Source organism: Moorena sp. SIO3I6, assembly GCF_010672095.1.
The window spans coordinates 1-57,671 of the sequence record NZ_JAAHHU010000027.1 but is presented as its reverse complement, the minus strand read 5'-3'; the positions used below and the strand labels follow the sequence as shown (position 1 = coordinate 57,671).

Genomic DNA, 57,671 nt, shown 5'->3' with positions numbered 1-57,671 from the left:
GTAATGCTTCTGAACCCAGGCATCGCTAATATACCTCTCGCTGTCATAGTTTGATGACCAAAGCTGGGAACCCTCAATATATTGAAATGGGCTGATGTTTTGCTCAGAAAGATAGATAATAAATATTAGACCAGGCATCTGGTGCTTAACAAAAACTTTACTATCTAATTGTTGATTATTGTCTGTGTGCCAGGGCATATTAAACCCTCGACGAGTCTGAGCAAATTGATGACTTATCAGCTGATATATTGCTGGTAAATATGAACGACAAATATCTAACACCTTTGGAGAGGTAATCAAATCGTAGGCTGTTTTTGATCTGGTTAGACAATTGGACAAGAATTTTTGGTTGCCAGAATATACCACACCTATTTCATTTTTATTTACTGAAATATTATCAATATTGACTTCTTTTAAAAGCTGATCTGCTACTTTTAAATCAACTGCATTTTCTATAAAAAAGTAGCCTTTTTCCCTAATATTTTGAATAATTTTAGGGGTAGGAATGATATTGAGAGTGTTCAAATACATAAAAATACGTAATTGATACTAATTCTTTAAAAAAGCAATGTACCATAGAAATCAGAAAGGAAATTAAGATATTCAAGCTGCTGCTGGACTCACAATATCTGGTTGATAGTTTTATTAGAGGATATCTCCCAAGTTTTTTGATACTGAATTTTGCCCCCCTAGCCCCCCAATTCTGGGGGAAGAATCCATTGGCTGGTAAAAGTCCCCCAAAATTGGGGGACCAACGGGGGCTTGGATGTAGCAAATGAGACTTCTCAGACAACCTCTTAGATCCTTAGGCGTCTACCATTGTAGAATTACAGCGGTTTGCAATTGGGTGAGGTACAGACTCCTGGGTTTTAGGGAACAGACAAGAGGCACCCACCCCTAACCCCTCCCAGGAGGGGAAGGCAAGAGGCAAGAGGTAAAAAATCCTGTGTACCTCATTAGGATATAAACCGCTATAACCTAAGGATTCAGCTAAAGGCCTACGGCCACGCTAGGCGAACGGCCACGCTACGCCAATGGCCACGCTACTTGAGGTGCTATCAGCCAAAGGCCAACGGCTGACCGCTGACCCCTGACCGCTGACCCCTGACCGCTGTTCGCGCAGCGTGCGCGTAGCGCATATGCTTAGGAAATAATTAAGCCTAATTAAGCACAAACTGTCTGTGTAGCCAAACGAGTCTGCCAAGATTCCACAATTTGCTGAATTGTTTCTTCCAACGACACCGAAATATCCCAACTGGGGTAATGCTCACGCATCTTACTCAAATCGGAGTAATAACAGATATGATCGCCAATCCGATTATCTTGTAGATAGGTATAGTGCATCGCTTTACCACTATACTTCTCTGCCAGCTTAAATGCTTCCAGAATTGAACAGCTATTGCCTTTTCCGCCACCGATGTTATAAACTTCTGCTATTCGAGGTGCTTCGATAAAAGCGTGAATAAACCGCGACACATCCAGAGAGTGGATATTATCCCGTACTTGCTTACCCTTGTAGCCAAAAATCTTGTATTCCCGACCTTCGAGATTACACTTGACCAGATAACTTAGGAAACCGTGGAGTTCCACACCGGAATGATTTGGTCCGGTCAGACAACCACCCCGTAAACAAGCTGTGGGCATATTAAAGTAGCGACCATATTCCTACACTATCAGATCAGCAGCAACTTTGGATGCGCCAAACAAAGAGTGCTTTGATTGATCGATGCTAAAGGTTTCGGGAATGCCGTTGCTGTAAGCCGGGTCGTCATAATCCCAACGAGTGTCTAGTTCCTTAAGCTGAATAGTATTGCACTACAAATTAAAGTTAGGACATTGCTAAAAGCTCAAAAGCTTTTGTAGTAAGCTATTGCCTATTGCCTCTTGCCTCTTGCCTTGCGCGTAGCGCTATATTGGGGCGATCGCCATACACTTTATTGGTAGACATGTGTACAAAGGGCGACTCTGGACAAGATTGCTTCGCAGCTTCTAGCAAGTTCAAAGTTCCCACGGCGTTGGTATCAAAGTCAGCGAAAGGAATTGCTGCGGCGCGGTCGTGAGAAGGCTGGGCTGCTGTATGTACAATCGCGTCTGGCTTGAGCTGCGCCATTAGGTCTAAAATACCTTTGCGATCGCGTATATCGAATTCATGATGAACAAAATCTTGAATTGTCTCTTGCAACCGCTGCTGATTCCAGCGTGTATCCCCTTGGGAACCGAAGAAAACAGCCCGTTGATTATTATCAATACCGTGAATTTGCCAACCTTGTTGAGCAAAGTAACCACAAACTTCAGACCCAATCAATCCTGAGGAGCCTGTTACCAGTAATTTTTTCATAGGAAATCTTAATTGTTTAGGTAAATAATCTATAGTGAAACTAATAAGCTCAAAAAGCGATTCATCGTTAACGCTTCTCTAACTGATATAGCAGAAGTCAGAAGTCAGAAGTCAGAAGTCAGAAGTCAAACTCTTGCGCTTATTTAGGTTTGAGACTTTTGTCATGTCCTAACTGACCTGGCGACTGCTATATCTTGCACCTTGAATTAAAATCTCTAAAATTTAGGAGTCACTAGTCAGTAGTTATTATGCATCAAAAATTAATTCCCATTTAAATGGGAATTAATCAGCGTTTGATCAGCAATAATATTCTCAGAAGTGTTTAAAATTAAAACGTTAAACACTTCTGGGCAAGAGGCAAAATTACAAAGTTTGTTTTAGAAACTCTTAAAGAATAAACTCAACTGATTGCCTCTGTTATTAATCAACTCTACTAGTTGACGACTCTTACCTCTTGCCCTTGGCATTTTGCCTATACTTTAGCTAGTAATTTATCATAACTACTCATCTAAAAAACTAAATCGCCCCAAAATCCTTAATCCCATGAAAACCAATTCGTTTAGACTGGCGACGGGTAAACTCTCCCACTGAAGAGTTGCCATTCGGATCAATCACCCCTGTTACCTGCTGCCATAACTCAGCAGGAGCCAACGATACCTTATAAATGCGATCGCTTTTCTTGCACACGTGATACCACTTGGTTTCCTGGCACTCACTACACCAAAAAGCCTCTAGCCATTCTCCTTCGATAGCTACCGTGGTTTTACTGGCTATCAGCATCAAGGCATATTTTTGTTTAACACCACGCGCCTGAAGTTGTCCTGGCCGGTCAGCAAACAACCGATACTTCTGACTAACGCTATCAAGGTAGGAACCATGAATCGGACATAAAATAGTTCTTCGTTTAGAACGCTTCCGGTTCCGTTGACATCGTTTGGTTTGAGGTGTTGATTGACTCATTTTATAGGGGTTCTAAATTCGGTGATAAACTTTTGGGATTTTAGGGAACAGGGAACAGGGAACAGGGAATAGGGAGCAGGGAGCAGGGAGCAGGGAGCAGGGAGCAGGGAATTTAGAATTTGGAATTTAGAATGCGCGAATTTAGAATCGGAAACAGGGAGTATGGTGAGTAGGGATAAGAGTATGGGAAATGTGGTAAGGCAATGGTAGAACAGGCATCTTGCCTGTGCCCCAAAAGTAGAACAGGCATCTTGCCTGTGCCCCAAGAGTAGAACAGGCATCTTGCCTGTGCCCCAAAAGTAGAACAGGCATCTTGCCTGTGCCCCAAAAGTAGAACAGGCATCTTGCCTGTGCCCCAAAAGTAGAACAGGCATCTTGCCTGTGCCCCAAAAGTAGAACAGGCATCTTGCCTGTGCCCCAAGAGTAGAACAGGCATCTTGCCTGTGCCCCAAGAGTAGAACAGGCATCTTGCCTGTGCCCCAAGAGTAGAACAGGCATCTTGCCTGTGCCCCAAAAGTAGAACAGGCATCTTGCCTGTGCCCCAAAAGTAGAACAGGCATCTTGCCTGTGCCCCAAGAGTAGAACAGGCATCTTGCCTGTGCCCCAAGAGTAGAATAGGCATCTTGCCTCTTGCCTTGCGCGTAGCGCTATAGCTTACCCTGAAACTTTTCTCCCGACTCCCGACTCCCGACTCCCTACTCCCTATTCCCTATTCCCTACTCCCTACTCCCTACTCCCTTCTTCTCCAAGAAGTCCAACAAATTCTCGCAGAGCCACACTAGAACCAAACTGCCATGCCCTATTAATGTATTGGGGAATGGTTTCTTTCACCGGGAAATTTGGAAAAATTTGGCTGGTTTGAACCTCTAAATAGCGATCGCTTTCAAATCGATAGATGTGAATTGTGTCAGCTTTGTAAATCCAAACTTCTGGAACAGCTAGGGGAATGTAGTCGTTAATATCAGTAATTGAAGTCAGGTCAATTTCTAGGGCGAGATCCGGTGGTGGATCTTGGCTCAGGTCTAGTCGTCGCTTTCCTAAAATTGCTTGATAATTTTGGATGTAGAAACAAGCATCTGGCTCCACTCCAGGCATCCCCGCTTTCCGAAGGGTAATCGGATCAAAGCTCTGCCAATCTCTTCCTTGATACCGTAGCAGTGCTTTAACTAGGTCAGTCAGTATATTCATATCGCAAAGGGAGTAGGGAGTAGGGAGTAGGGAGCAGGGAATGCGCGAATTTAGAATCGGGAATCGGGAATCGGGAATCGGGAATCGGGAATCGGGAATCGGGAATTGGGAATCGGGAATCGGGAATCGGGAATCGGGAATCGGGAATTGGGAATCGGGAGCAGGGGGGAGAAGAGTGTAGAACAGGCATCTTGCCTGTTGCCTCAAGTGTAGAACCGGCATCTTGCCTGTGTCCCCAGTGTAGAACAGGCATCTTGCCTGTTGCCTCAAGTGTAGAACCGGCATCTTGCCTGTGTCCCCAGTGTAGAACAGGCATCTTGCCTGTTGCCTCAAGTGTAGAACCGGCATCTTGCCTGTTGCCTCAAGTGTAGAACAGGCATCTTGCCTGTTTCATTTTATTCAAAAGCTGATAGCTGATAGCTGATAGCTGATAGCTAAAACTCTTCCCCCTACTCCCTACTCCCTACTCCCTACTCCCTACTCCCTACTCCCTACTCCCTATAATTACAAATCATCAGGATTAACCCCAAGGCTACGCAATCGTTCTGCCAATCGTTCAGCCCGTTGGTGTTCCTGTTCAGCCCGTTCTGCTGAAGTTGGAATCCAATTACCAGCTTGATCATACCAACGCAGCCACAACCCTTCTGTATCTTGATATTTCCCCTGCCAAACGCCTAACCCTAATTCCAGTCTTGGAAACCAAAATTTCGGTTCAGAAAGTTCTACTTCCTGATACTGTATGGGCATTAATTGAAACACCCGCAACTGGTTATCGTAACGGTCAAAAACCACATAGTAAGGAATCCGCATATATTGCTCATAAGCTTGCCATTTAGTAGGTGGCTTGTTCGCAGACCTTAGGGTTTGTCCTAAATCTTCCGCTTCCGTACCTGGTGATAGGAGTTCCACTACCAAAAATGGTGCTTTTCCTTCCTGCCAAACCACATAACTCCAGCGCAGGTCTTGTTGTTGTTGAGCGGGAGTCACACCCAATACCAGAAACCAATCCGGTCGCTTGTGCCATAAGGAATTACGGCTATCGTAATATAAATTCAGGTCTGTACCAATGAACATTTCCTCCCTAGGGTAGTTGGGAGGTTGGCAAGTTTCCCGTAATAGCTGGGGTTGGAAGTCATGAAATTCGTCAGGCAAACCAGGCTCCTCTGGGTCTTCACTAGGTAGATCATACATAGTGGGCATAGTTTCCCTGGGAGGACGGGGTGGGTCAGTTTGGTACATGATCCTCTGTTGAACCTGATAGTTTGAGCATAGCATTTTGGGGTTTAGGGAGCAGGGAGCAGGGAGTAGGGAGTAGGGAGTAGGGAACAGGGAACAGGGAGTAGGGAGCAGGGAACAGGCAAGAGGCAAGAGGCAAAAAATCCTGTGTACCTCATAGCTGTGAGAAACGCTATAGGTCATGAACAATGTAATAGCAAAGGGAGTAGGGAGCAGGGAGTAGGGAGTAGGCAAGAGGCATGCTAGCAATAGGCATGCTAGCAAGAGGTGAAAAATATTGTGTACCTCATAGCTATGAGAAACGCTATAAAAAAACTTGGGAGATATCCTCTTACCTCTAAAACCTTGTTAGAGTCAACTTCAGCATAGCTGCCTTCAGCATAGCTGCCTTCAGCATAGCTGCCTTCAGCATAGCTGCCTTGGGCGTAGCGCTATACCTCATAGCTTACCCTACTCCCTACTCCCTGCTCCCTACTCCCTACTCCCTACTCCCTGCTCCCTAAAACCTAGATATTTGTACCTCACAAGTCGTGGAATTGCTATAATCGCGCTACAAACTCTTGATGGGTCTCGGAATCTATCCCTTCTTGCAATACCGCCAACACTTGCTGCATCTTTCCAGCTAATAAAGCCTCCACCCCTAAGCGCAATCCAGGAAACACCTGGCTACTCAATATACCTGCATCTGGCTGCTGTTGCACATATTCCCCTTCGCGCAACACATACCAGCGAAACTCCCGCTCCTGGGTTAGCCAAACTAAATACTCTTTCACTCCATTCCGACGATAGGCTCGCAGCTTATCATAGAGGTCATAGGAAGCACTACTAGCGGCAACCTCCACAATCAACTCCGGCGCACCTTCAATGTAATCATCCTCACTAATTCGCGACTGTCCACCTTTGTCTTGTTCAATGCGCAACAAAGCGTCTGGTTGGGGTTCATTATCAAAATCTAGCCGCACTGTAGAATTGTCACACAGCATAATGCCAGGGGTTGCGGCTTCATATGTCCCTAGCCAGGTAATAATCCTACCATGAGGTTGACCATGCTTATTGACCCTAACTGGTGATGCCACATAAACTACCCCCTCAATTAACTCCGCCTTCCTAATTTCAGGCGTTTGATCATAGCGTCGTTCAAATTCTACTCTACTTAAGCGATCGCCATTTTCCAGAATAGGTAGTTGAGTTATTACGGGAGTAGGGGATTTCACCACAAGACTTGCTCCATAAAATTTATACCAACATCTACTTTTATAGCAATTATACAACTTGTGAGCTACAAAGTTATAGGTTTTTAGGGAGCAGGGAGTAGGGAGCAGGGAGTAGGTAAGAGGCAAAAGGCAAAAGGCAAGAGGCAAGAGGCAAGAGGTTAAAAATATTGTGTACCTCATAGCTATGAGAAACGCTATAAATTACATTTGGGTAGTGTTAAATACGGCAGTTTGTATAACTATCAAGTACACAAGATTATTTTCACTTTTCCCTCTTACCTACTCCCTACTCCCTGCTCCCTACTCCCTACTCCCTACTCCCTACTCCCTACTCCCTAAAATAAAATAATAGACATACTCTCCCCCTTAATCACTTTCCTGCTGTTGACATCACAACTAATGAAAAGTGGTGTGGGGAGAGACTGAGATCAACAGGACCATCGAAGCCCACTCCTAAACGTAAGGATCTAGATAGTAATAACTAGCTAGTATTTAATTTTAGCGGTCAGTGGTCAGTGGTCAGTGGTCAGCGGTCAGCGGTCAGCCTATGGGCTACGCGCATGAGCTGATAGTTAATAGCTGAGAGCTGTTCGCGTAGCGTGCGCGTAGCGCTAATCGCTGTTCGCTGATAGCTGATAGCTGATAGCTAATCGCTGTTCGCTGATAGCTGATAGCTGATATTTTACGATTATTTCCTAAACAAATCAGTCAATCAAACCTTAGTAGTTAACCCCCAATTAGTTATTCTTAATAATCTATATTTATCAGGACAATTGAGTAATTTTTTTTTTTTTAAATCTGGAATAATTGATGTCATAACTTGGTTAAATTATCCGATAATTTCCTTAAAAAAACATAAAAATAAATCGTTGAATAAGTGCTGATTATTTAGGCACTAATTCTGTATTCTTAGTAACCTAGAGCTTTCAGGACAATTTACTAAATTGCTGGAATATAGCATTGATTATACCTATGAGGTAAAGTCTTTACTGGCGCTGATTGCCTTTAAGACCTTATTAATTCTGACCTTTGGCTTAAAAGGATCAGCCAAATACCTAATTATAAAGATAATTAATATAATTATTGAGATAAAATTGTTTAATCTTTAATTGAATTTTATTAAACCATAATCCCTGTAAATAATACTATCAAAAAACAGCCCATAAGTCAATGTCATAGGCAGTAGGGAACAGGGAGTAGGGAGCAGGGAGTAGGGAGCAGGGAGTAGGGAGCAGGGAATAGGGAGCGTTGCGTCAGTCTTCGCGCTGAATAGGAGTAGAGTGGGCATCCTGCCCGCCCGAAAATTGTAACGGGCAAGATGCCCATTCCACAAGATGCCCATTCCACCTCACTCTTAAAATCATTCCATTATTAAGCAACGCCCCCTACTTCCTACTCCCGACTCCCGACTCCCGACTCCCGACTCCCGACTCCCTGCTCCCTACTCCCTACTCCCTACTCCCTACTCCCTATTCCCCACTCAACGCTTCACAAAGAACCTGATCATACTGTTTAGCAATAACTTCAGGAGTAAAATTCTCTAATAAATACTCACGACCAGCCTGACCTAGGGACTTGACTAACTCCTGATTAGCCGCCAGAGAGCGGATATAGTCAGCCAGACCTTGGCTGTCTTCATTCACGAAGCTGGCACCGCACTTAGCTTTGGCGATCAGCTCAGTTAAGTAGGCTTCCCGAGAGCAAATTACCGCCACGGGAACCCCAGCAGCTAACGCAGAGTAGAGTTTGCTAGGAGCCACTAAGGTTTCCATACCAGGAATCACACTGACTAACGAGAGATCGCAAGCGGTTAAGGAGTAGGGCAGCACCTCTTTGTCTTGGTAGGGCAAAAACAGAAAGTTAGTTAAGCCTAAGCGCTTCACGTCCTCGATTAACGTCTCTCGCTTCGCGCCACTACCAATACAGACAAACTGAATCGGTTCGTCTTTTAGTAATTTAGCAGTCTCAAGAATGGTGTCGATATCATGGCAGCGCCCCATATTACCAGAGTAAAGCACCGTGAATTTATTAACTAAGTTGTGCTTTTGGGCAAACCAGTTATCTGGCTTGGGCAGTGGCACAATCACATCTGGGTTAGCCCAACTGTGAATCACTGCAACCTTATTAGCCAATTTAGGACAGGTATCTATTACTCGTTGCTTCATGGCTGAACTGAGGACAATAATTGCCTCCGCTTTACGCCAAACCCGACGATTAAGACCTCTCCAAAATCGAGCTAAGGGATGATTGTGACCAATCACTCCTAATTCTACAGCAATGTCTGGATAAAAATCGTAAATTAGGCAAACATAGCGCATCCCAAAAATCTTACGAGCCAGGTAGGCAACCACAGGAAAAAACGGTGGCGCAGTCGTTAATAACACCAAATTACGACGACGATAGTTTTTAACTAAGTGCAAGAACGCTCGCACAGCAAAAATTAAGCCATTCATAGCCTTGCCACGAATGCGCTGAGGCCAAAGTTGAGACGCACGCGATCGCTTAATTTGTACTTTTCCCAACTTTTCATACATTGGTGCAGTGGCCGTCCCAAAAGCATAGCCTGGTTGCCCAGTAAACACCTTAATATCTATGCCTTTTTTGCCCAATTGCATCACCAACTCTTGGATTAACTGGCCAGTAGCAGCATAGTCAGGAGGAAAAAACTGAGTTAGTACAGACAGCCGCAGAGACTGCTCACTAACTGTTGTTGTTGGTAAGCAGCCTTTCATATGTTTCGATGTTTTTGGTTGTTTAATTAGAACCATAAGTCCACCTATAGTCTTTTGAGTTGGTTGAAGTACTTTTGTTTTAGGGAGCAGGGAATCGGGAGTAGGGAATCGGGAATCGGGAATCGGGAATTGGGAATCGGGAGCGGTGCGACCCGTGGCGAATTTAATTACGGGTCAAACGCACCGTAGGGAATTGGGAACAGGCAAGAGTTGCTAGTGGTGCTTCAGGGACGGGCGAGCCCTGATTTTCTGGGTAGCTTAGGATAATCCGTCCCTGAAGCACCACCAGGTCAAACAGCTTTTAGCAGATGCAGCCAGAGGCAAGAGGAGGGTGGGGAGTGTGGGAGGTGTGGGAAGTGTGGGGAGAGAGGGAGGAAGGAGGGGAGTAAGAAGCGAGTGGGAAAGGAGTGAGCGCGCGGAGATGGCGCGCGGAGTATGGGGAGATGGCCAGATGGCCATCTCCCCAGCCATGCTTAAAATTCAGATGTAATAAGATTTGTAGCAATTCTTGTACTGATCAGGTACAAAGAATTTTTTCCCGACTCCCAGGGAGTGCGCGTTCACGCTTAGCTTTGAAAAAGCGCGGGGTCGCACTGCTCCCTACTCCCGACTCCCGACTCCCGACTCCCGACTCCCGATTCCCCACTCCCTACTCAGGACTTCCTACTTCCTCATCAGTTAAAGAGCCATGAACAGACTCCCATGCTCTCCAAATCATCAATCCCAGTAAAATCGTTGTGCTACCGACAATTACCGGACTGCGAGGAACCTCAACACACACTAGAGCTAAACTGCCAACCCATAACGTTAGGGCGTAAATCAGTAACACCGTTACTCGATGAGACAAACCTGCCTTTAACAAACGATGATGGAGATGGCGTTGATCGGCCTGGAAAGGTGAGCTGCCGTGACATAATCTCAGGGTAATCACAGCAGACATGTCTAAAAGGGGTACTGCCAAGACCAGAAAGGGTAAGAGGACTGTGGTAGCTACGGCACCCTTAACCAATCCCATCACACTTAAGCTAGCGATAGTGAAACCGATGAAGTAGGAGCCACCATCTCCCATAAAAATTTGGGCTGGATTGAAGTTGTAGTACAAAAATCCTAATAAACTCCCCACTAATGCCGCACTAATTAGTGCGGCCTCGGTTTCGCCCATAAACAAACTGAGGAGGAAAATCATCACCCCAGCAATACCAGCTACTCCTGAAGCCAAGCCATCCAGTCCATCAATCCAATTTATGGCGTTGACAACCCCTGTCAGCCAGAGCACCGTCAGGGGTAAGCTGAGCCATCCTAAATGTACTATTTCCACTCCTGGAAGACTGACAACGCTAATCCGCAACCCCATTTCCCAAGCGACACTAGCAACTCCTGCTTGCAGTAACAAGCGCATTAAGGGCGATAAACTCACCAAGTCGTCGGTGACGCCAATCAAGAAAAAGCAGAAACTGCCGAGAACAACTGCCCAAACCTCTGAAGAAACGCCAGGGGGAAAATCAGCCAACCCTCCTAGACTCCATACTAAAAATAGAGCAAGTAAGGTGCTAGCACAAATAGAAATTCCCCCTAAACGCACCATTGGTTGTCGATGCACTTTACGCTCGGCTGGTAAATCCGTGTACTGATACTTGATGGCAGCCGCTTTAACTACAGGAATAGTATTGAAAACAATTAAAGCCGCGATAATGAAAGCAAGTACATAATATCCAGGGGAAACCATGGTGTAATAGCATAAGAATTACTACATCTGAGAACCAGGATTACCTCTAGACGCTCGTATTCGAGAAGCCTCTAATTTTTTTGCAAGCTGATTTGCTTGCTCTAATAAACTTGGTAAATTTCCACAATTAGAAGCCATACAAGCATCTAGATTTTCCATAAGCTGTTGAATCGTCTGGATCTACTAAGATCCAAAACAAAACCAGATCCGTCACCTGCACCAGCAATATTTATTACGGCGGTCGTAATTACCAGAGTGTAGTGCACTCCCAGGCAAAAGATTCAGTAATTAAGGTAAGATGCAATCAAAACCTGTTAATTACTCGGAGCCGATTATTTAGTGACTGTAGGAATAGATTTTATTATCTTAGCTGATGAATAATTTGCTATATTTTATTAGCCACTTATTCCTACTAAAATCAACAAAGTTTTCAGGATTATTTAAAATAAAAATATATGATTTTACTTAAAAGGCCATTAATTATATTATTAATACACAAGTGTTGGTGCTACCAAATCAAAAAATGATTAATTAAGATAAGATGATCTCAAAACCTGTTAATTACTCGGAGCAGATTATTTAGTAACTGTAGGAATAGATTTTATTCTCTTAGCTGATGAATAATATGCTCCCTTGGGTTATCCTATCCTTTCTACTAAGCTTAGGGAGAATCTCAGGATTAATTTCAATTATTCCTGAGATAAAAATATTAATAATCAGAGGTTAAAGATAGGTTAAATAGAATTAAAAGCCACTTTAACAGCACTCGATATCCATTCGTGATCAGTTAAAACAGAATTAATTTGGACAATCCGTAATCATCCTTAAAAATCAGGTAAATATGAAGTATTAAATTCACGATTACCTTCACTTTTGGACCGAATTATCAGCCTAAAATTAATGATACGTTTAAATTTTACCGATCACTTCCCTGGAAATTATACCAATTCTTCAAAGGTGGACTACAGATGGGGTGCATCTCATTTTTGCTGTTTGACACAGTGGTGCGTTACGGGGCGGGTCCTCCAAACCCTGGCTACGAGGCGGAAAATGAGGCCCCCCTAACGCACCCTACTGGGGTGGCACAGCTAATTTGGTGCAATAAGCGTAGGTTGGGTTGAAGAATGAAACCCAACACCAGTAACGCTTTGTTGGGTTTCCCTACCGCTCAACCCAACCTACGTTTTTAGGTGTGCCACGCCACTACGCAACTTTTTTACAAAAATGAGATGCACCCTACAGATGGAGATGGCCAGAGGTCGGGATGGCCAGATGGGGAGATGGCCAAATGGGGAGATGGCCAGATGGGGAGATGGCCAGATGAAATTGATGTGTAGCGTTGTGAGCGCGAAGAATTGGATTATATTTCTTGGCCAAGATTTAGAGACTATTTTAAAAATATAGCGTTTCTCATAGTAATCAGGTACACATAATTTTTTCCCTATTCCCTATTCCCTGTTCCCTATTCCCTGTTCCCTAATCCCTGTTCCCTACTCCCTACTCCCTGTTCCCTAATCCCATTAACCCAGGACGAGGTACCTCACCCAAGGTCAAACTGCTATAATCAAGTATAATTACTTATTGACAAAGGAAGCGTCACTTTAACGTCTTAGCAATGCTATCATCGGGGCAGGGTTCTCAATGATTGCAGGAACAGAATCCTGTAGGGAATAATCCTGATAACTACACTAAGACCAGTATTAAGGATAGAGGTGCATTAACTTAGGTCCGTGACAGTTACCCTCAGCCTCTCCCCGTAGTGACTCTTTAACTATATGTAGTAACTATAGCAATCCTAAATCATTTGTAAAATCAGGAAAATCTGGGATTATTGCTGGGCAAGGCTTTTAGCGTTCACTTTTGCCAATATATTTCACGAATCATATAGGACTGCTATATAAGTCCTGTTAAACTTTCAAAAGCTATTGGTAACAGCTCTACATTACTACCCAGAGAAAACGGGTGCATCTCCTAAAAGTTGTTTGACAAGGTGGTGCGTTACGGGGTGGGCTGTCTAAACCCTGGCTACGAGGCGGAAAATGAGACCCCCCCTAACACACCCTACGAACTTTTTTACAAATATGAGATGCACCCGACAAAACTAACCAAAGTTAGGTTAACAACGTTAACCTAACCGAAGCTCTAACTGGTTTTAGATAACTTACTTTACTGTCTAATCAGCAAATTTTATGTTGCTCGATAAACCTTAGTCATAGAATTACCAAGGTGCTTAGTCCAAAAATTGGAGTTTGTTGAAGTCCATAAAATAATCTTATGCTTAGAGCCTTAGTACTGATTCCCATGTCAGCCGCCGTTAGCTATTCTTTAGGGTTTGGGCTGAGTAACAATTGGAATTATAAAGATAGTCCTATTGTCAAACTACTTTGTGCTGATCAATCAATAAATGTCAGTTCCTACCATCAAGTAAAAAAGGATACCAATCCCCAAGATTCAAAAGCCAATACTTTCCCAAAAACCTTTGCTAATCCCAAGTTTTCCCTTGATAGTCCTATTGTCCAACTGCTTTGTACTGATCAATCAAGAAAGGTCAGTTCCTTCCATCAAGGAAAAAAGGATACCAATCCCCAAGATTCAAAAGCCAATACTTTCCCACAAACGTTTGCTAAGCCAAAGTTTTCCCTTACCCAATCTCAGTTAAACCAAAGTAATTCACAGCCAACCCTACCAGGGCTCAGCCGACAAACCGTTAGCCCAAAAAACTTTGCAAAGATTCAACCATCCCTTCCTGCTGCAACCGTTATTCCGCCAGAGATAGTTAAAACACTACCGATTGATCGAATTGTTGCTCGCTCCGTTGGCGGTGATTTGCTCACAATGCGATTTGAAACAGTCGATGCAGCTCCAGTGAAGGTACCGAAAACACCGCGAGCTGAGATGATTTCCCCAATAGCTAAGGTCGAGAAACAAAAGAAATCGGAGTTAGGAGCAAATGCCAACAATACCAATAGACCTCTGGGGAAATTAACCTTTAGCTCAGAGGTGACTTGGGTTAATGGCTCGTTTTACCAGATGTCTAATCAAGCAGAGGATCATCCCGAAATTGTCTTTACAGTCGATGCAGCTCCAGTGAAGGTACCGAAAAAACCCCGAGCTCAGATGATTTCCACGTTTACCCCAGTTAGCCAAAGTTCCTTCCCCTTGCCAGGTGCTCCCACTCCAGAATTAGTGACAGCACAATCTGAAATACCAGCTCCAGGGATAGCTAAGGTGGACAAACAAACGAAATCGGAGGTGGTAGCAAATGCCAACAATACCAATAGATCTCCGGGGAAATTAACCTTTAGCTCAGAGGTAACTTGGGTTAAAGGTTCATTAGACTTCTTTCAGAAGAGGGAACAGCGGATCTCGGAACAGGCAACAGTGAACAAGAATTCACGAAAAGCGATGCAGTCGGCCAAAGAGGGTTCCCAAGGGGTTTACAAGGTGCGGGCGCAGGTGACCAACACAGCTCCTCCCCACTCGCTATTCCATCAAGAACAGTATCAGAAAAATACTTTTGCAAAAGGTCTATTGTTCCAGAGGTCTAATCAAGTAGAGGATCATCCTGAGATTATCCTTGCCCATGCCAACTTAGCTGCTTCTGGGAACTTAGCTATGGTTACATTCAGGGAATTACTGCCTAATGGTGAACAGCTGAGGGAGATTCTACCTGCTCCGACTATTGCTCAATCGACTATGGCTCAATCGACTATTGCTCAATCTACACCAACACCGTCCCAAGGTCAGTCGTCCCAAGGTCAGTCCACAGAAACCCTACCTGTGCCCACCTTTGAGCAACCTACCCAGACACTACCATCGTCCCAAGGTCAGTCCACAGAAATCGTACCTCTGCCGACCTTTGAGCAACCTACCCAGACACTACCATCCCCCTATCCAACTGATTCTACAACTCCTGTACCTGCTGTAGAGCCCGTTAGCCCTGTTATAGACCAGACCTATACCCTTGGTGCAGGTGATTTGATTCTAATTAGTATTTTCAAGATGCCAGAATTTAGTGGCGAACAACAGGTTGGTGTGGATGGCTCTCTGAAGTTGCCCTTAGTCGGGAAACTGACCGTTGACGGTATGACCTTAGAAGAAGCCGAAATCGCGATCGCAGCTAAATATCAATCGGAATTGCGTTCTCCTGCCATCACAGTCAGTTTAGTAAAACCCCGCCCCTTAAAAATAGCTATTTCTGGGGAAATTAAACAACCAGGCTCCTACATTTTACCTTTCGTCAATGATGGCCAGTTTCCCAGTCTCGCTCAAGCAGTCCAGCTTGCTGGCGGGATAACCCAAGCGGCGGATTTAGAGGGAGTCAAAATTCGGCGTTCTCAACCTTCTGGTATCACCCAGACTATTAACCTCAATCTCTGGGCACTGCTGCAAACTGGTGACTTAAGTCAAGACCTGATTTTGCGGGATGGGGATGTAATTATGATTCCAGCCACACCTTCAGTTGATTTAACCAAAACCGCTCAACTAGCAGCATCTAATCTGGCTAGCACTGAGGAAATATCTGATGTTGCTGTGGTAGGGGAAGTATTTCGACCAGGCGCTTACCGCCTAGAAGGAGGACAAAACGGCACTAGTCGCCCGACAGTTAGTCAAGCGATTCAAACCGCCGGAGGCATTAAACCCTCAGCTAACGTGCGGGAAATTCAAGTGCGTCGCCCCACTCGCGATGGCACAGAACAGCTGATTAACATTAACCTCTGGAAATTATTACAAGATGGCGACCTCAGTCAAGATTTGGCCTTGCAAAAGGGAGACACAGTAATTATTCCTACTGCCACAGAAATTACCGCCGTAGAAGCTGCTCAAATTGCCTCGACTAACCTTTCTCCAGATGTAATTCGGGTCAATGTTGCTGGAGAAGTGAAACAACCAGGAACAGTCGCAATGCCATCTAATACCACTCTTAATGAAGCGTTGCTTTCTGTGGGTGGATTTAATGAGCGAGCCGAAAAAATTGTGGAGCTAATTCGTTTTAATCCTGATGGTAGCCTAACCCGAAGGGAAATCGAAGTCAATTTTAAACAAGGAATTGATCCCCAAACTAACCCTCTGCTATCCCAGAACGATATTATCATTGCTGGTCGATCCAGTTATACAAAAATCACTGATACCCTCTCTAATATTTTAGAACCAATATTCAAAATATTGAATCCTTTACGTTCATTGTTTTAACTTTAAATAGAAGTTAAAATAGAAGCTTATATATTAGAAAATTATTTTTATTTTTATTTATTTTCAAAAACAATTATTTAGTATTGTTACTGAATCATGACTGCTGAATTATAAATTTTATAGCTTTTAATTGAAGGTGCCATATCTCTGTATAACCGGTACCAACCAACTCTTGTGTAGTCAACTGTTCTAGCATCCCCTTGATTAAATTGGAAGCGAAACTCAATGGTTCATAACTTTTCTCCCTCTCCTCCCCCAGTTCCAAGTAGTAACGGTAGCTTTCCCCCTTTACCTCAAGGGTCACAGTCGTTAGAACCAGAAGACAGTGAGTGGGATTTAGGGCGTTGGTTTGCGCTAGCGCGACGGCGAGGATTAGTCATTGTAGGGGTAACAGTGACAGGGATATCCTTCGTCATCCCGAGAACTTTAAATGAAGAGCCAATTTACGAAAGCAAATTTCGGATTTTAGTAGAGCCTGTTAATGCTAAAGCTGAAAATGACTTAAGTAATTTAGCGCCTACTTCAAGGAACAACAACATTCAATCTAGTTTAGACTACCAAACCCAAATTGAAGTTCTGCGTAGTCCTGAGCTAATGAAAAAAGTGCTCGCAGAAATCAAAAAAAACTATCCTGAAATTAGTTATGATTCCTTAATTGGCAATTTAAAAATTACTCGCTTAGGGAAAACTAAGATCTTGGAAATCAGCTACCAGGGAAACGATCCGGATCTTATCTTCACGATTTTAGAGCAATTAGTCGAAGTCTACCTGAAGTACTCCAAGGACGAGCGCCAGACAAACTTACGCCAAGGGATTAACTTCATTGAAAACCAGTTACCATCCTTACAAGCCAGAGTAAATCAACTGCAAAACCAATTACAAGCCTTTCGACAGCGATATCAGTTCACTGACCCAGAGATGAAAGCTGCACAAATCACGTCTCAAATGACCGCCTTGAAGGAGCAAAACTTAGCCCTTGAACAACAATTAGCTAAAAGCCGCTTCAATCTTAGTTCTCTACAAGAAGAAACTGGGGCTGTGGCCGCTCTTAGTGAAGCTCCACTATATCAGGAAATTATTGGTCAGTTAAGAGAGGTGGAAACGCAAATTGCTGCGGAATTAACTCGCTTCCAACCACAAAGCACGGCGATTCGACTTCTGCAAAATCAACGGCAAAACCTCCTGCCGATCCTAGAGCAAGAAGTAGAGCGAATTTTAGGAGCCAAGTTAGCAGAAGCTGTAACTGAAGTGCAAAGGCTTGAAACCCAACGTCAAACCTTATTAGTTGCCCAACAACAGCTAAAACAACAGGATCAACAAATACCTGCTTTAACCAGACAATATAGCGACTTACAGCTAGAAATACAAATTGCTACTGAGGGGTTAAACCGTTTTCGGGCTACCGGCGAAACGTTGCAAATCGAAGCCGCCCAAACTGAGATTCCTTGGGAAGTAATTGAAAATCCAGTTCGGCCAGAGGCTCCCATCTCTCCTAATATCCCACGTAGTATAACCTTGGGAGCTGTAGCTAGTATTGCTGTAGGCATTGGTGTTGCTTTTATTTTAGAAAAATTAGATAACGTTTATCACACTGCCCTAGAAATCAAACAGCAAACCAAACTGCCTTTGTTAGGGAATATCCCCGTTAATAAAAAACTAGCAGCAACGGCAAGTAATAACTCTTTAGCAACAGTAAGAGATTTATTGTTTAAACCTTTGACGTGCCTAAGACCAGATTCGAAGCACAAATCAACGCCTTACATCTATGATGGTTACTCCCAATCCTCACACTTTTTGGAAGCTCTACGAATACTCAATACCAATATTCAATTACTGAGTTCAGACCGCCCAATCCGTTCTCTGGCCATCAGTTCAGCTCTGCCTAGAGATGGGAAGTCAACCATTGCGCTTTTCCTGGCTCAAATAGCGGCAACAATGGGGAAAAAGGTGTTATTAGTGGATGCAGATATGCGTAAACCCCAAGTTCATCACAGATTGCAGTTATCCAAGGAGTGTGGATTAATAAATTTAATTGCCGACGATAACCTAACGCTATTTATTAAAGCGCTAATTAACTACGACAATAATAATATAATTGAAGACCCGAGTATATCTGAATTAAAACAGCTAATTGACACGCTAAATCCCGAATCGACATCTATAGATCAATTAAAAAATAAAATTACAAATCGAATTAAGTACAAATTTAGATATCCATTAAGATGGCTACTTCCAAGTGAAGATAAAATTAATTGCCGGAGTATATCTAACTTAAAATGGCTAATTCAAAATGTAATTACCCAAAAACGACCTGAGCACCCTAACTTATCAATTTTAACTACAGGGGAAATTACTTCAGACCCTACCAAACTGCTCTATTCCGAGAAAATGAAAAGATTAATCAAATATTTCGAGGAAATGTTTGACCTAGTCATTTATGATACTCCCCCAGTTTTGGGATTAGCAGATACTACCTTGCTTACCCCTAGCACCGATGGGTTGATTCTGGTAACTCGGATTGAGAAAACAGACCGTTCTGCTCTGACCCAAGCTCTTGAGAATCTGAAACTGTCTCAAATTAAAGTTTTAGGGATTGTTGCTAATGGTGTTAAAGATGAATATCGTGGCCTTGACGAGGGCGACAAAAACCCTGACGGAAGAGTGCATCCCGATTTTACAGGGAGCATAAAGACTAAAGTTCTGTTTTGACAAATTAGAGCTAAGCTTTGAGAAGTTGATTTATGATCAGATCAGTATGGATGCTGACAAACATGCCCAAATCAAAGCCCACGCCCGAGCAATTGCCGCTTTGCGTGTGCGTAGAAACAGACCCTGAACAGGTTAAAACCTTGGCAGGCATAGAAGAAGCAGTTCGTGATCACATTCTCGAGCATGTCAGCCCAGAGATAGGGGATTTTTTATCCAAACGAGCAGCGGTACATGCGCCGGACGTAAACGCACTATCTTCATCACTCTCCCTATTTAACGGAAACAAGCCGATGGGAGCAGCCAGATGCGATCGCAGTTCGTGGCCATTTACGCCAAGTATTCGATCAGGTGGCTGCTGCTATTGGTTCCCTACCGGAAAAACGACCACTGGTAGATTTAATCTTAAGTGGACATGCCCATTGCTTTGAGCATTTGCGTACCCTTGATACTAAACATGCTGACTCCAATTTAAATTGGCTGGTCTGTGGCGGAAGTGGTGCTAGTTTGCGGGGTCAGCGCAAAGATGAGGTTGAAGTGATGGAAATTAGTCAGGGCGGTTATGTTCAAATGGTGGCGCGATCGCTTTTATTTATCGGACGCAAAGGTAAAGGCAGAACAGCCCGCTCTCCTCATACGTTCCTACGGATTGATGTACATAACGGTGTGCCCCCTAAGTTTGTAATTCGGCCATTTATAGTTGAGAAACTCAAGAATAAGTGGAGTAGTAGTGCTATCAAACCATTTGTGATCCAGAATCTGTAAACACTATGGAATTGAGAACTGCGTAAGCATTCAGCCGTCAGCCGTCAGCCGTCAGCCGTGAGCTAAAAGCTCACGCTACTTGAGGTGCCGTCAGCTAAAGTAACTCAGCATTATTCCAATGCTTACCTGTTGTCTTGATGCAAAGCGCGAGTGGGGGAAACCACGGCAGTCGCTCATGGGGGGAACCCCCAAGACCGCGCTGCCTCCCCAAGACCGCGCTGCATCGCTTATTCAAAAGCACCATCTGTAGCACCTCAAGTAGCGTGCGCATTAGCTGATAGCTGATAGCTGATAGCTGAATACTTAGAGAACTGCTATATTATAATGCGTTGATAGTCATAGGCCATAACAACAAATGAGTAAACTGCGCAACATACTAATGGGTGCTGGTATAGCAGCAGTCGGTGCGGTCGGAACTAAAGTGGCTGTGGATTATTTCCGCAACCGTGATAAAGAAGAGGAGAGGGACGAAAGTGAAGGTGACGCAGAAGTTACCTCTCCCGAAGAAGTTGCCTACGCTATCGTACAAGACAGTTCTGTGCAAAACTTCTTGGATGTTAGCTTTGGAGCTCCTGGTCGTTATGTCCCCACTCGTGCGCCTAAAGTATTCGACTATCAAGACCAACAATATATGGTCATTTGGGCTTACGACAATCAGAAAGAAAAAAACCAAATGTTGGCATTCATCTATACCGATGAGGGTCGTAAGATGGTAGCTAGTGTGGGATACACTGCTGACGCAACGGATTACAATATCAATTTAGACAGCACACCTTTCGCTGTTGAAGTGAATGGGGAACAAATTACCTCTGGTCAAGATCAAACTGACGGAGCTGATGAAGTGGATTTTGTCCTAGCTGGTAGTTAAATCGGATTTTTCATTGGATAATCTCTGAATAATAAAAGCGATCGCTTGTCTACGGGGATAAGCGATCGCTTTTATTTAGCGATGCAGGTACACAGTACACAGGTACACAGGATTTTTTCCTACTCCCTACTCCCTACTCCCTACTCCCTACTCGGTGCTCCCTACTCCCTGCTCCCTAAAACCCAGAACGAAAGTACTGACCCAATTGAAAACTGCTGTAAGCTATAGAGTAAACCATTTCTATAGCTTCCGGTCAATGACGTCAAAAAAACGACCGAGAGAACAAATTATTGCTGATATCAGTATCAATTATGTGGAACGATATGTATTCTTATGTGGTTACTCAGTAGAACGAGTTGAGCTTGAGTACACTTATGGGTTTGACCTAATTATCTTTACCTATGATGCCAATTGTGAACTTGAAAATGGTAAAATTTACGTCAAGCTAAAGGCAACCGATTTTCTGAGCATGCTAGCCGCTGATCAAGAAACAATCGGCTTTCCCCTAGGACGCTCAGACATAGAGCCATGGTTAAAAGAACCAATGCCATGTATTCTGATTGTATACGATGCTCAGCTCGATCTAGCCTATTGGCTGTACTTGCAAGCCTACTTTGAAAACTGGGAAAACTTTGATCCATGGCAAATGGAAGAAACGATTACTGTTAATCTTCCTAAAAAGAATATTGTCAATCAAGATGCCATTAAAAAATTCGCTCGATATAAAAATGATGTGCTGCGCCAGTTACCGGGAGTGATTCGTCATCGTGCTTAGAAACGTTATTTTTGAAGAGTGTGAGCATTTAGCGGTTAGCGGTCAGCTCTCAGCAGTCAGCCATCAGTGCTCAGCTCTCAACAAATCAACAAAATGATTACCTGTTGTCTTGATGCAAAGCGCGAGTGGGGGGAACCACAGCAAAGCGCGAGTGGGGGAAAGCTCCAATACCCCGCTGCCTCACCATCTCCCCACACTCGAGGATTGACTTTGGAGTTAGATATACGCCTCCATTCCCTCACAAGAACAAACCAAATTTCTATCCCCAAAGGCATTATCTATGCGCCCTGCCACAGGCCAAAACTTGTGTTCCCTTAACCAAGATGCAGGATATGCTGCTTCCTCACGGGTATAGGGATGAGTCCATTCACTGACCATCAAGGCTTCTGCAGTATGGGGAGCATTCTTCAGCTGATTGTCCCTTTGGTCTACCTGACCCGATTCAATCGCTTTAATTTCCTGGCGGATGGCAATCATGGCATCACAGAAACGGTCGAGTTCCTCCTTCGACTCACTTTCAGTAGGTTCCACCATCATTGTCCCCGCTACAGGCCAGGATACCGTTGGAGCATGGAAACCATAATCCATCAGGCGTTTGGCAATATCATCCACTTCGATGCCCGCAGACTTTTTAAGCGATCGCAAATCTACAATACACTCATGAGCCACTAATCCATTGTTCCCCTTGTACAGAACAGGATAGTAAGGGTCTAACCGCTTAGCCATGTAATTAGCATTAAGAATAGCCACTTTAGTCGCCTCAGTTAACCCCGCACTACCCATCATGGCAATATACATCCAGGAAATCGGTAGAATGCTGGCACTTCCCCAGGGTGCCGCAGAAATTGCACCAATAGATAAAGTGGAAGGTTGAGACTGTAAGGTTTTGGGTAGGAATGGTACTAAGTGAGGCATCACCCCAATTGGTCCCATGCCAGGTCCACCCCCACCGTGGGGAATACAGAAGGTTTTGTGCAGGTTCAGGTGACACACATCTGCCCCAAAGTCCCCTGGACGGCACAATCCCACTTGGGCATTCATATTCGCCCCATCCATATAAACCTGTCCCCCATGGTTGTGGACAATGGCACAGATATCTTTAATCTCTTGTTCAAACACACCATGGGTAGAGGGATAAGTCACCATCAGAGCAGCTAGTTTTTGGCTATGGTGCTCGGCCTTCTTCCTCAAATCATCTAAATCAATGTTGCCCATCTGATCACAAGCAACAGCCACCACCTTTAAACCAGCCATCACCGCACTGGCGGGATTGGTACCATGGGCAGAAGTAGGAATTAAACAGATATTGCGATCGCCTTCTCCCCGGTTTTCATGGTACTTACAAATAGTCAGTAATCCTGCATATTCCCCTTGGGAACCAGCATTAGGTTGAAGAGAAATGCCAGCAAAGCCAGTAATTTCTGCTAACCATTCTTCCAGCTGCTGGAATATAATTTGATATCCGTGAGTTTGGGACAGGGGAGCAAACGGATGAATCTTGCCAAATTCCGGCCATGTCACTGGCATCATCTCAGCAGTGGCATTCAGCTTCATGGTACACGAACCCAGAGGAATCATGGAGGTGTTTAGAGCCAAATCCTTACTTTCCAGGCGGTGCAAATAGCGCAGTAACTCTGTTTCTGAGTGATAGCGGTTGAATACTGGGTTGGTTAAGTAGGTACTACGGCGAGCAAATGGTTCATTAAAATCAGCTGTCACCTTAGTTGTTACCTCAGCCGCCAACTCTTCCACAGTAAAGAGTAGGGATGCACTGCTGGGTTCCCCTAAACTTGCAAAAATTTCCCACAAGTCTACTAAATCCCCAGCCGTCGTTGTCTCATCCAGGGAAATCCCGATAGTAGTTGAATCAATAATACGTAGGTTAATTTGACGTGCTTCAGCTGCTTCGATAATTCCGGACACAGAGCGATCGCTTAATTCTACGCGCAAGGTATCAAAAAACGGTTCTGAGCTAATACTGTAACCTAAGCGTTTCAGTCCCTCCGCCAGGATAACCGTTAATTGATGAATTCTCTCGGCAATACGTTTGATTCCCTCTCGCCCATGATAAACTGCATACATTGAAGCTATCACCGCCAACAGCACTTGGGCAGTACAAATATTGCTCGTAGCTTTGTCACGACGGATATGTTGTTCACGGGTTTGCAGTGCCAAGCGCAGTGCTGGTTTACCATTAGCATCTTTTGATACACCAACGATACGTCCTGGTACTTGCCGTTTATAAGCTGCCCGAGTAGCAAAATAAGCTGCATGAGGTCCCCCATATCCTAAGGGAACACCGAAGCGCTGGGTACAACCTATGGCAATATCAGCTCCGAATTCTCCAGGGGGTGTAAGTAGGGTAAGGCTTAGAATGTCAGCTGCCACAGTTACTAAGGCTTTAGCACCATGAGCCTTATCAATAAATTCCCGATAATCGTATATCGTGCCATCCGTTGCTGGGTACTGAAGCAGAGCTCCAAAAATATCTTGGTCAAATTCAAAAGTGCGGTGGTCACCAACAATCACCTCAATTCCCAAAGGTCTAGCCCTGGTTTGTACCACTGCGATAGTTTGGGGATGACAGGTTTGGGAAACAAAGAAGTGTTTGGCTTTCGTCTTACACAGACCATAGCTCATGCTCATAGCTTCCGCTGCTGCTGTTCCTTCATCCAACAAGGAAGCATTAGCAATTTCCAGACCAGTCAAGTCTATAATCATTGTCTGGAAATTGAGTAGTGCTTCGAGTCGCCCCTGAGCAATTTCTGCTTGGTAAGGGGTGTAAGCCGTGTACCAACCAGGATTTTCTAGGATATTCCGTTGAATTACAGGTGGGGTAATGCAGTCGTAATATCCCATGCCAATGACAGACCGGAATACTTGATTCTTAGAGGCAATTTCTTTTAGCTGAGCCAGGGCAGCATACTCGCTTTGGGCTGGTGGTAACTGCAGGGGTTGATTAAGCCAAATAGCGGCGGGTACAGTTTGCTCAATCAGGCTATCTATAGTGGATATACCCAGGACCTTGAGCATTTGCTCTATTGCATCTGGATTTAGACCTATGTGTCGATTGACAAAAGCATCGGTAGATGGTAGTGTTTGTGATGCGGAAAGATTGGGGTCAGATTTCAGCAACGACTGAGTATTTGCTCTATTTTTTTGATCCTGGATATCCAAATTCTGCATAGTAAATCAATTTGTGAATTAAGCAGCGAAGGCGGGGGTCACTTTTGATGGCTGTGACCCCCTAAGTTGGTAAATCTGTAAATCTATAGATACACAAAGCCCGGATGTATAACTAAAGCGATTTAGAACTAAAGCAATTTAGTTCTAAATATACAATATGAAAACCTAGCATTTGACAAGCTAGGGGTGTTGCTAGATTGATTCTAGATACACAACTTTACACAGCTGGGTGTAGTGATGACAACCCTATTTATCAGCTTTTTACAGAACCTTCGCTATAGCTGTATCTTAAGTTACTTGCTGTTAAACCCAATTTATAATCTACTCTGCCTCGACTTTGGCACGGTACTCCTCAGCAGAAAGGACACCCTCCAGTGGGTTATCAGGGTCATTCAGCCGCACTTTAATTAACCAGCCTTCACCATAGGGGTCTTCTGCAATCTGTTCAGGAGCCTCGATCATCTCCTCATTTCTTTCTACCACCGTACCCGATACCGGGGAATATAGATCCGAAACTGCCTTGACCGATTCAATGGTACCAAAGCTTTTGTCATTTTCTTTGTTACCCTTCTCGATAGTGTCGTCAATTTCTGGGAGTTCCAGAAGAACTAAGTCACCCAGTTGGTCAATGGCAAAGGCGGTAATACCAATAGTGGCAATTTCTCCATCAAGCCGTACATATTCGTGGCTATCAAGGTATTTCAGGTCATCAGGATATTCAAAGGCCATGTCAAGTCCAAAATCAGCAGCAATGCTAATTATCCTTCCTCATTTGTCTTTCGTCCAGCAGCCTTTGACAGTTGACCGTTGACCGTTGACAGGAAACCCTAAGGATTTCAGTAGGCAAGCATTTCTAGAGTTTCACGTAAGTAACGACGCACTCGGCTATCAAGACTGTAATCCTGAAATTGTTCACCCAAGGGATGTTCCATTTGCCAGCGTTGGAATCCTGAACTAGCGGCTATGGCTTGTTTAAGACTGTCCCAAACTTGAGTGTCGTGATCTAATGGTCCGGATTCGGATTTAACGAAGCTTGCCATATGCACCTTACCAAAATTTAATACAGATGAATCTAGTTGGGTCATGCTTAAGTGGTAAACTATTAAGCTTACCTGTACACTATCCTATCTGCTTTTTTAGGATTGTGCTTTTAGCAACACTTAATACTTACAATTTGGCAGGGTTAGGGTTGGAGGTTATCGGTTAACAGGTTAAAAGTTGCTTTGGATGGAACCTTGACAATTGCAAGCTTGCCACAGAGCAACTCGTCTCAATAACCTTTAACCTTCAACCTTAAACAAAACAACCTACCCGGCAATGGATGCCTGGGTAAGAACACCCCTCAGCCCTACTTCAGGGAGAGAGTCCGTCGCTTGGTTACCATCTGATAGGTTTCAATGATATCTTTTTCCGCCCAGTCGTTGAATTTATCAACACCCATACCACATTCGTAGCCAGCATTGACTTCCTTGACATCATCCTTAACACGCTTGAGGGAATCCAAAACTCCTTCGTAGATAACTTTGCTACCACGCCGCACTCGTAAACGGCAATTGCGCACGGCTTTGCCTGAGAGTACATAGCAACCCGCAACGGCACCACGACCCACTGGGAAGACAGCTCGAACTTCTACTTCACCCAATGGTTCTTCTACCTCTTCTGGCTCTAACAGACCTTCCATAGCACCTTGAACATCATCCAGGAGTTTGTAGATAATGTTGTATTCCCGCACATCTACCCCTTCCTGTTCAGCTGCTGGTCGAGCACCAGGAGCTAAGGTAGTGTTAAAGCCAACAATAACTGCACCACTAGCAGCCGCTAAGTCCACATCCGTTTCGGTGACTTCCCCAGGGGCAGCCAGTAGAACTCGAATTTGCACTTCATTTTGGGGCAGCTGTTCGAGGGATCCCAGAATAGCTTCCACCGAGCCTTGAACGTCTGCCTTCAAAATCAAGTTGAGTTCCTTGAGTTCACCTTCTTGAGCCTGGGCTGATAATTCAGTGAGGGTAACTCGCCGTGATTTCATGCGAGTTTGCAGGCGAGATTGACGTTGCTGTTGAGCTCTTTCTCCAGCAACTGCCCGGGCTTCTTTTTCGCTCTCAAAGACTTCAAACTCATCACCAGCAGCTGGAACATCACTCAAGCCAAGGACTTCCACAGCAAACGAGGGACTGGCTTGTTCGACTCGCTGTCCTCGGTCATCAAGCATGGCTCTGACCTTACCGAAAACTGAACCAACAACCAGGCTATCACCCACCCGCAGCGTACCGTTTTGCACTAAGAAGGTAGCAACAGGCCCTCTAGCTTTATCGAGGTGAGCTTCAATCACCGTACCTTTGGCTGGTCGATCCGGATTAGCAGAGAGTTCTTCTAGCTCTGAGACCAATAGAATCATCTCCAGCAGTGAATCCAAGTTTTCCCTTTGGATAGCACTCACTGGTACCATGATCGTTTCACCACCCCATTCTTCTGGAACCAAGCCCCGTTCTGATAATTCTTGCTTAACCCGATCAGGTTGAGCTCCGGCTTTATCAATTTTGTTAATAGCAACGACCATGGGAACTTCAGCAGCTCTAGCATGACTAATGGCTTCAAGGGTCTGAGGTTGCACCCCATCATCAGCCGCTACTACTAGCACAGCAATATCGGTTACTTTTGTTCCCCTTGCCCGCATGGCTGTAAAGGCTTCGTGACCGGGGGTGTCTAAGAAGACAACCTGTTGAATTTTCTCCTCATGCTCAACATCTACGTGGTATGCACCAATATGCTGGGTAATTCCACCGGCTTCTCCTTGAGCCACTTTTGCTTCACGAATGGCATCGAGTAGAGTCGTTTTACCGTGGTCAACATGACCCATAATTGTCACCACAGGTGGACGCCGCTCGAGGTTTTCCAGGTCTTGGACATCCAGCATTTCCACCTTAGTCGCAGCAGAGGCTTCTTCTTCCATCTCGACCTTGACTCCCACTTCCTCAGCTACCATTGTGGCAGTAGGAACATCCAAAGTCTGGGTAACACTCACAGCTATGCCTTTGAAGAAGAGCATTTTAACAATGTCAGTTTCTGCAATAGCAAGTTGATTAGCCAGGTCTCTAATGGTGAGTGAGTCTCTCAAAACAATTTGTTCTGGGCGTTTGGGCTGACTTTTCTGTGTACGACGGCGATCGCGCTGATCCGACTTGTTGCTACTACTGGCTTTAGCAGGCTTCTTCTTTTGGTTAACACTGGCAGTATGTGCTTGGCTTTGCTGTTTTTGTAGTGACTTTGGTTTGGGAGGACGAGCCAGAGAAAGACTAACTGAAAATGAACCATCGATTTTGTTATCGATTTGATCTGATTCTGTTTCAATATCATCTTCATCATCCAGAATCATTTTAGGTCGCCGCTTGAGTTTGGCGGATTTACCCTTCTGGGCTTTGTCTTCGTCTTCTCCATTTTCTGCCTCCCACTCTTTTTTCTTAGCAGGTCGGGGGACAGATGGTCGCCGGAGCTTGACCTCCTTGAGCAGTTCCTCAGATTCATTGACTAAGGTGTTGGTCTCTTGATCAGAGCCATCATCTGTCAGACCCGTTGAGTCAGCATCGATTGCTGCTACTTGAGAATTGTCTTTATCAAGACCTGGTTTGGTTCTTTTTGGAGGTCGCTGGAGTTCAGGAACGGTTGGTCTTGGTGAACTAGAACGCTTTGGTGGTGATGTTTCCGAGGGCGTTGACTGTTTATTAATAACAGGGGATTTGTTAGGGGATTTGTTAGGAGTTGGACTCTTTACTGACTTTGAACCGGAAGAACCTTTTTGGTTTGACTTTATCGGTCGTTCAACCTTAGCCGGCTGACTTTTTGATTGTGATACTCTGACAGGAGGTCCAGTTAATTTTGGTTTTTCTGTAATCTTAGCTGAGGCAGTACTCTGCTGTGAAATCTTCTGGACTGGTTTAGCGGCTAGTTCTGGTTTAGCGGCTGGTTCTGGTTTAGCGGCTAGTTCTGGTTTAGCGGCTAGTTCTGGTTTAGCGGCTAGTTCTGGTTTAGCGGCTAGTTCTGGTTTAGCTGCTGGTTCTGGTTTAGCTGCTGGTTCTGGTTTAGCTGCTGGTTCTGGTTTAGCTGCTGGTTCTGGTTTAGCTGCTGGTTCTGGTTTAGCGGCTAGTTCTGGTTTAGCGGCTGGTTCTGGTTTAGCGGCTAGTTCTGGTTTAGCAGCTAGTTCTGGTTTAGTATCCTGCTTAATCTTGGTGTCCTGTTCAATGACCTGCTTAGGTCGATTGAGAGTGCTAGGTTGACGAGGGGGTATAGCAGTCGGCTTAATGGGAGGTTGGGGTGGGATTGCCATTTGATTACTTCTCTGGCTAGAAGTATTCCCAGAACTGCGTTTGTGCTTACGAAGCTCCACAATTTGCTGCTTCCGCTCCCCTTTGGGACGTCGAACTAATTTACCAGAGCTTAACTTAGAACCTTTATTTGCCGATGACTCACCTTCGCTATTGCTTACAGCTGCTAGTTGGTCAGAATATTTTTCGGCTGTCGTGCGAATCCGTTGGGCATCCGATTCTGTAATCGTGCTACTGTGACTTTTAACTGCAATATTGAGTCCTTCACAGATGCTCAAAATTTCCTTGTTGTCCAAATTCAATTCCCGTGATAATTCGTAAATTCTGACTTTGCCGCTGTTCATGCACTATTCCCCTGTCGTACCTACGTGTTGTTAAACCATACTCAACTACTCGAATGACTTTTTACTTTATCAAGCTTTATTGGAAAGCTTAAACGATAAGATAAGCGATGCTCAACAGATAATCAACCATCCATGCTTTTTCGTTGGTGTGTTCACCTCAACGGTAGTTTGATAAGTTTATCTATTATCGCGTGCTTCTTTCCTGTGAAAAAAGCCAAGCAGCATTTTAAATTGACGGTTCGGTTAAACCGCCTAATCACCGCGTATGCCTTTAAAGGTAGCTAGCGTATAATCGAAGTAAATTCACCTCCCTGTTGAAACCAGAGCATCAATAGAACTAATGACTTCCTTAGTATCCTAACGATTACTTATGTTCCCCGGACGAACATACATGGAAGAAATTGCTGCTAGATTCACCCTTTAATTACCTAAATTGGGTTGGCTTGGCATGGTAGCTAAACGCTGCCATAAAGTTTCGTACAGATTTTTTGGCACCGATGCACGCAGTGATCGCCCCAGTCGGTTTTTCTTTTGAGCCGCCGCTAGGCAACTCAGTTGAGGACATAAGTAAGCTGAACGACCCATACCCTGATCTAATTGTACCTTTCGTGACGGATAGACTCGGACAATACGCCAAAACTCCTGTTTTGGTGCTACTTTCCGGCAGCTAAGACAACGTCGATAGTTTGGTTTCATAAGGGTTTTCGGTTTGGAAAATCTCAAAAGTCCTCCTTCTTTAAAGGGTACGGTAGATGGAGGCTTGTAGGGCGTTTGCGATTGGGCAAACGCCCTGTTTTACCTGATTGAGTTACCCAATGAAACCAAAAATCAATGCCAGAAGGCGGTACGGATGTGGGCTAACCGGTGGTGTGAGCAGAAGATGAAAAACTATAGTAGAGATCCTCACACCCTTGAGACTGGGATGACTAACACAAGAATAAAATCACCACACCAACCGGCAGTAGGGGGTAGGGGGAGTAGACTAACCCAGCAATAAGTGGAAGTATTCAATAACTCATTGGCTTGGAAGAAAACTGTAAAAGAATTCTTGACCAAAGCCGAAACCCCACACTCCACTACCATTCTAAACCAACAAGCTTAGGGGTATCATTGTATACCATTACCATTCTCAACCTTGGCAAAACTTTCCTCACCTCAGGGTTAACCCCTAAAATTCCTCATTCTTCTTCTTGAGTATTCAAATCAAGCACTGGCTCAGCATCCAGCACATTTTCTGGTGTTTCTACTCCTTCTTGGTAATCTTCCTGTAACTCATTGCTATCGACATCTTCTTCTTCTAGGGTATCCTGTTTAGACATGTCGGTAGTGTCTTTTTTGTATTGCGCAGCATCTTTAATGTCAATCTTCCAACCCGTAAGGCGGGCGGCAAGGCGAACATTTTGTCCTTCTTTGCCTATAGCTAAACTCAGCTGGTCTTCTGCTACTAAAACATGAGCTTGACGTTCTTCTGGATTGACTAGTAGCACCTGATCCACTTGGGCTGGGCTAAGAGCGTTGGCAATATAGGTAGATGGATCAGGAGACCAACGAATTACGTCGATTTTTTCACCTCGTAATTCATTCACCACAACTTGAATGCGGGAACCTCTAGCACCAATGCAAGCTCCCACCGGATCCACATCTCGCTCCAGGGTATCTACAGCAATTTTAGTCCTTGGTCCAACATGACGAGAAGGAGGATTAGCTTCCCGTGCCACTGCGACAATCCTGACCACCTCATCTTCTATTTCTGGGACTTCGTTGGCAAACAGATAGACCACTAAACCAGCCGCCGCTCTGGATACCACCAGCTGAGGACCACGGTGAGGGCCTTCCCGGACTTTTTTGAGATAAACCTTAAAGGTGGAGTTAATGCGATAGTTATCATTGGGTAGCTGTTCCCGTTTGGGCAGTTCGGCTTCTACCTCTGGCCGACCAAAACCACTGCTGAGCGCCATAATCACAGACTGCTGCTCAAATCGTAGTGATCGAGATTGCAGAACGGTTCCTTCTAGGTCTTGAAACTCTTCTTTAATCAGCTTACGCTGCTGGTCTCGGAGTTTTTGAGAGAGCACCTGCTTGGTTTGAATCGCTGCCATGCGACCAAACTCTCCTTGGTCTGGAGTCACATCCAAAACCACTGAGTCTCCCAATTGTGCTTCAGAGGCAACTTCCTGGACTTCTTTGAGAGAAATTTGATGGTCACTATTTTGTACCTCTTCGACAATGGTTTTGGTAGACAAAACCCGGAAGCCTTCTTCTTCAATATCAAGATCCACTTCAAAGTTGTCAAAATATTCTTCGTCAAAATGAAATCGTTGGTCTAGCCGTTGAGAACGGCGATAGCGCTCATAGCCTTTTAGCAGTGCTTCTCTTAATGCCTGTTGAACTGCAGACCTAGGTAAATTGTGGCTTTGACTAATTTCTTCTATCATTGCCTTAAGTCCAGGCAAACTAACTATCGACATCAGCAAATCTCCGTCTTAAATCTATCCATGGCAATTGTCTTGGGATTTAAAGTAAATCAAGTTCAACTTCAATCCTCAGCCTTGAAGCTTGTAGGGGAGAAGCACTTGTAGATCTATAGTCGAGCCATTGTCTTTAACAAGTGCTGCACCCCTAGCAACCTTCAAGAAAAATTTAACCCCCATCATCCAGTTTTACTCTGGACACGAGCTGACGGGGAATGGCAAACGCACGACCCTTGAGATTGAGATAAACTCCGCTCTCATCCCGGCGAATTAACTGCCCGCGCCACTCTTGCTGCCCCTGATAGGGTTCAGATGTCTGAACAATCACACCAAACCCTTTGAAAGAAATGAATTCTCGGTCTGTGCTTAAGTCCTGTGTGATCCCAGGACTGGAAATTTCCAAAACGTAGGTGTCTAAAATGATGTCCTTAGCATCTAACTGAGCTTCTAAAGCACGACTCATGCGTTCACAGTCATCCAAGCTAGTGTCACGGATGGGGTTGCGGATATAGACACGCAGCACCGGTGGGCGTCTGTTGGTCTGGAAGAGAGCCTCTACAATCTCTAATCCTAAATCTTGAGCCAATGGCGTTGCCAAATCGATTAGTTGTGGAATCAGGGGATGAGTCATGGCACCAATCCAATAAAAAAAGTGGGGTCAACCCACTTCATGGCAAAATCTTCTCCAAGAAGTCTAACCGCCCAAAAGCTTCTGCACATCTAGTTAGCACAAGCCCAATCTCTAGTTACTGGTCCTGAGCTATTGTTGACAAGGTCATGGGCTCGAAGACTCTAAACCCTAGGACAAACCGGAAACTTCCCGCAGAATCATTGATTAGGAGTTACCAGCTTGCCGTTGCTATGTTTGAGTGTGACAGCTCCCACACTGACTCGTTGAGTTCAGTGTAGGCTTCCCAGCCAATCCAGCTATTGCTTAGGAGGCGCTGGGCTTTAAGAACGGACTGCCCTGCCGCTCTGTTTTCTTGAGGCGCGACCCCGTAATTTAATTCGCCATAGGAAAGCGCGCCTCCATGTCTTTTTTTTAAAACTGTTGTGCTGACAAACCAGCATTTAAGGCCGTAGGCCACGCTACGCGAACGGCTTTGTTTATCAGTACGCATATTATAGCAATTCCATGCATACCCTGTGCAAAATTAATCCCACACTCATGGCATAGCATTGAGATGTGGGGCTTCTTTTGCCGGAAGCTAACGCAATTAGCAGCTCAAATGCTTGCCTGATCAAAACTTGAACATGGGTAGTTTTGAGGTCTAATCCCTGCTTGGTGTCTGGTGCGTCGGCACTTTCCCACTTCACAGCCCTTTTCCTCAGAGCAAGCTGACCCTAGAAGTCAACTTGGTTTTTGTTGACCCATAAGTATTTTAGCTTATGGGCATTATTCGGTCAAACTGTATGATGATCTCTGACTATTTACAATAATTTAAAAAAATGTTTATTTTTTTTTATTTCTATATTTTTTTAATTTCATACTAAGTTGCGATCAAAGGTACAACTTTATCTGCCCCCAATCTCCCCATCTCCCCATCTACTATCTTTGAATGCAACTCGGTATCAATCATCAATTGAATGGTTTTACTGTCAATTAACCTAGTTTATAGATCCGCTAATAAAAAAACAATCAATTAATTATTGGAATAATCTTAAATTTATTTAACTACTGTTATTCCTGAAATCTTTGACGAATTGCTCTGGTTTCATCTAAGATTTTATCTAAGTCTTCTTCAGATAAGCGCCGGACATAATTTATTTTGAATTCCTCTAACCAAGCTGTGATCAAATACTGAATCTCCTGTAATCTATCCTTGGTCTTAATTTCTGCCCCTAAGACTTCCCTTAAATTTTTGAGTAGGTGTTCCAGGAGTTCGTCGGCAACTGGGTCTTCTTGTATCAGAGTATTAATCCCATCATAGAGTGCCTCAAAAATGTTTTTCACTAATTCCTCTGTGAGCTGCTTCTGGAATTGTCCCAGTCCTGGTACATTCTGAAGTCCCTGATAAAGTGTGGACTGTTTAATCCCCATGTCCACATAGTGTTTCATGAGAGCCTCTAGATCAGGACGGATTTTGGGTAAGACTTGATCAACTGTCATCTTTACCATGATGGTGGTGAGCTCTGACACTTCATCAGTGTCATTAAGGTCAATGTAGGGGCGGACTTCCTGTTGAGACAACCATTTGGTAATTTCACCCCGGCTAATGGAGCCCTGAACTTCGTTAATAATTTGAATGACGACCACTTCCGTCATCTCTTGAGCAATACTGGCAACAAATCCCGAGCGGATTTCTCTGGTAATGACACTCAGGTCTATTAATTTAGCTTGACCTAAACGAATGGTAACGGGAATAATTCGTAACCACCGCCATAAGGGTATTAGCAAAAATATGTCATACCAGCGCCACAGCATGGCATTTTGCCACTTGAGTCCAGAATGACGGCGACTGATTAACCAGGTACGAGCCAAAAACTCTGTACCAAATAAGATAAAATATGGGAAGTCAATCAGTCCGAATAGGTCTACGAATTCGCCATTTTCTCCAATTGGACGGTAATAGTTAGTTTCTATTAAGGGTTTAATCTCGGTGTTAAAAAATCCCAAACCTTCCTCTTCACTATGGCTTGCTAAGTACTTTTGAGTCCAGAACTCCTCAAATGACTCTTTTGCTGACTTATCAGGATTTTGTATATGCTTACGCATCTTATTTTTCAGCTTTTCCAAGTTTCCAGTTTTATTGGCTACTTGAAAAGGATTAGTATCAATCATTTCTAAGCTAAGTTTGCGCAGCTCCTTAAGTTTTTTTTCTACTTCTATAGACTCTTCTATAGAAGATAATCCTATCTTGTTAATCTGCTTTTCCAGTTGATCAACTTTGTCCAAATATTTTTGAGTATCTCGGTTGTCTTCAATCCCTTTAAATTGGTCGTATAATGGAGTGATATCAGGAATGGGAATCGATAGGGGAAAGCCTTTGGATTTGATCGGACCAATGGTAAAGCTAAATACCTGAATTTTCTGATGTAGCCAGAAATCCCTTAAGGGGATATAGCTGAGGTCAAAGAATACTAAAAGCAGATTAATCAAGGCGATGATCGCCATTAATCGTTCAAACCAAAGAATGCGGCGGGTTTTAACTTTATTAGGTATTTTGACGAATTTTTCTAATTTTTGTAAAGATGACATGGGGAAACTTGGGCTTTCTACCACTAGATGCTGATGTTTAACTCAGATGTATTGAGTTAAACATCAGCCATTCCTTCCTGATAATACAGTTCTAGCCGCTTTTTTAGGATTTATTTCGATTCAGTAGTGTTGATATTGAGAATTGAAAGTATTTAAGCACTTAGTAACAATACCTGGTTTACAGCATTAATCAATTGAATTGCTATAAATTTTCACATCTGATTTTAAAGCGCTATAGTACGAAACTAGGGCGTGTGCTCACGCCCTAGTTACAACTAACTGTATTTCGAAACCTTTTTCAGTCCCTTAGCGCATTGTGACAAACTCTTCTGCAGAACTGGGATGAATTCCAACAGTAGCATCAAAGTTAGCTTTGGTAGCTCCAGTTTTCAATGCGATCGCAATTCCTTGAATAATCTCTGCTGCATGGTCTCCTACCATATGAGCACCCAAGACTTTGTCAGTGTTTTGGTCAACCACTAACTTCATCAGGGTTTTTTCATCCCGACCAGGTAGAGTATAGTACATCGCTCTGAACCGAGAACGATAGACTTTTACCGCATCCCCATATTTCTCCCGTGCTTCGGCCTCACTTAGACCAACAGTAGCTGCTTCGGGTGTGGTAAAAATTGCGGTTGGGACATTCTCGTAGCTCATGATCCGGGATTTGCCACCAAATACGGTATCGGCAAAGGCACGACCTTCATTAATCGCAACGGGAGTTAAGTTCATGCGGTTAGTACAATCTCCTACCGCAAAGATATGGTCTTCTGTGGTAAGACTGTACTTATCGACTGCGATCGCACCGTTTTCAATTGCTACTCCAGTATTCTCTAAACCTAGATTCTGGATATTGGGTATACGACCTGTGGCAGCTAAACTGACTGCATCAGCAATTATAGTTGTTTGTGATTGTCCTTGTACCGTTACATTCAGACCGGCTGATGTGTTTTCAATAGCGATGATCTTACTGTTATTTAGCACGCGAATCCCATGGTTCTCCATGGCTTGTTGAATCTCGGAACCGATTTCCGCATCAAATCCCCGTAAAATCTGATCACGACGAATAACCACCGTGACTTCAGAGCCTAAGCCATTGAGAATACAGGCAAACTCGACACCAATATAGCCACCCCCAAGAATCACGATCCGTTTCGGTTGTTCCTTGAGGTGGAAGATATCATCAGAGGTAATCGCGTGTTCAATTCCAGGAATATCGGGCTTGACTGGATGTCCTCCTACTGCAATCAAGATTTTCTGGGCAGTTACTTTGCGTCCGCCAATGTCTATGGTGTGGGAATCCACGAACTTAGCATAACCCTGAAACAGTTCCACCTTGGAGTTATCCAACATACGTTGGTAAATGCCATTGAGGCGTTCTGTTTCCTGATTGACTGCTGTGATCATGGTTGTCCAATCCAGGGTACTGTGTACCTTACTCCAGCCATATCCCTGTGCCTCTTCAAATTGATCAGGAAAATGGGAGGCATAAACCATGAGCTTCTTAGGAACGCAGCCACGATTTACGCAAGTTCCACCTAAACGGTCAAATTCTGCAATGCCTACTTTTGCCCCATATTCGGCGGCTCGTCTAGCTGTAGCAATTCCTCCGGAACCTGCACCAATAACGAATAAATCAAAATCGTAGCTCATGACTCCCCCAAACTTCTGAATTACTATTCGGTTGAAAGATTACTTATTTTTGGTAGATAGGCGCAATAGGCGTCGGAGGTAAAATTTTACTGATCGTCCAAGGTAATGATTGTTGTATCACTCTCAAGTCAATCCACGATTATCAGGACTTACGCACCAAACTGAAAACAGTAGAGGCGTTGCAGGTAACGCCTCTACTGATAAAGCCTTAACTAAGCTGGGAAGTATCTCAACTTTTAGCTGACTTCAAGTATGCCAACATGGTATCTGCATCTGAGACCTCGAAGGGATCGGTAGGGCAGTTATCTTCATAGCCTGGTTCTACAAACATTTTTTCAATCTTGCCGTTATCTACCACCATAGAGTAGCGCCAAGAACGCATACCAAAACCGAGATTATCTTTTTCTACCAACATCCCCATTTTGCGGGTGAATTCCCCATTACCATCGGGTAGCAAGAAGATATTCTGAACCCCTTGCTGTTTGCCCCACTGGAACATCACGAAGGCATCGTTGACAGATAAGCAGATCACTTGATCAACCCCTTGTGCTTTGATCTCGTCATAGAGTTCTTCATAGCGGGGTAAGTGGGTTGATGAACAGGTGGGTGTGAAGGCACCAGGAAGGGAAAATAGCACGATACGCTTACCGCCAAAAATTTCCTGTGTAGTGCGGTCTTGCCAGCGGAAGGGATTGGGTCCAGCAACTGACTCATCTCTGACTCTGGTCTTAAATACTACGTCGGGTACTTGATTGATAACCATCTTGTCTTACTCATTCCTTTATGATTGTTACTCTTTAATCGTAGTCGTAACGAGTATGAGTTGTCAAGGAAATTTAGCGGATTTAGTTAAACAACAGTTGACGGGTACCCGTCAACTGTCAAGCAACCCTTAATTCTTGATTTTGATGGCTGTGCCAGTCGCGGTAATCAGTAGCAGCACCCCCTTTTCATCAACGTTAATTGTGCCAGTATCCATAGCAATGCCAATCACAGCATCTGCTCCTAGTTCTGAGGCACGTTGCTTCAATTCTTTGAGGGCTTCTTGGTGTCCTTTTTCAAAGACTTTTTCATAACTGCCAGTACGTCCTCCGATTAAATCTCGAATACCAGCAAAGAAATCCCGCAGTGCATTGGTGCCGTAAACCACCTCAGCAGTGACAACGCCCAAATACTCTTCAACAATCGCACCTTGAATAACATCAGTAGTAGTTACAATCATCAGTCCTGCCTCAAAAAATGAATCAAATGCCACCAGAATAGCTAATTGCTATGGCTTAATCATGAAATTATCGAAATACAACTACTTATTAATGGCATGCTACACCATCCTGACGTGCTGCCCTTTGCACCGCAGCAGCAACCGCAGGAGCGACTCGCTCATCAAAGACAGAGGGAATGATATGTTCTCGATCTAAATCACTGGGATTAATCAGGGATGCGATCGCAAAAGCTGCTTCGAGACACATATTCACGGTAATGGTTGACGCCCGACAATCTATAGCGCCACGAAAAACCCCTGGAAAAGCCAGAACATTATTAATCTGATTGGGATAGTCACTACGACCTGTAGCCATTACTGCTACATCATCTACTACCAATTCTGGCTGAATTTCCGGGATAGGATTAGCCATAGCCATGACAATGGGCTTCTTGGCCATGGACCTGACCATGTCTGGGGTTAGAACCCCAGGTACACTCACCCCAATAAACACATCGGCATTACCAATGGCACCAGCGAGAGTACCCGAAGCATCCACAGCAAATTCTTGCTTTTGCTCAGTCAAGTTAGGGCGTTTAGTAGAAATAATGCCTTGGGAGTCGCATATCCAAATTACACCTGCACCAGCTTTACGGAGTAACCGGGCAACTGCCATACCGGCAGCGCCAGCTCCATTAATAACAATTCTTACCTCTTCTAGGGATTTCTTGACTAGCTTCAGGGCATTGGTCAAGGCAGCAAGGGTGACAATAGCCGTACCGTTCTGGTCATCGTGAAAGACTGGAATATCTAACTCCTGCCGGAGTCTGGCTTCAATATCAAAGCAACGGGGAGCACTGATATCTTCTAAATTAATACCACCAAAAACCGGCGCGATAGTTTTAACGGTTTCCACGATCTGATCCGTATCTTGGGTAGCTAGGCAGATAGGAAAAGCATCAATACCAGCAAACTCTTTGAACAGCATTGCTTTACCTTCCATCACTGGCAAAGCGGCTTCTGGCCCTAAGTTACCCAACCCCAACACTGCACTGCCATCGGTGACCACAGCAACCATGTTGCTTTTAATGGTAAAGGAGTAGACCTGTTCTGGGTCAGATGCGATCGCTTTACAAATCCGACCTACACCAGGAGTGTAAGCCATAGCCAATTCAGATTGATGCTTGAGGGGGATTTTGCTGTTGACACTGATTTTGCCACCGCGATGGAGGTTGAAGGTGCGGTCATAGACATTTAGGATTTGGACATCGGGAACTTCTGACACCGCTTGTACAATCTGTTCAGCGTGTTCAGTGCTAGCTGCATCTACGGTAATCTCGCGAGTAGCAATTTTCCGAGTTTTCTCCACCACCATAATTTCTCCCAATTGACCGCCAACAGATGCGATCGCTTGAGTTACGCTGGCTAACATCCCGGCACGGTTGGGGTATGTTAAGCAAATAGTCAAACTGAAACTAGGATTTGGGGTCAGGTCTACCATGCTGTCTGATCTGGGATTATAGAAATATGTTGGCGCAAGCTCATTTCCTGCTATATCAATCTAGACTAAACTAGACTTTAGTTCATAGTTGATCGCAAGCATGGAATAGGAATTATTTGCCGGACCCAGGAGATCAAGAGGATTCTAGCCTCCAATCAACTGCCAGAACCGATCATCTTCTGAAATAGCCTCAAAATCCGGGTCATTACTCGCCTCTTCCCGATACCTTGGATTTAGCTCAATCGCCTGCTCTAGGTTTTCCACAGCTAAGGTGACTTGACCCTGGGAAGAATAAACGATTGCTTTGTTATAATAACCAGCAGCATACTCAGGTTGAATCTCCAAAGCCCGATTAATGCTTTCCAATGCCTGATCATTCTGTTCTAGCTTGACTAAGGTAGAACCTCTGTAATTCCAGGCTTTGTGGGAGTCGGGATTTAATTCAATAGCCTTGTCAAAAGAAGCAACAGCTTCTTGGTATCTTTCTAATACATCCAGAGCCATGCCTCGATTCAACCAGGCTACTGTATTATCTGGCTGAACTTGGACAGCTTGGTCGAAGGATTCAAACGCCTCTTCATGCTTTTGTAGCATTCCCAGTGCTACTCCTCGGTCAACCCAAGCTTGATGATAGTTTGGCTGAATTTCTAGGGCCTTGTCATAGGAAGCGATCGCATCTTCGTAGCGTCTCAACCGTCTTAGGGTCATGCCCCGGTTTAACCAGGCTTTGTAGTGGTCTTGCTTGAGTTTAACCACCTTATTAAAAGCAACCACTGCTCCTTCATACCGCCGGAGTTCCATCAAAGCCAGACCTCTTTGATACCAGCTATCTGGGTCATCTGGCTTAAGCTCAATTACTTTGTCATAGGACGCGATCGCATCTTGATACTGCTGTAATTCCCATAATGCCATACCTCGCTGATACCAAATATCAGGGTTATTCGGTTGAAGGTCAAGAGCTTGATCATAGGAAGCGATCGCATCTTGATACTGCCCTTGAGAGAATAGAGTATTGCCCTGATTCACATAGTCATCTGGATTCAAGAACAACTTAGGATGGTTCGATTTGAGGCGTTCTAATTGTTCCGTCAGAGTTTGAGTGTTTTGCAGCACTTCAGACAGAGCAGCTTCTGCAATGGATGTTGGGGAAATCTCTGCTAGTTGTTGTATAATTTTATCCTTCTCGGTTTGAGCATCAGATTCAACCTCAGACAGCTGAGCTGCCAAGGTTGTTTCCAATTTGTCCAGATTTTGAATGATTATATCTTTTCGCTTTTGAATGTCCGACTGTAAATCAGAAAGTTGAGTTTTAGCCTCTGTTTCTAATTTTTCCAGACTCTGAATGGTCTGAGCCTTCTGGGTTTGAATTCCTGACTGAGAGTCAGAAACCTGAGTTGTTAAATTAGCCTCTAGCTCTTTCAGATGCTGGAGAGTCTTATCGATTTGCACTTCAATCTTCGACTGGGATTTTGAAAGTTGTTCAGTAATGTCAGTTCCTAATTGCTCTAGCTTCTGAAGAGCTAAATCGATTTTATGTTGAGCTTTTTGTTCAGCCTCCACCTTAATGTCAGATAGCTGAGGAGTAAACTCTGTCTCTACCTGTTTTATATTTTCTAGTATTAAATCCCGTTGCTGTTGAGCCTTGGCTTCAAGTTCAGACAATTTTGAGGCAAACTCTGTCTCTGATTGGTTCAGTTTCTCCAATACTTTATCTTGATGCCCTTGGACATTGGCTTTGAGTAAAGATAGTTGAGGAGCAAAATCAGAGGTGAGTTTTTCTAGATTCTTGAGGTAACTGTTCCTTTCTTTATCAGCCTTTGCCTTAAGCTCAGACAGTTCAACAGCAAAATCAGACTCTGATTGATTTAGTTGCTGCAGGACTTTATCCTTATGTTCTTGTACATTACCCTGAAGTTCAGATAGTTGAGGAGCAAAGTCAGCACTTGATTTTTCTAGGGTTTGCAGGTAATCTTCGCTTTGTTTTTGAGCCTTGGCTTTCAAGTCAGACAGTTCGGAGCCAAACTCAGTCTCTGATTGGTTCAGTTTCTTCAGTATTATCTCTTTCTGGGCTTGTACATCCGCCTGGATTTTCGATAATTCTGGAGTAAATTCAGCCCCTAATTTTTCGAAATCTTTTAAAGTTAAGTCCTTTTGGTTTGCCGCAGTTTCTTTCAGGTCAGACAGTTCGGAGCCAAACTCTGTCTCTAATTGCTTCAGTTTCTTCAGTATTGTCTCTTTCTGGGCTTGCACATCCCCCTTGAGTTCAGATAATTGGGGGGCAAACTCAGCGCTTAAGTTTTCTAGATACTTCAGAAAACTATCCCGTTGCTTTTTAGCGTCTTGCTCGAGTTTAGACAGTCTTGAGGCAAAGTCAGTCTCTAATTGTTCTAGCTCTTGTTGAGTATCGGTTTTTTGCGTCTTGATTGTCGTTAATGCCTGTTGCTGGGACTGAGACAATTTGGATAGCAGCTTAGATAGATTTTCTCGTTTAACACTTAGGTCTTGTTTAAACTCTGCCGCCTGCTGATCTAGCTCCAAGGCAATGTCTTCAGTTTTTTCTAGGATACTTTGAACATTTTTATTGGCACTGACAATCCTATCTTCCAAGTCAGTCAGTTCATTGAGGTGAGCTCTCACGATTTGGGCAACCTCACGAATCACAGACCTTCTTAGCAGCCACAACGCTGCGATCGCAGCCACCAGTAGCAGTACCAGAGTGACCAACACAACCAGCAAAACATTAGACAGGAGCGTCACCCGCTGAAAGCTAAGATTCGCATCAGTTTGAACTTGCTTTTGACTTGAGCTCTGAGCGACTATCTGTTTTGGAGGGTCAGGTTCGATGGATTGGGCACTGCCAAGGCCAACAGGCAACAGGAAGAATGACAAAACAATAGTGCTTCGCCACACCAGTGCTAACATTTGTTGATTTTTACGCTTCATCAGAACGTCCTTTCTCTGTTGGTCATCTTGTACTGCCCATAGAGGCTCTATCTTACGTGCCAAGATCAACTCCCCTACTTAAATCCATTTCTTCTAGTTTGCCACCTCCATGACTGAAAGGGTGAATGCCCTTTGATCCCAGTTGGCCAATCAGTAGACCAATCAGTAGACCACAGTTAACACACTTTTGGTTACACCAACAGCTCCTTCTCAGCTTACCCCCTAATCAGCTATGGGGCTATCCAAGCTATAGCAAGTCTTCAAAGTAGCACTACAGATGCAGATGGCCAGAGGTCGGGATGACCAGATCGGGAGATGGCCAGATGAAATTGATGTGCAATTAATCCAGGAATTAACGAGAATCCCTACCTTCAGAAGGCAGGGATTCTCGTTAATTGGTATAATGTAGTATACTGTCAAGGAAACTTAGTACTAGTGCAGGGGAAACCGAAATAAGTGAAATGACCAGCTCCGACCTCTGTAGATGAAAGTGGTGACTTATTTCTGCGAGCCTGGACTAGGTGGAATCAGTAAAGTTTACGTTCTTCCCACAAGAAGCAGTAGTACGGTACACTGCCCAAGCCAGCATTAGTCAAAATTGATACCTTTATGACTGGGTTGGGTTCACAATTGTCTTCCTCAGATATCAAATCTAGGTTGGCCTGGTTAAAGAAGATGCCTGAAACCCGGCTTTTGATAGCTTGGAAATTATGGGCAATCCCAAGGAGCACAGATGACAGCTTTTGCCAGACTACAGCAAAGGTTGGTTTGATGGTTTCGTTAATTGTTGTTAGCATGTCAACACCCTTTATAGTATGGATTGAAAAAAAATTGTCTTAAAATGCACCCTTTTATACCCATGGCCTACTTGCACTGCTTCAACCTTTCCAAAAGAAGCAGTAGTACGGCACAGTGCCCAAGCCAGCATTAGTCAACATTGACACCTTTATGACTGGGTTGGGTTCACAATTGTCTTCCTCAGATATCAAATCTAGGTTGACCTCGTTAAAGAAGATTCCTGAAAACCGGGTTTTTATAGCTTGGAAATTATGGGCAATCCCAAGCAGCACAGATGATAGCGTTTGCCAGACTACGGCAAAGGTTGGTTTGATGGTTTCGTTAATTTTTGTTAACATGTCAACACCCTTTATAGTATGGATTGAAAAAAAATTGTTTTAAAATGCACCCTTTTATAGGCTTGTCAAGCTTTCACTTGTTCCACTGCTGTCTGTGGATCCTGTTTACCCGTGAGCTGTGCCATTGAAGACACCCTCATTAGCGATACCACAAGCCTGAAGACATCTAGCTAGTAGCTATTACGGGTGGTTTCACCCATAGTTATGGCTACCATGGTTTTTTACTTGAGCTGACAGCAAGAGAACTAGTGATTTCAGCTCATCTACATTTGATAGAGTTGGGAAAATCAAAAATGGTAGAATTTGTTCTATTTAATTACCCATTCTTGATTTATTTTATAATCTTTAGATTTTATTTATATTTCTCTGGAGCTATCATCCCCAATTCCTCCTATTTTATATTTCTTAAAAAACGTCAAGTTTATGGTTAGCCAAGGTTTTTCTATGGTTTGGGGCAAGTTAATCCCTAGGCCCTTGGCGTATCTTAAAGTTTTGTAATGTAATTTTTGATTTTGAATTACATGAGAATTTTTGGCTATTAACTCATCCTTCCTCCCAGGTCATCTGCGATTGTTGATCAAGAACTCGGCGACATCAATCACCAAACTTGGCATCTTTGCGGTGCGACCCGTGGCGAATTTAATTCTTAATGGGTCAAGGGCACCGGAGACGTTTTGAAGCTAGAAGCTACTTGCAACTTGCTCCTAAATGCGACGAGATTCAAGTCATCTCCATGGGGGAAAACCTTGAGGTGTTTGGTTAGGTGTAATGTAAATTTATTAACACATAACCCTCTTAACACCTAACACCGGGACACTAATTTACTCCTTCTACCTTGGCGATATCCAGAAGTGTCTTGAGTACCGAGTCAGGGTTCAAGCTGATGGAATCAATTCCCAACTCCACTAAGAAGCAGGCAAATTCCGGATAGTCACTTGGTGCTTGACCACAAATACCAATCTTGCGGCCATTTTTCTTGGCTTTTTCTATCACCATCCGCACCATTTGTTTAACTGCTTCGTTACGTTCATCAAAGATATGGGCAACTAAAGCAGAGTCACGGTCTAATCCTAAGGTTAATTGAGTGAGGTCATTAGAACCGATGGAGAAGCCGTCAAAGATTTGGCTATACTCGTCGGCTAGGATGACGTTACTTGGGATTTCACACATCACATAGACTTCTAACCCATTCTCCCCCCGCTTCAAGCCATGTTTTTCCATTTCCGCCAGCACCCGGCGACCTTCATCAGGAGTGCGACAGAAGGGAATCATGGGGATAACGTTTGTGAGTCCCATCTCATCCCGTACCCGTTTGAGTGCCTTACATTCCAAACCATAGGCTTCCCGGTAGATTTCATCACAGTAACGAGACGCCCCTCGCCATCCTAGCATCGGGTTCTCTTCTTTGGGTTCAAACTGTTTACCCCCTAAGAGATTGGCGTATTCGTTACTCTTGAAATCTGACATCCTGACGATAACTGGTTTGGGATAGAAAGCAGCAGCGATGATGCTAATCCCGTTGGCTAGTTTATCCACAAAGAAGTCAGGTTTATGGTCATACAATGCTGTCAGCTGAGCAATTTCTTCCTTGACCGATGGATCTTCGAGTTTATCGAAGTGAATCAACGCCATCGGGTGTGCCTTAATGTGATTGGCAATGATGAACTCAAACCGGGCTAACCCCACCCCATCGCAGGGAAGAAAAGACAGACTAAAGGCTTTCTCTGGGTTACCCACATTCATCATGATTTTGGTGCGGGTGCGCGGTAGGTTGTCAAGGGGTGTTTCTTGCACCTCAAAGGGCACTAACCCTTGATAAACCTTGCCTTCATCTCCTTCTGCACAGGAAACCGTCACTGGTTGGCCTGTCTTCAACTGGTTAGTGGCATTGCCACAACCCACAATCGCGGGGATACCCATCTCACGGGCAATGATGGCAGCGTGACAAGTGCGGCCTCCTTGGTTAGTGACGATAGCACTCGCTCTCTTCATGATAGGTTCCCAATCCGGATCTGTCTTGTCCGTGACCAATACCTCTTTGGCTTGGAAACGGTCAATCTTGTTGACATCCAGAATTACCCTTGCTTTGCCTTGACCAATCATTTCACCGACGGCGCGACCGGTGACTAGCACAGACGTTGCCTGCAATGTCTCTACATCGCCTTTGAGTTGATAATGACAAATAACATTGGCAGATTTCTGGGATTGTACAGTTTCCGGACGGGCTTGAACAATAAAGAGTTCACCGGTTTTCCCGTCTTTCGCCCACTCAATGTCCATGGGGGTGTAGCTACCCCGCACCTGGGAATAGTGCTCTTCAATGATGCTAGCCCACTTGGCTAGGGTGAAAATTTCCTCATCATTGATCGCGTATTTTCCCCGTTCTGATGGCGGCACTGATATATTTTTCGTCAGTTTTACGCCGTCATCATAGACCATTTTGACTTCTTTGCTACCTAGACGTTTGTCTAGGATAGGGCTATACCCCTCTTGGAGAGTCGGCTTGAACACCAGGTATTCATCAGGGTTGACTGCTCCTTGGACAACGTTTTCACCCAAACCGTAAGCTGCTGTTACTAAAGCGGCATTTTTAAATCCGGTTTCGGTGTCGATGGAGAACATCACACCAGACGACGCTAGGTCTGAGCGCACCATTTTCTGGACACCGACAGACAGAGCAACATCAAAATGGTCAAAGCCTTTAACAGTTCGATAGGAGATGGCGCGGTTGGTAAAAAGGGAGGCAAAGCATTTGTGACAGGCTTCTAAAACCCCTTTTACTCCGTGGACGTTGAGATAGGTTTCCTGTTGACCAGCAAAGCTAGCATCAGGTAAGTCCTCAGCGGTGGCACTGGAACGAACTGCTACATCTGTATTGTAATTTGACTGTAGGCAAGTGTCCCGATATTCTGGCTCAAACTGCTCACAGAATTCCTGGGGATCATTCCCATAGCGTTGGCATAGTTGTTGGTATGCCAACGCGATCGCATTGGCTAGTTCTTTTGGGAATGGGGTATTGAGAATTAAGCTTCTCGCTTGCATCCCCCGTTGTCGCAAGTTATTGACATCTTCCACATCCAGGTCAGAAAATGCCTGGCGCAGCTTGGCTTCTAACCCAGCTTTGTCTATAAAGTATCGATAGGCATAGGCTGTAGTAGCGAAGCCAGTCGGTACTCTCACTCCTACTGGTGTAAGTTGTCGGATCATTTCCCCCAAAGAGGCATTCTTTCCCCCCACTAGGGGGATATCGGCAATCCCAACTTCCTCAAACCAGAGGACGAAGGCTTTGTCTTTGGCAGATGGTTGGGCTTTTTCTGGAGCAGTGATGACCATATGATGCTTCTCCTAAGCTTGACTTCCAAGGGGAGTACAGATGGTTTTCTGCCTCAATGGGATTGTTCAATGGGATTGTGAAAAGTCCGATGAAGCACCTGAAGTTGTGGCAGTTGCTGAACTAGCATTAACTCAAGGCTTAGCCTGTTCGGCAGACAACGTCACCTTATGACAACGTCACCTTATGACAACGTCCACGAATATGCCATTGTCTTAACTCTAGCCTAGCAATTCGTTTCTCCCCTTCATTGAGCTATCAACTCTATCGGGGCTGATACTACTAGTTTAGAAAATTTTCCTCAAAGGAGGTCATCTTTCTTTACTTTATTTTATATACAACACAGATGTTGTTTAACTAGAAATCAGAAATGATTAAGTATAAGTCAGAAATGATTTAAATTTTTTATAGATATAAACAAGGGGATGAGTTTTAGTTAATTTCCAGGCTTTGGCTTATCTCACCAGATTTTTGTAGTTTATTTTACATAAATTTCCTGGCATTTGTAGTTTATTTTACATAAATTTCCTGGCATTTGCTATATGGTAAAAAACCTGAGGAAAATAGTAATAAATTTCTCAATACCATTATTTTTCGTCTCTGGTGCAACAGGCACGGAAATACCTGACCGCTAAAAATTACCCCCTTACCCCCTTAGCCCTTCATCTGTTGCATTTCAGCTACAATCTCCTGTACTGGATTGGCGGTTGAGCAATGGATAGGGCAGACTTCTGGGCACTGCTGGATGGCATTCAAGAAGTTGAATGGGTATGCTTCTTTGAGTACAATCACGAAGCTATGTCCAGATGCGCTCCCACAGCGTGAGCAAAGCTGAATCCCTTGAGGATTCTGAGTTGGATTAGATTTAAGCGTTGGATCATTTCCTGTAGCTCGGATCAATTATGATCCAGATGCTTCACAGAAGACGATGCCGGATTTTAGCTGGGTCGAAGTTCCGATCATGACCTGATATAAGTCAACGACCGTTTTAATAAAGTGGGCGTTACCAATAATAATGATGTTACTCCCCCTGACGAAATTTCCATCCTAAGCACTTTGAGTTCGATTGTCACCGACCTCTGAGCCTCAGTGAAATAGTAAAAACACTAAATTTAAACAGTAAAAACACTAAACTAAACCTAAAATCTATATACTATCTCCAGCCGAAGTAAAATGACTGCCAAAATGCCAAATATCTACCGGCATCATAGATACTTCTTCTGATGGCAGGTGGTAACCTGTAGATCTAATTATCACCTCAGCATTGACAAAAATGCCTAAGTATGAATATAGCAAAGGGAACAGGGAACAGCGGATCACCGGAACAGGGAATATGGGATCAAAATTTTCACAATTCCTACAGGGATTGCTATACAAGCAAACTAACATCAACAAGCCACGGTTGTTGAGAAATTACCGAAGAAATACCTCCCACAACTTACACAAAACTGGACTCCAAAACCTATAATATCAAGTTAGGTTGAATACCCATAATTAGAGGGAGGGTGGGACCCACCCCTAACCCCTCCCAGGAGGGGAAGTGTGGGGAGGGTGGGACCCACCCCTAACCCCTCCCAGGAGGGGAAGTGTGGGGAGATGGGGAGATGGCCAGATGGCCAGATGGGGGAGATTTTTATTAAGGGTAATTATCCCGACATGATATAAGTAGTAGGGTGCGTTAATAACGCACCCTACAAGTAGAGTTGTTGCGGAATTCCTGTTCTCAAAAACAGACTAGACTTCTGGTGGAAGTAAGAAGGATTAGTGAAATGATTAGTGATGACTCTGTCTATTCTATCCTTCTATGTAATAAATGCATAATCCCTCAAGCCTTAGAATGTCAAGGGTATCTATCTCTACTTTGTATCTCTAGTTACTGGAGTGCCTGTAGTGGTTAACTCAAGGCTTGGGGTTGCTACCCCTTGAACTACCAACACTGAGCAAGGAGCATGGTGAACAACATAGTTACTGACACTCCCGAGTACTATTTCTTTTAAACCCCCAAGCCCTCGACGACCTAGAACAATTAAATCCGCACTCCACTTTTGGGCGAGATCACAAATTCCTACACTCGGATCTGCCAATTCACAAGATACTTCGGCAGCGATACCATGATCATTGGCCTGTTGAGCATAACTCCTAAGCCACTCTTTGTTTTCCTCAACGTGTTTTTGCAGATTTTCTTGCTGAACCTTTCGGATACTACCATACACGTCTACATCGGCTATGGTGCCAAGACCTACGTAAGGAGTCATCATTTCCTGAGGTTCCCAGTTAAGGCAGTGTACTAGCATCAGAGTACTCTGTTCTTTTGCGGCTAGGTCTAAGGCCTGTTCAAACACTGCTTCTGCTTGGGATGAGCGGTCGATTGCTACCAGAATCTTTTTGTAAGCCATAATTAGTTTTTCCTCGTCTCTTCAAATTATTCAAATGGGGGCTCGAAGACATGGAATTTAAGTACTTGCAGAAAATAAATTAAGGGTTTCCTTTGTCTAGTAAAGATAGGGAAGATGGGTAAGATACTGAGGTTCGCGCTTGAGCTATAATCCCTGACATTGAAGACGTTGAGTGAATAGTTGATTGTAGTCAGTGCTGTAGTCAGTGCTGTAGTCAGATGCTACTCAATGTGATAGGGTTCTATAATTTAATTCTAGAAAAACTACTGACAGATATTAAGTACTGTTAACTATTTGTAACACTTATCGGCCTAGTCAAAAAAAATAGCAATGGGATGATAATTAGTAGGGTGAATGATTAAGAAAGCCTAAAAGTCCAGAAACGTACAGTTATTGACCCATTTCTGTTACCGTAGGCAATAATAAGGGGAAAACCAGGAAATGAAGGGACTCGACTGAGGTGAATCAGCCACTAACTCTACCACTCCGTCCTTATTAATAATCCATCGATTAGCTTCAACAATTCTAGACCGACGTGAGTTAGCTGCATTAGAAGCACTAGAAGCTAAGATAGGATTTTTCCGGCGGCGAGTTCTGTGGCGAGGTAATGGACGTAAATCCATCCACAGGGTTTCACCCAAAAGAGGTTTAGTGGGGTCTGTGGGTAAGCCACCCCGCCCAAATTGGGTAAATTGATTCCCCTCATCGGTACCGCAACCAGTGGCAACTAGGAGTTTGGGATTCACAAAATTTTCTGGTAGCTCGAATAATCCCGCGCTAGGGTCGAAGTATGGTGCATTAATTTCGACGGTACCGCTAAAGGAAGCTCCCAGTTGGGAAGAGGCGGTAATATCACTTTCTGCAGTTTTTTCTTCCCGAAATTCAGTACCAAAAATGATAATCACTTGTCCTCCAAAGCTATCTTCAGCATTGGCAGTGATATCGCTATTGTCTAGGGCAACTAGCAAGTCAGTATCGATAGTAATGTTACTGCCAGTGACAGAACCTGTAGCATTAGTAGTGATGTTACTGCGATCGCGCATCAAGATTAGCTGAGAATCCAGAATAATATTGCCCTTATCGCCAGCACTGACTTCAGCAGAAAGGGTAGCGCTTTTGTCTAATACAATCGACTCAGCAGTAATGTCGAGATTACCAGCCTGGGCTAACTCCCCTGAACCACGAGCACTGACCGAGATTTCGGCACCATCGCGAACGGTCAAGTTGTTGCTGGTAATGGTCACCGAACCCGCAGCCCAATTGGATTAGACTTCGCGGCAGTTGTCGGGAACAGGGAACAGCGGATCACCGGAACAGTGGACAAAAATTGACGCAAACACTATCAGAATAATACTTTTGCAAGAGGTCTATTGACCATTGCAAAGCGTGAAATGGGGTCTGTTGGTAGGCTTTGTCTGAGGGGATTGGTGCTGTAGTGGCAGCTAGATAAGGCATTAGCTTTGTGGGCTTGGGGGAAGCTTACGCATTTCATAGATAGGTCTGGCCGATTAATCTCAGTCTTAGAGTTCCCCCCACTGTTGGTCAGAGGAACATCTGTTTAGCACTGAGAGATTGCACCTTTAGCAAAGGGAACTTCGGATCACCGGAACAAGGAAAAAATCCTGTATACTTGATTAGGTTATCAACCGCTATATCAACAAAAATACAAGTATATTTAAAGCTAAAAACCTAACTAAAAATTATTAGTTATAATCAGAATTATTTGACTAGTATTACTACTCTTATTAAGGAGTTGGTTACTCTGGCAAAATCTCATATGATCTCCGGATAATTACCCTTTATAACAATCTGCCCCATCTCCTCATCTCCCCATCTCCCCACACTCCCGTCTCTCCCCACCCTCCCCACATTCTTACTCCGATTCCCGATTCCCGATTACCTGTTCCCTTTGCTATAACTAATTATTGATCTTCAAGCAAGCATGGAAGCCTTGACTGAGATGGAAGGAAATCAAGACCAGCAACATCCTCAGGAAAAACGCGATCGCGAAATAGTTAACCGTCTTTTACAACAACAACCCAATGAATACAACTTGGCCGAATTAGCCCGACTGCGGATTCGTTATGATAACTTCCCCGGTGCTAGAGCCATTCAAAGGGACTTGGATTTACTACTCCAGCGATGGCAACTGACAGAACCACAGCTTTTTGAGAAAACCCTTCAGATTCATCAAGCCGGTCTTGCGTATAGACGAGACAACAGTTCTGGAAGCCAGGATGACTGGACGTGACTCTCTTTGCTGAAGTCGGGAACAGGGAATAGGGAACAGGGAATAGGGAGTAGGGAGTAGGGAGTAGGGAGTAGGGAGTGGGAAAAAATCATGTTGGTTTTTCAGTACCTTTTATGATAAATTTCCAGTTAAAAAACTCAGAAAGCTTACTGTAAAAGCGATGCAGTCGGCCAAAGGGGGTTTCCCCCACTCGCGCTTTGCATCAAGACAGAAAAATTAGGCTCTTCAACTAACAAAATTTACTGAATACGGCCTCTTACCACTGTTCCCTGCTCCCAGCTCCGAACGCGCCCCGCGTGGCCCACGGCCTCAGTCCCTGCTCCCTTTACTAGATTAATTTCATTTAACCGATTTCCTAGGGGCTGGGGGTAAAAGCTTAAACATCTGTTTTTCTTGATTCGGTTTAACGTTCTGATCAGCGGGAGCTATTGGATCGATCTTAGGTAGATCGATCTTAGAGGGAGACTTAGGGATGGGAACGGTTTTAGCCAGCTCATTAGACGAAGCTGTGTCTATAGCAGTATTCAGAGCTTCCAGTTGTTGAGATATCAAAGCCTGCTGTTGCAGCTGCTCGGTAGAAGACACTAAGCCGCTGAGTCCATTAACTAAATCCTTGACATTGCGGCGAAACGCTGGATCCCCAGTCAGATCATCTAGGTCAGCGGTAATCTTTTGAGCATTTTCAAAGGTAACTCGTGCTGAGTCTAGGGTTTGTTGCAATACTAGTAAATTAGTGGGACTGTTGAGAGTATTGGAAACATTACGTAAGTTAGCAGAAGCTTGGGCAGCATTAGCTGATAGGTTTTCTAAGTTCCGCAGCATTTGTGACACATCCGTTTGATAAACCGCTGAGTTAACCCGATTCGCGGTAACGGTTAAGTTGCTGGTCAGTACACGCAGATCTTGACTGGCTTGAGAGATGCTATCCAAGGTGGTGACCAAATTTCCCCGATTGCTTACCAATAGTTGATTGGCAGAGGTAATCAGTTGATTGAGTTCCCTTGCCGTTTGGCTGTATTGCTGGGAGGTACTAGAAATGCTACTGGTTGCCAACCCGATTAGACTAGATGTTTGATTGGCCGCACTGGTCACAGCATTCGTTGCGTTGGACAAGCCTGCTACCTCTTGCCGCACGATGCGGGACAACTGGGTCATCTCTTTGCTAAGTTCTGAGACGTCTCTGGCGGCATTGGAGGCATTTTCCGCAAGACTATTGATTTTGTCAAAAAACGCTGGATCAGCATAGAGTTCAGCAATGCGATTTCCGTTCCGTAGGAGGTCAGCAAAGGTGGAACCCACATCACCATTAATCTGATCTTCTTCACAAATAACTAGGGAAGAATTGCATTGTGCTCCGAAGGGTGTAAGACTTTGAGCAGTTGCAGGTAATTGTCCTAGAGGCATGATATCAACATTGGTAGCACCAATTAAACCCGATTGATTAGCTTCAACCTGGACTTTGCGGGGGATTAACAATCCAGGGTCATCAATTTCAACGGTGACATTGACCCCATTAGTACCGGGTTCAATCTTAGTGATTCTCCCAACTTGGACACCGCGATAGCTGACCGATGCCCCCACTTGCATCCCAGCAGCGTTCCCAAAATTGACAATGAATTTATAGCTCTTTCGACCTAAGCTAATCCCACTAATCCATACAACAAGTCCACCGAAAACAGCAAGTCCTGCTACTATTAATAAGCCAACGGAGCCTTCTCGAATCGTCCGCGATCGCATAGTTTAACCTTTTTTAGCCTTTCCCCTCACATTTACCATCATGCCTCACCAACCACTGACATCCAAACTGGAACCGACTTGAGCAAGTTTCGAGTAGTCCATTGGGTCAGATAGATGAGGTAAAATCCCCAAAACCTTAACATTGGTTAGAGTCTCGATTAAGCTAATCGGAGCCAACTGATTAATTTCTTCGGAGGTACGAGGTTGGACGCAATTGAGGACAATGCCTTTGATGTCAACTCGTGATGAGCGTGCCAGGGCAACATTAGCAACCACTTGTGCGATCGCTCCTAATTCTATCGGCGCAACCAATACACAAGGCAATCGCCAATCCCTTGCCAAATCTGCCACAATCAGTTCATGAGTCACCGGTGAACCTAGTCCTCCCAAAGCTTCCACCAACACCACATCCCGCTGACTGCGCAGACTAACGAAGCCTTGCCAGACCTTTTCGAGGTCAACCTGTCGTCCTTCTAGATCTGCGGCAACTGGTGGTGCTGCAGGGGTTTTAAACTCCACGGGTGTGATCTCCTCCAGGGTTTGAGCCAAGTCAAATAGTTGGTGGTAAATTTCGCGATCGCCAATTCCCGTTTGAATCGGTTTGAATATCCCCAGACTCTCTTGAGGACGGTAAGTCTGCCAATAAGCAGCGATCACACAAGTCAAAACCGTTTTGCCGATGCCTGTATTGGTGCCAGTAATTAGTAATACGTTCAAGATTGACTCACTCTCAGTCCGTAAGGCTAATATCTACAGCAAAGTTTCTTTCCTGTTGAGCAATTACATCTACTATATACTCACCAGAACTAGGCAGCTGACCTTGCCACTTTTGCACCCCTGAAGCCTTTTCCACTAACTTGCCATTGGGATAGCGGATAGTTAAAGCCACATCACTTTCAATCACCTCTAGCTTCAATTGCTGACCCTGTTTAGCCTTCACCAAGTAGCGCTGAATCTTTTGGGGGCTAGTGCGACCCAGTAGCCGCAAAGGCTTGTTTTTCTCCAACAAATTGACCAGTTTTATCTTATACTCAGCAGTCGGTTTGGATTTTGGTTTCGGCTTCGGTGCTTCTGTTAACCTTAATCGTAGCTGATAATCGCTATCCGGTAGACCCTTAACTGGACTCAGTTGAATCGTGTAGTTGCCAGTGAAAAGAAATTTACCTTCCCATTGCCGCACCCGCTTAGCTCGATTGTCCACTGGTTTTCCGTCCGGGCCAAGCACTGTCATCAAGACCCCTTCGTCACTGAGATCTGCCTTCAGGGTTTGGTCTTGTTTACCCTGGATAATGTAGTTAATAGTGTGATTAGCCTTTAAATTGCTGGATTTAGAAAGGGTTTTACCTGCAGAAAGCTCTAGAAGCTGACTGTAGATTTGAGGCTTACTCGGGGTGGGACTAGGGCTAGGGCTAGGGCTAGGACTAGGACTAGGACTCACTGACACCTTAGGACTAGGGGATTTCCCAGTGTCCTGCTGATTAACATTGCTCACCCATACCCAAGAGCCTATTCCTGCCAGCGCTGCTAGTCCTGTAGCTATCCCAAGCAACGGCCAAGGACTATTCCAGATAGAGTTACCCGTGGCTTGAGACATCACCGGGTAACTCGGTTCTGCAGCTCTGGCCTCCCTGGGTGTCCCACCTTCAGCTGATGCCACCGTTGTGCCGGGTATTGGCTTGGGCTTTGGCAGTTGGGGAGTTAACCCAGAAGCTTGAAAGGCATACAAGACTTCCCTAGCGGATTGGTAGCGATCGCTTGGTTGATAACTAAGCATCCGATTTAATATCTCAGCTAACTCATCGCTAACCCTAGCCCAGGGACGCCAGTTCCAAGTCAGATTAGTATTATCCACCAGTTCTCCTGGTTCTTTCCCAGTTAGTAGCACTATCGCAGTCACTGCTAGGGAATAGAGGTCACTACTCGGATACACCTGACCTGTCTGAATTTGCTCCCTGGGAGCGTAGCCGCTTTTGCCAATACTAGTTGTTGGTGTGGGAGTATCGGGCAATTGAAGACGAGTTGCCAGTTCCTGTACCACACCCAAATTAATCAAAACGGGTATACTGTCCGTCTCCCGCATGATAATGTTATCGGGTGTGATATCTCGGTGAATAATCCCTTGGCTGTGGATGTAGTCCAAAACTGGCAAAGATTGCTGCAATAGCTGACGCACTTCCGTTTCTGATAAGACTCCCAAGTTGGTCGGGCTAGCAGCTATTGGGGGTGATTGGACTTCCCCATCCAGATTAGAAGATAGAGGTTGGCTTTGATTCTGAAGGGCTTTGCGTTGTTCTAGTAGGTCACCATAGGTTTTTCCCTCTACGTAGTCTCGCACCAGAAACAGTCGTCCGTCCTCTTCAAAGGTAGCTCTGAACTGAGGAATTTGCGGGTGTTCAATTTTATACAGGATACCTGCTTCTTGTTGAAACAGTTGCCTTGACTTATCTAGATTATTAGTTTCTGTCTGAGGGGGAATAAATTCTTTGAGGACACAAGGTTCATTGAAACGCCCTTGATCCTCTACCAGGTAAGTCCGATTGAATTCCCCTTGGTCAAGGACACGGAGCAGATGGTAGCGATTTTGCAGAATAGTTCCAGAGGCAATCGGTGGTTCCATCGGTGGTAGATCAGTTGTTACGCACAATGAGGCAGGAGGAGTATTCTTGAAGTTTAGACTTATTTCGGTTGCTTTGGAACTTCACCGGTGGATTCCAACTGTTCTGTTGAGCCACAGAGTTGAGCCACAGATAAGTTGATCACCATATACATCAGGGCTTACCCAAAACTGGACTCAAAACACCCTTATGGTGTAGGATCCGGAACCAGACCCTACAAGTATAGTTATTGCGTAAATCCTGTAGGGAATAGGGAATAGGAAATCAGGAATAGGGAATAGGAAATAGGGAATAGGGAAAAAATACTGTGTACCTAATGAATATGAGAACCGCTATATATGTTGTTCGGGTTTCTTAGAACATCACTACCTGTTCATTGCTATCTTATTGTGGTGTTGAATTATCTCAAATAACTACCTTACTTGACTAGATGTACAGTTGTTCGAATTAAGTACAATAGTTAATTTTCAGATTTGAGTAAGAAACTTAAAAAACCTGCTTGAGTTATCAGGTTCCTGTGATGGCAATACACTATATATAGTGTCTTTATTCAACACCTCTGTTAGGTCAACGCTATAAAAATTAATAAAATATTAATCAAATTTAAATAAATAATTATAAAAATTATTATAAAAGGGATATTCCTAGAATGTTAAGATCGCGTTGAAATAAGCTTCGAGGGTTTGCTGTGAGCAGTTCAGTTACTTTAGAGCTTCAACCTATTCTGCCCCAGATAGCCGATAACAATCGTTTAAGACTATTTTCTGGTTCGGCAAATGTTTCCCTTTCTCAGGAAGTGGCACGCTATCTAGGACTCGACTTGGGACCGATGGTACGGAAACGATTTGCTGATGGGGAGCTCTATGTCCAAATTCAAGAATCCATCAGGGGGTGTGATGTTTACCTGATTCAACCGACTTGCTATCCGGTGAATGATTACCTGATGGAGTTACTGATTATGATCGATGCTTGCCGTCGAGCCTCAGCGCGGCAAGTTACTGCTGTGATTCCTTACTATGGTTATGCTCGAGCAGACCGTAAAACCGCTGGCCGTGAGTCCATTACAGCGAAACTGGTGGCTAACCTGATTACTGGAGCTGGTGCTAATCGGATTTTGGCAATGGATTTGCACTCCGCTCAAATTCAAGGTTATTTCGATATTCCCTGTGACCATGTCTACGGTTCACCAGTATTGCTACAATATCTGGCTTCTAAAGACCTAACCGATCTGGTAGTAGTTTCCCCCGACGTTGGTGGTGTGGCTAGAGCCAGAGCGTTTGCTAAAAAGCTATATGATGCTCCTCTTGCGATTATCGACAAGCGCAGGCAAGCTCACAATATCGCTCAAGTCATGAATGTGATTGGGGATGTCAAGGGTAAAACTGCGGTGTTAGTCGATGATATGATTGACACCGCTGGCACGATTTGTGAAGCTGCCAAAGTACTGCGTCAAGAGGGGGCTCGCCAAGTCTATGCTTGTGCAACCCATGCCGTGTTTTCCCCACCAGCTGTAGAGCGCCTCTCTAGTGGGGTGTTTGAAGAAGTAATTGTTACCAATACTATTCCACTACCGGACGCCAAACGGTTTCCACAGCTGACAGTGCTTTCAGTGGCTAACTTATTGGGTGAAACCATCTGGCGTATTCATGAAGACTCTTCTGTCAGCAGTATGTTTCGTTAAAAATCC

50 protein-coding genes and 3 pseudogenes (1 of these 53 running past the window's edge) are annotated in these 57,671 nt (G+C 44.4%); 16 read left to right on the top strand and 37 right to left on the bottom strand.

Annotated features, from left to right (window positions below):
* The 9 genes and pseudogenes from F6K49_RS10325 to F6K49_RS10285 all read right to left on the bottom strand — a co-directional run.
* A protein-coding gene (locus tag F6K49_RS10325; protein ID WP_293096318.1) for a phytanoyl-CoA dioxygenase family protein crosses the window boundary here: on the bottom strand, nt 1-531 show its 5' portion. 417 nt of this gene lie to the left of the window's left edge; only the first 531 of its 948 coding nucleotides appear in the window; its start codon is at nt 529-531; its stop codon lies off the left edge, out of view.
* Nucleotides 532-1,009: 478 nt separating this feature from the next.
* Nucleotides 1,010-1,204, bottom strand: a complete 195-nt coding sequence (locus F6K49_RS10320; RefSeq protein WP_293096315.1) for a hypothetical protein — start codon at nt 1,202-1,204, stop codon at nt 1,010-1,012.
* Nucleotides 1,165-1,650, bottom strand: a pseudogene (locus F6K49_RS10315) (NAD-dependent epimerase/dehydratase family protein); the annotation flags it as partial. The pseudogene F6K49_RS10315 and the gene F6K49_RS10320, both read right to left, overlap by 40 nt.
* A gap of 217 nt (nt 1,651-1,867) precedes the next feature.
* Nucleotides 1,868-2,338, bottom strand: a complete 471-nt coding sequence (locus F6K49_RS10310; RefSeq protein ID WP_293096312.1) for an NAD-dependent epimerase/dehydratase family protein — start codon at nt 2,336-2,338, stop codon at nt 1,868-1,870.
* A 516-nt stretch (nt 2,339-2,854) separates the two neighbouring features.
* Complete coding sequence (locus F6K49_RS10305) at nt 2,855-3,298, bottom strand: hypothetical protein (RefSeq protein ID WP_293072197.1); 444 nt, start codon at nt 3,296-3,298, stop codon at nt 2,855-2,857.
* On the bottom strand, nt 3,295-3,858 hold the full coding sequence (locus F6K49_RS10300; protein WP_293096309.1) for a hypothetical protein: 564 nt from the start codon (nt 3,856-3,858) through the stop codon (nt 3,295-3,297). The genes F6K49_RS10305 and F6K49_RS10300 overlap by 4 nt, the downstream gene beginning before the upstream one ends.
* 163 nt (nt 3,859-4,021) lie before the next feature.
* Complete coding sequence (locus F6K49_RS10295; RefSeq protein WP_293017741.1) at nt 4,022-4,708, bottom strand: Uma2 family endonuclease; 687 nt, start codon at nt 4,706-4,708, stop codon at nt 4,022-4,024.
* 282 nt (nt 4,709-4,990) lie between these two features.
* Nucleotides 4,991-5,725 (bottom strand): Uma2 family endonuclease, encoded by a 735-nt coding sequence (locus F6K49_RS10290; protein WP_293096399.1) that lies wholly within the window; start codon nt 5,723-5,725, stop codon nt 4,991-4,993.
* A gap of 536 nt (nt 5,726-6,261) precedes the next feature.
* Nucleotides 6,262-6,939, bottom strand: coding sequence for a Uma2 family endonuclease (locus F6K49_RS10285; protein WP_293096396.1), 678 nt, complete (start codon nt 6,937-6,939; stop codon nt 6,262-6,264).
* Between the two features lie 204 nt (nt 6,940-7,143).
* On the opposite strand from F6K49_RS10285, the gene F6K49_RS10280 reads away from it, so the two are divergent.
* Entirely contained in the window at nt 7,144-7,275 is a 132-nt protein-coding gene (locus F6K49_RS10280; protein WP_293017744.1) for a hypothetical protein, read from the top strand.
* 834 nt (nt 7,276-8,109) lie between these two features.
* Here the strand turns inward: F6K49_RS10280 and F6K49_RS10275 are convergent.
* The gene (locus F6K49_RS10275) at nt 8,110-8,283 is read right to left on the bottom strand and encodes a hypothetical protein (protein WP_293017746.1); all 174 of its coding nucleotides are present in this window, start codon (nt 8,281-8,283) and stop codon (nt 8,110-8,112) included.
* A gap of 122 nt (nt 8,284-8,405) precedes the next feature.
* Nucleotides 8,406-9,704, bottom strand: coding sequence for a glycosyltransferase family 4 protein (locus F6K49_RS10270; RefSeq protein ID WP_293096306.1), 1,299 nt, complete (start codon nt 9,702-9,704; stop codon nt 8,406-8,408).
* Nucleotides 9,705-9,722: 18 nt separating this feature from the next.
* On the opposite strand from F6K49_RS10270, the gene F6K49_RS10265 reads away from it, so the two are divergent.
* Together F6K49_RS10265 and F6K49_RS10260 are read left to right on the top strand one after the other, a co-directional pair.
* On the top strand, nt 9,723-9,857 hold the full coding sequence (locus F6K49_RS10265) for a hypothetical protein (RefSeq protein ID WP_293096303.1): 135 nt from the start codon (nt 9,723-9,725) through the stop codon (nt 9,855-9,857).
* Between the two features lie 254 nt (nt 9,858-10,111).
* Complete coding sequence (locus F6K49_RS10260) at nt 10,112-10,360, top strand: hypothetical protein (RefSeq protein WP_293017750.1); 249 nt, start codon at nt 10,112-10,114, stop codon at nt 10,358-10,360.
* Here the strand turns inward: F6K49_RS10260 and F6K49_RS10255 are convergent.
* Complete coding sequence (locus F6K49_RS10255; protein WP_293096300.1) at nt 10,318-11,394, bottom strand: MraY family glycosyltransferase; 1,077 nt, start codon at nt 11,392-11,394, stop codon at nt 10,318-10,320. The genes F6K49_RS10260 and F6K49_RS10255 overlap by 43 nt on opposite strands.
* A 1,224-nt stretch (nt 11,395-12,618) precedes the next feature.
* On the opposite strand from F6K49_RS10255, the gene F6K49_RS10250 reads away from it, so the two are divergent.
* The 8 genes and pseudogenes from F6K49_RS10250 (at nt 12,619) to F6K49_RS10215 (ending at nt 21,701) form a co-directional block, all read left to right on the top strand.
* Nucleotides 12,619-12,798: a hypothetical protein gene (locus F6K49_RS10250; protein WP_293096296.1), complete on the top strand. Its 180-nt coding sequence runs from the start codon at nt 12,619-12,621 to the stop codon at nt 12,796-12,798.
* An 870-nt stretch (nt 12,799-13,668) separates the two neighbouring features.
* Entirely contained in the window at nt 13,669-16,587 is a 2,919-nt protein-coding gene (locus F6K49_RS10245) for an SLBB domain-containing protein (RefSeq protein ID WP_293096293.1), read from the top strand.
* Between the two features lie 225 nt (nt 16,588-16,812).
* A complete protein-coding gene (locus F6K49_RS10240) occupies nt 16,813-19,296 on the top strand; it encodes a polysaccharide biosynthesis tyrosine autokinase (RefSeq protein ID WP_293096290.1) in 2,484 nt (827 codons plus the stop codon).
* A gap of 46 nt (nt 19,297-19,342) precedes the next feature.
* Nucleotides 19,343-19,552: pseudogene (locus F6K49_RS10235) on the top strand (ISKra4 family transposase); the annotation flags it as partial.
* Nucleotides 19,553-19,644: 92 nt separating this feature from the next.
* On the top strand, nt 19,645-20,058 hold the full coding sequence (locus tag F6K49_RS10230; RefSeq protein WP_293096287.1) for a hypothetical protein: 414 nt from the start codon (nt 19,645-19,647) through the stop codon (nt 20,056-20,058).
* Nucleotides 20,059-20,413: 355 nt separating this feature from the next.
* Nucleotides 20,414-20,926, top strand: a complete 513-nt coding sequence (locus F6K49_RS10225) for a hypothetical protein (RefSeq protein WP_293080929.1) — start codon at nt 20,414-20,416, stop codon at nt 20,924-20,926.
* Between the two features lie 45 nt (nt 20,927-20,971).
* Nucleotides 20,972-21,154, top strand: coding sequence for a hypothetical protein (locus F6K49_RS10220; protein WP_293017760.1), 183 nt, complete (start codon nt 20,972-20,974; stop codon nt 21,152-21,154).
* A gap of 28 nt (nt 21,155-21,182) precedes the next feature.
* A complete protein-coding gene (locus tag F6K49_RS10215) occupies nt 21,183-21,701 on the top strand; it encodes a DUF4365 domain-containing protein (protein WP_293017762.1) in 519 nt (172 codons plus the stop codon).
* A 216-nt stretch (nt 21,702-21,917) separates the two neighbouring features.
* On the opposite strand, the gene gcvP is transcribed toward F6K49_RS10215, so the two are convergent.
* The 14 genes from gcvP to F6K49_RS10145 all read right to left on the bottom strand — a co-directional run bounded on the left by gcvP (nt 21,918) and on the right by F6K49_RS10145 (nt 42,587).
* Nucleotides 21,918-24,887, bottom strand: coding sequence for an aminomethyl-transferring glycine dehydrogenase (gene gcvP, locus F6K49_RS10210; protein WP_293096283.1), 2,970 nt, complete (start codon nt 24,885-24,887; stop codon nt 21,918-21,920).
* A gap of 321 nt (nt 24,888-25,208) precedes the next feature.
* Nucleotides 25,209-25,616 carry a glycine cleavage system protein GcvH gene (gene gcvH / locus F6K49_RS10205; RefSeq protein WP_293017766.1) on the bottom strand — a complete coding sequence of 136 codons (408 nt, stop codon included), beginning with the start codon at nt 25,614-25,616 and terminating at the stop codon, nt 25,209-25,211.
* Between the two features lie 107 nt (nt 25,617-25,723).
* A complete protein-coding gene (locus F6K49_RS10200) occupies nt 25,724-25,927 on the bottom strand; it encodes a hypothetical protein (protein WP_293017890.1) in 204 nt (67 codons plus the stop codon).
* A gap of 308 nt (nt 25,928-26,235) precedes the next feature.
* Nucleotides 26,236-29,550, bottom strand: coding sequence for a translation initiation factor IF-2 (infB, locus tag F6K49_RS10195; RefSeq protein WP_293017768.1), 3,315 nt, complete (start codon nt 29,548-29,550; stop codon nt 26,236-26,238).
* A gap of 420 nt (nt 29,551-29,970) precedes the next feature.
* Nucleotides 29,971-30,246 carry a YlxR family protein gene (locus F6K49_RS10190; protein ID WP_293017770.1) on the bottom strand — a complete coding sequence of 92 codons (276 nt, stop codon included), beginning with the start codon at nt 30,244-30,246 and terminating at the stop codon, nt 29,971-29,973.
* A gap of 482 nt (nt 30,247-30,728) precedes the next feature.
* Nucleotides 30,729-32,018, bottom strand: a complete 1,290-nt coding sequence (nusA, locus tag F6K49_RS10185; protein ID WP_293017772.1) for a transcription termination factor NusA — start codon at nt 32,016-32,018, stop codon at nt 30,729-30,731.
* Nucleotides 32,019-32,190: 172 nt separating this feature from the next.
* Nucleotides 32,191-32,652: a ribosome maturation factor RimP gene (gene rimP / locus F6K49_RS10180; protein ID WP_070395891.1), complete on the bottom strand. Its 462-nt coding sequence runs from the start codon at nt 32,650-32,652 to the stop codon at nt 32,191-32,193.
* 491 nt (nt 32,653-33,143) lie between these two features.
* Nucleotides 33,144-33,338 (bottom strand): hypothetical protein, encoded by a 195-nt coding sequence (locus F6K49_RS10175; RefSeq protein WP_293017777.1) that lies wholly within the window; start codon nt 33,336-33,338, stop codon nt 33,144-33,146.
* Nucleotides 33,339-33,702: 364 nt separating this feature from the next.
* Entirely contained in the window at nt 33,703-35,220 is a 1,518-nt protein-coding gene (locus tag F6K49_RS10170; RefSeq protein ID WP_293017779.1) for a hypothetical protein, read from the bottom strand.
* A gap of 306 nt (nt 35,221-35,526) precedes the next feature.
* On the bottom strand, nt 35,527-36,873 hold the full coding sequence (gene gor / locus F6K49_RS10165) for a glutathione-disulfide reductase (protein WP_293017781.1): 1,347 nt from the start codon (nt 36,871-36,873) through the stop codon (nt 35,527-35,529).
* Between the two features lie 229 nt (nt 36,874-37,102).
* Nucleotides 37,103-37,636: a peroxiredoxin gene (locus tag F6K49_RS10160; protein ID WP_293017783.1), complete on the bottom strand. Its 534-nt coding sequence runs from the start codon at nt 37,634-37,636 to the stop codon at nt 37,103-37,105.
* A 129-nt stretch (nt 37,637-37,765) separates the two neighbouring features.
* Nucleotides 37,766-38,095 (bottom strand): YbjQ family protein, encoded by a 330-nt coding sequence (locus F6K49_RS10155; RefSeq protein WP_293017785.1) that lies wholly within the window; start codon nt 38,093-38,095, stop codon nt 37,766-37,768.
* An 88-nt stretch (nt 38,096-38,183) separates the two neighbouring features.
* The gene (locus F6K49_RS10150; protein WP_293017787.1) at nt 38,184-39,575 is read right to left on the bottom strand and encodes an NAD-dependent malic enzyme; all 1,392 of its coding nucleotides are present in this window, start codon (nt 39,573-39,575) and stop codon (nt 38,184-38,186) included.
* Nucleotides 39,576-39,719: 144 nt separating this feature from the next.
* Nucleotides 39,720-42,587, bottom strand: coding sequence for a tetratricopeptide repeat protein (locus F6K49_RS10145; RefSeq protein WP_293096279.1), 2,868 nt, complete (start codon nt 42,585-42,587; stop codon nt 39,720-39,722).
* 208 nt (nt 42,588-42,795) lie between these two features.
* Here F6K49_RS10145 and F6K49_RS10140 point away from each other — a divergent pair, with 208 nt between their 5' ends.
* Complete coding sequence (locus tag F6K49_RS10140) at nt 42,796-42,927, top strand: hypothetical protein (protein ID WP_269087095.1); 132 nt, start codon at nt 42,796-42,798, stop codon at nt 42,925-42,927.
* 118 nt (nt 42,928-43,045) lie between these two features.
* Here the strand turns inward: F6K49_RS10140 and F6K49_RS10135 are convergent, their stop codons facing one another.
* The 3 genes from F6K49_RS10135 to ppsA form a co-directional block, all read right to left on the bottom strand.
* A complete protein-coding gene (locus tag F6K49_RS10135) occupies nt 43,046-43,315 on the bottom strand; it encodes a hypothetical protein (protein ID WP_075904793.1) in 270 nt (89 codons plus the stop codon).
* Nucleotides 43,316-43,396: 81 nt separating this feature from the next.
* Nucleotides 43,397-43,654 carry a hypothetical protein gene (locus tag F6K49_RS10130; protein ID WP_293017794.1) on the bottom strand — a complete coding sequence of 86 codons (258 nt, stop codon included), beginning with the start codon at nt 43,652-43,654 and terminating at the stop codon, nt 43,397-43,399.
* An 816-nt stretch (nt 43,655-44,470) separates the two neighbouring features.
* Nucleotides 44,471-46,987, bottom strand: coding sequence for a phosphoenolpyruvate synthase (gene ppsA, locus F6K49_RS10125; RefSeq protein ID WP_293017796.1), 2,517 nt, complete (start codon nt 46,985-46,987; stop codon nt 44,471-44,473).
* A gap of 40 nt (nt 46,988-47,027) precedes the next feature.
* Between ppsA and F6K49_RS10120 the strand changes: the two genes are divergently transcribed.
* Entirely contained in the window at nt 47,028-47,159 is a 132-nt protein-coding gene (locus tag F6K49_RS10120; RefSeq protein WP_293017798.1) for a hypothetical protein, read from the top strand.
* Nucleotides 47,160-47,639: 480 nt separating this feature from the next.
* Here the strand turns inward: F6K49_RS10120 and F6K49_RS10115 are convergent.
* Together F6K49_RS10115 and F6K49_RS10110 are read right to left on the bottom strand one after the other, a co-directional pair.
* Nucleotides 47,640-47,948, bottom strand: a pseudogene (locus F6K49_RS10115) (adenosine-specific kinase).
* Nucleotides 47,949-48,131: 183 nt separating this feature from the next.
* Nucleotides 48,132-48,374: a hypothetical protein gene (locus F6K49_RS10110; protein ID WP_293080913.1), complete on the bottom strand. Its 243-nt coding sequence runs from the start codon at nt 48,372-48,374 to the stop codon at nt 48,132-48,134.
* Between the two features lie 153 nt (nt 48,375-48,527).
* On the opposite strand from F6K49_RS10110, the gene F6K49_RS10105 reads away from it, so the two are divergent.
* Nucleotides 48,528-48,650, top strand: coding sequence for a hypothetical protein (locus F6K49_RS10105; protein ID WP_293017802.1), 123 nt, complete (start codon nt 48,528-48,530; stop codon nt 48,648-48,650).
* A 191-nt stretch (nt 48,651-48,841) separates the two neighbouring features.
* On the opposite strand, the gene F6K49_RS10100 is transcribed toward F6K49_RS10105, so the two are convergent.
* A complete protein-coding gene (locus F6K49_RS10100) occupies nt 48,842-49,381 on the bottom strand; it encodes a universal stress protein (protein WP_293017804.1) in 540 nt (179 codons plus the stop codon).
* Nucleotides 49,382-49,788: 407 nt separating this feature from the next.
* Entirely contained in the window at nt 49,789-50,625 is an 837-nt protein-coding gene (locus tag F6K49_RS10095) for an S-layer family protein (RefSeq protein ID WP_293017806.1), read from the bottom strand.
* Nucleotides 50,626-51,323: 698 nt separating this feature from the next.
* On the opposite strand from F6K49_RS10095, the gene F6K49_RS10090 reads away from it, so the two are divergent.
* Complete coding sequence (locus tag F6K49_RS10090; protein WP_293017808.1) at nt 51,324-51,632, top strand: DUF3288 family protein; 309 nt, start codon at nt 51,324-51,326, stop codon at nt 51,630-51,632.
* Here the strand turns inward: F6K49_RS10090 and F6K49_RS10085 are convergent.
* The 4 genes from F6K49_RS10085 to F6K49_RS10070 all read right to left on the bottom strand — a co-directional run bounded on the left by F6K49_RS10085 (nt 51,572) and on the right by F6K49_RS10070 (nt 55,986).
* The gene (locus tag F6K49_RS10085; RefSeq protein WP_293017810.1) at nt 51,572-51,724 is read right to left on the bottom strand and encodes a hypothetical protein; all 153 of its coding nucleotides are present in this window, start codon (nt 51,722-51,724) and stop codon (nt 51,572-51,574) included. The two genes, F6K49_RS10090 and F6K49_RS10085, sit on opposite strands and share 61 nt — an antisense overlap.
* A gap of 247 nt (nt 51,725-51,971) precedes the next feature.
* Nucleotides 51,972-53,369, bottom strand: a complete 1,398-nt coding sequence (locus F6K49_RS10080; RefSeq protein WP_293017812.1) for an MlaD family protein — start codon at nt 53,367-53,369, stop codon at nt 51,972-51,974.
* Between the two features lie 45 nt (nt 53,370-53,414).
* Nucleotides 53,415-54,086, bottom strand: a complete 672-nt coding sequence (bioD, locus tag F6K49_RS10075; RefSeq protein ID WP_293017814.1) for a dethiobiotin synthase — start codon at nt 54,084-54,086, stop codon at nt 53,415-53,417.
* A 13-nt stretch (nt 54,087-54,099) separates the two neighbouring features.
* On the bottom strand, nt 54,100-55,986 hold the full coding sequence (locus F6K49_RS10070) for a serine/threonine-protein kinase (protein WP_293017815.1): 1,887 nt from the start codon (nt 55,984-55,986) through the stop codon (nt 54,100-54,102).
* A gap of 686 nt (nt 55,987-56,672) precedes the next feature.
* Between F6K49_RS10070 and F6K49_RS10065 the strand changes: the two genes are divergently transcribed.
* Complete coding sequence (locus F6K49_RS10065) at nt 56,673-57,665, top strand: ribose-phosphate pyrophosphokinase (protein WP_293017817.1); 993 nt, start codon at nt 56,673-56,675, stop codon at nt 57,663-57,665.
* Nucleotides 57,666-57,671 lie beyond the last annotated feature (6 nt).

Coding starts and splice junctions, on each gene's coding strand:
- F6K49_RS10310 (WP_293096312.1), bottom strand. CDS start 2,338: ATGAAAAAATTACTGGTAACAGGCTCCTCAGGATTGATTGGGTCTGAA.
- F6K49_RS10305 (WP_293072197.1), bottom strand. CDS start 3,298: ATGAGTCAATCAACACCTCAAACCAAACGATGTCAACGGAACCGGAAG.
- F6K49_RS10300 (WP_293096309.1), bottom strand. CDS start 3,858: ATGCCTGTTCTACTTTTGGGGCACAGGCAAGATGCCTGTTCTACTTTT.
- F6K49_RS10295 (WP_293017741.1), bottom strand. CDS start 4,708: ATGCCGGTTCTACACTTGAGGCAACAGGCAAGATGCCTGTTCTACACT.
- F6K49_RS10290 (WP_293096399.1), bottom strand. CDS start 5,725: ATGTACCAAACTGACCCACCCCGTCCTCCCAGGGAAACTATGCCCACT.
- F6K49_RS10270 (WP_293096306.1), bottom strand. CDS start 9,704: ATGGTTCTAATTAAACAACCAAAAACATCGAAACATATGAAAGGCTGC.
- F6K49_RS10260 (WP_293017750.1), top strand. CDS start 10,112: ATGGCCAGATGGCCATCTCCCCAGCCATGCTTAAAATTCAGATGTAAT.
- F6K49_RS10255 (WP_293096300.1), bottom strand. CDS start 11,394: ATGGTTTCCCCTGGATATTATGTACTTGCTTTCATTATCGCGGCTTTA.
- F6K49_RS10250 (WP_293096296.1), top strand. CDS start 12,619: ATGAGATGCACCCTACAGATGGAGATGGCCAGAGGTCGGGATGGCCAG.
- F6K49_RS10245 (WP_293096293.1), top strand. CDS start 13,669: ATGCTTAGAGCCTTAGTACTGATTCCCATGTCAGCCGCCGTTAGCTAT.
- F6K49_RS10240 (WP_293096290.1), top strand. CDS start 16,813: ATGGTTCATAACTTTTCTCCCTCTCCTCCCCCAGTTCCAAGTAGTAAC.
- F6K49_RS10225 (WP_293080929.1), top strand. CDS start 20,414: ATGAGTAAACTGCGCAACATACTAATGGGTGCTGGTATAGCAGCAGTC.
- F6K49_RS10215 (WP_293017762.1), top strand. CDS start 21,183: ATGACGTCAAAAAAACGACCGAGAGAACAAATTATTGCTGATATCAGT.
- gcvP (WP_293096283.1), bottom strand. CDS start 24,887: ATGCAGAATTTGGATATCCAGGATCAAAAAAATAGAGCAAATACTCAG.
- gcvH (WP_293017766.1), bottom strand. CDS start 25,616: ATGGCCTTTGAATATCCTGATGACCTGAAATACCTTGATAGCCACGAA.
- F6K49_RS10200 (WP_293017890.1), bottom strand. CDS start 25,927: ATGGCAAGCTTCGTTAAATCCGAATCCGGACCATTAGATCACGACACT.
- infB (WP_293017768.1), bottom strand. CDS start 29,550: ATGAACAGCGGCAAAGTCAGAATTTACGAATTATCACGGGAATTGAAT.
- F6K49_RS10190 (WP_293017770.1), bottom strand. CDS start 30,246: ATGAAACCAAACTATCGACGTTGTCTTAGCTGCCGGAAAGTAGCACCA.
- nusA (WP_293017772.1), bottom strand. CDS start 32,018: ATGTCGATAGTTAGTTTGCCTGGACTTAAGGCAATGATAGAAGAAATT.
- rimP (WP_070395891.1), bottom strand. CDS start 32,652: ATGACTCATCCCCTGATTCCACAACTAATCGATTTGGCAACGCCATTG.
- F6K49_RS10170 (WP_293017779.1), bottom strand. CDS start 35,220: ATGTCATCTTTACAAAAATTAGAAAAATTCGTCAAAATACCTAATAAA.
- gor (WP_293017781.1), bottom strand. CDS start 36,873: ATGAGCTACGATTTTGATTTATTCGTTATTGGTGCAGGTTCCGGAGGA.
- F6K49_RS10160 (WP_293017783.1), bottom strand. CDS start 37,636: ATGGTTATCAATCAAGTACCCGACGTAGTATTTAAGACCAGAGTCAGA.
- F6K49_RS10155 (WP_293017785.1), bottom strand. CDS start 38,095: ATGATTGTAACTACTACTGATGTTATTCAAGGTGCGATTGTTGAAGAG.
- F6K49_RS10150 (WP_293017787.1), bottom strand. CDS start 39,575: ATGGTAGACCTGACCCCAAATCCTAGTTTCAGTTTGACTATTTGCTTA.
- F6K49_RS10140 (WP_269087095.1), top strand. CDS start 42,796: ATGCAGATGGCCAGAGGTCGGGATGACCAGATCGGGAGATGGCCAGAT.
- F6K49_RS10135 (WP_075904793.1), bottom strand. CDS start 43,315: ATGCTAACAACAATTAACGAAACCATCAAACCAACCTTTGCTGTAGTC.
- F6K49_RS10130 (WP_293017794.1), bottom strand. CDS start 43,654: ATGTTAACAAAAATTAACGAAACCATCAAACCAACCTTTGCCGTAGTC.
- ppsA (WP_293017796.1), bottom strand. CDS start 46,987: ATGGTCATCACTGCTCCAGAAAAAGCCCAACCATCTGCCAAAGACAAA.
- F6K49_RS10120 (WP_293017798.1), top strand. CDS start 47,028: ATGGTTTTCTGCCTCAATGGGATTGTTCAATGGGATTGTGAAAAGTCC.
- F6K49_RS10110 (WP_293080913.1), bottom strand. CDS start 48,374: ATGTTAGTTTGCTTGTATAGCAATCCCTGTAGGAATTGTGAAAATTTT.
- F6K49_RS10100 (WP_293017804.1), bottom strand. CDS start 49,381: ATGGCTTACAAAAAGATTCTGGTAGCAATCGACCGCTCATCCCAAGCA.
- F6K49_RS10090 (WP_293017808.1), top strand. CDS start 51,324: ATGGAAGCCTTGACTGAGATGGAAGGAAATCAAGACCAGCAACATCCT.
- F6K49_RS10085 (WP_293017810.1), bottom strand. CDS start 51,724: ATGATTTTTTCCCACTCCCTACTCCCTACTCCCTACTCCCTACTCCCT.
- F6K49_RS10080 (WP_293017812.1), bottom strand. CDS start 53,369: ATGCGATCGCGGACGATTCGAGAAGGCTCCGTTGGCTTATTAATAGTA.
- F6K49_RS10070 (WP_293017815.1), bottom strand. CDS start 55,986: ATGGAACCACCGATTGCCTCTGGAACTATTCTGCAAAATCGCTACCAT.